This is a genomic window from Campylobacter concisus (assembly GCF_003048375.1).
Taxonomy (GTDB): domain Bacteria; phylum Campylobacterota; class Campylobacteria; order Campylobacterales; family Campylobacteraceae; genus Campylobacter_A; species Campylobacter_A concisus_T.
Genome location: NZ_CP021642.1, coordinates 1,901,017 through 1,958,687, shown reverse-complemented (window position 1 = coordinate 1,958,687; position 57,671 = coordinate 1,901,017). Strand labels below are relative to the sequence as shown.

At 40.9% G+C, this 57,671-nt stretch carries 50 protein-coding genes and 1 pseudogene (2 of these 51 only partly in view); 40 read left to right on the top strand and 11 right to left on the bottom strand.

Translation table 11 applies throughout. The features are described 5' to 3' along the window. The 13 genes in view from CCS77_RS09650 to CCS77_RS09590 are tightly spaced (at most 44 nt apart) and all read left to right on the top strand, a layout consistent with a single transcriptional unit that may run on beyond the window. Positions 1–1,177, top strand: the 3' portion of a protein-coding gene (locus tag CCS77_RS09650; RefSeq protein WP_009295151.1) for a cytochrome c. 890 nt of this gene lie to the left of the window's left edge; the window shows 1,177 of its 2,067 coding nt (coding positions 891–2,067); its start codon lies beyond the left edge, outside the window; the stop codon is at positions 1,175–1,177. 44 nt (positions 1,178–1,221) lie between these two features. Beyond that, positions 1,222–1,980, top strand: a complete 759-nt coding sequence (locus tag CCS77_RS09645) for an FKBP-type peptidyl-prolyl cis-trans isomerase (protein ID WP_103571790.1) — start codon at positions 1,222–1,224, stop codon at positions 1,978–1,980. A gap of 19 nt (positions 1,981–1,999) precedes the next feature. Further along, positions 2,000–2,671: a 4Fe-4S dicluster domain-containing protein gene (locus CCS77_RS09640; RefSeq protein WP_009295155.1), complete on the top strand. Its 672-nt coding sequence runs from the start codon at positions 2,000–2,002 to the stop codon at positions 2,669–2,671. Between the two features lies 1 nt (position 2,672). Then, positions 2,673–3,602, top strand: a complete 930-nt coding sequence (gene nrfD, locus CCS77_RS09635; RefSeq protein WP_107917261.1) for an NrfD/PsrC family molybdoenzyme membrane anchor subunit — start codon at positions 2,673–2,675, stop codon at positions 3,600–3,602. 16 nt (positions 3,603–3,618) lie between these two features. After that, a complete protein-coding gene (gene ccsA, locus CCS77_RS09630; protein ID WP_107917260.1) occupies positions 3,619–6,237 on the top strand; it encodes a cytochrome c biogenesis protein in 2,619 nt (872 codons plus the stop codon). An 8-nt stretch (positions 6,238–6,245) separates the two neighbouring features. After that, entirely contained in the window at positions 6,246–7,067 is an 822-nt protein-coding gene (locus CCS77_RS09625; RefSeq protein WP_107917259.1) for an SEL1-like repeat protein, read from the top strand. Beyond that, positions 7,067–7,621 carry a hypothetical protein gene (locus CCS77_RS09620; protein WP_107917258.1) on the top strand — a complete coding sequence of 185 codons (555 nt, stop codon included), beginning with the start codon at positions 7,067–7,069 and terminating at the stop codon, positions 7,619–7,621. The genes CCS77_RS09625 and CCS77_RS09620 overlap by 1 nt, the downstream gene beginning before the upstream one ends. A gap of 10 nt (positions 7,622–7,631) precedes the next feature. Continuing rightward, complete coding sequence (locus CCS77_RS09615; protein ID WP_107917257.1) at positions 7,632–8,750, top strand: nitrous oxide reductase accessory protein NosL; 1,119 nt, start codon at positions 7,632–7,634, stop codon at positions 8,748–8,750. Position 8,751: 1 nt separating this feature from the next. Next, positions 8,752–8,937, top strand: a complete 186-nt coding sequence (locus tag CCS77_RS09610; protein ID WP_021084005.1) for a hypothetical protein — start codon at positions 8,752–8,754, stop codon at positions 8,935–8,937. After that, positions 8,927–10,036 carry an ABC transporter permease gene (locus tag CCS77_RS09605; protein WP_107917256.1) on the top strand — a complete coding sequence of 370 codons (1,110 nt, stop codon included), beginning with the start codon at positions 8,927–8,929 and terminating at the stop codon, positions 10,034–10,036. The genes CCS77_RS09610 and CCS77_RS09605 overlap by 11 nt, the downstream gene beginning before the upstream one ends. Beyond that, the gene (locus CCS77_RS09600) at positions 10,033–10,701 is read left to right on the top strand and encodes an ABC transporter ATP-binding protein (RefSeq protein WP_107917255.1); all 669 of its coding nucleotides are present in this window, start codon (positions 10,033–10,035) and stop codon (positions 10,699–10,701) included. The genes CCS77_RS09605 and CCS77_RS09600 overlap by 4 nt, the downstream gene beginning before the upstream one ends. Then, positions 10,698–11,651 (top strand): hypothetical protein, encoded by a 954-nt coding sequence (locus tag CCS77_RS09595; protein WP_103568651.1) that lies wholly within the window; start codon positions 10,698–10,700, stop codon positions 11,649–11,651. The genes CCS77_RS09600 and CCS77_RS09595 overlap by 4 nt, the downstream gene beginning before the upstream one ends. Then, on the top strand, positions 11,648–12,157 hold the full coding sequence (locus CCS77_RS09590; protein WP_107917254.1) for a hypothetical protein: 510 nt from the start codon (positions 11,648–11,650) through the stop codon (positions 12,155–12,157). Before CCS77_RS09595 ends, CCS77_RS09590 begins: the two co-directional genes overlap by 4 nt. A gap of 10 nt (positions 12,158–12,167) precedes the next feature. Here the strand turns inward: CCS77_RS09590 and CCS77_RS09585 are convergent, their stop codons facing one another. From CCS77_RS09585 to rsmA, 5 genes are read right to left on the bottom strand one after another with little or no spacing between them, the layout of a single operon-like run. Further along, the gene (locus tag CCS77_RS09585; RefSeq protein WP_103633897.1) at positions 12,168–12,752 is read right to left on the bottom strand and encodes a tetratricopeptide repeat protein; all 585 of its coding nucleotides are present in this window, start codon (positions 12,750–12,752) and stop codon (positions 12,168–12,170) included. A gap of 57 nt (positions 12,753–12,809) precedes the next feature. Further along, complete coding sequence (locus tag CCS77_RS09580; protein WP_009295179.1) at positions 12,810–13,583, bottom strand: pseudouridine synthase; 774 nt, start codon at positions 13,581–13,583, stop codon at positions 12,810–12,812. A 1-nt stretch (position 13,584) separates the two neighbouring features. Further along, positions 13,585–14,538, bottom strand: coding sequence for a KpsF/GutQ family sugar-phosphate isomerase (locus tag CCS77_RS09575; RefSeq protein WP_103575183.1), 954 nt, complete (start codon positions 14,536–14,538; stop codon positions 13,585–13,587). A gap of 9 nt (positions 14,539–14,547) precedes the next feature. Then, positions 14,548–16,701 carry a ribonuclease J gene (locus CCS77_RS09570; RefSeq protein WP_021092458.1) on the bottom strand — a complete coding sequence of 718 codons (2,154 nt, stop codon included), beginning with the start codon at positions 16,699–16,701 and terminating at the stop codon, positions 14,548–14,550. Further along, positions 16,667–17,509, bottom strand: coding sequence for a 16S rRNA (adenine(1518)-N(6)/adenine(1519)-N(6))-dimethyltransferase RsmA (rsmA, locus tag CCS77_RS09565; protein WP_107917324.1), 843 nt, complete (start codon positions 17,507–17,509; stop codon positions 16,667–16,669). The genes CCS77_RS09570 and rsmA overlap by 35 nt, the downstream gene beginning before the upstream one ends. 106 nt (positions 17,510–17,615) lie before the next feature. Here rsmA and CCS77_RS09560 point away from each other — a divergent pair, with 106 nt between their 5' ends. The 4 genes from CCS77_RS09560 to rlmN are packed head-to-tail and all read left to right on the top strand — an operon-like array spanning position 17,616 to position 23,474. Next, the gene (locus CCS77_RS09560) at positions 17,616–20,894 is read left to right on the top strand and encodes a DEAD/DEAH box helicase (protein ID WP_107917253.1); all 3,279 of its coding nucleotides are present in this window, start codon (positions 17,616–17,618) and stop codon (positions 20,892–20,894) included. A gap of 2 nt (positions 20,895–20,896) precedes the next feature. Continuing rightward, on the top strand, positions 20,897–21,652 hold the full coding sequence (gene hisF, locus CCS77_RS09555) for an imidazole glycerol phosphate synthase subunit HisF (protein ID WP_107917252.1): 756 nt from the start codon (positions 20,897–20,899) through the stop codon (positions 21,650–21,652). Continuing rightward, positions 21,652–22,332, top strand: a complete 681-nt coding sequence (locus CCS77_RS09550; RefSeq protein ID WP_107917251.1) for a purine-nucleoside phosphorylase — start codon at positions 21,652–21,654, stop codon at positions 22,330–22,332. The genes hisF and CCS77_RS09550 overlap by 1 nt, the downstream gene beginning before the upstream one ends. Continuing rightward, the gene (gene rlmN / locus CCS77_RS09545; protein ID WP_107917250.1) at positions 22,329–23,474 is read left to right on the top strand and encodes a 23S rRNA (adenine(2503)-C(2))-methyltransferase RlmN; all 1,146 of its coding nucleotides are present in this window, start codon (positions 22,329–22,331) and stop codon (positions 23,472–23,474) included. The genes CCS77_RS09550 and rlmN overlap by 4 nt, the downstream gene beginning before the upstream one ends. A 298-nt stretch (positions 23,475–23,772) precedes the next feature. On the opposite strand, the gene CCS77_RS09540 is transcribed toward rlmN, so the two are convergent. After that, a complete protein-coding gene (locus tag CCS77_RS09540) occupies positions 23,773–24,696 on the bottom strand; it encodes a pseudouridine synthase family protein (RefSeq protein ID WP_107917249.1) in 924 nt (307 codons plus the stop codon). A gap of 186 nt (positions 24,697–24,882) precedes the next feature. Between CCS77_RS09540 and purB the strand changes: the two genes are divergently transcribed. Next, positions 24,883–26,214, top strand: a complete 1,332-nt coding sequence (purB, locus tag CCS77_RS09535) for an adenylosuccinate lyase (protein WP_107917248.1) — start codon at positions 24,883–24,885, stop codon at positions 26,212–26,214. Positions 26,215–26,563: 349 nt separating this feature from the next. Beyond that, positions 26,564–28,939, top strand: a complete 2,376-nt coding sequence (locus CCS77_RS09530; protein WP_009295196.1) for a ribonucleoside-diphosphate reductase subunit alpha — start codon at positions 26,564–26,566, stop codon at positions 28,937–28,939. 61 nt (positions 28,940–29,000) lie between these two features. On the opposite strand, the gene CCS77_RS09525 is transcribed toward CCS77_RS09530, so the two are convergent. Continuing rightward, entirely contained in the window at positions 29,001–29,444 is a 444-nt protein-coding gene (locus tag CCS77_RS09525; RefSeq protein WP_103632757.1) for a hypothetical protein, read from the bottom strand. Between the two features lie 303 nt (positions 29,445–29,747). On the opposite strand from CCS77_RS09525, the pseudogene CCS77_RS09520 reads away from it, so the two are divergent. From CCS77_RS09520 to CCS77_RS09465, 11 genes and pseudogenes are all read left to right on the top strand, one after another. Further along, positions 29,748–32,030 (top strand): annotated as a pseudogene (locus CCS77_RS09520) (ribonucleoside triphosphate reductase). Positions 32,031–32,129: 99 nt separating this feature from the next. After that, the gene (locus CCS77_RS09510; RefSeq protein WP_107917247.1) at positions 32,130–32,804 is read left to right on the top strand and encodes an anaerobic ribonucleoside-triphosphate reductase activating protein; all 675 of its coding nucleotides are present in this window, start codon (positions 32,130–32,132) and stop codon (positions 32,802–32,804) included. Positions 32,805–32,889: 85 nt separating this feature from the next. After that, positions 32,890–34,035: an iron-containing alcohol dehydrogenase gene (locus CCS77_RS09505; protein WP_107917246.1), complete on the top strand. Its 1,146-nt coding sequence runs from the start codon at positions 32,890–32,892 to the stop codon at positions 34,033–34,035. A 29-nt stretch (positions 34,036–34,064) separates the two neighbouring features. Then, positions 34,065–34,706: an NAD(P)H-binding protein gene (locus CCS77_RS09500; RefSeq protein WP_107917245.1), complete on the top strand. Its 642-nt coding sequence runs from the start codon at positions 34,065–34,067 to the stop codon at positions 34,704–34,706. Further along, on the top strand, positions 34,703–35,473 hold the full coding sequence (locus CCS77_RS09495) for an SDR family NAD(P)-dependent oxidoreductase (protein WP_107917244.1): 771 nt from the start codon (positions 34,703–34,705) through the stop codon (positions 35,471–35,473). Before CCS77_RS09500 ends, CCS77_RS09495 begins: the two co-directional genes overlap by 4 nt. Before the next feature lie 70 nt (positions 35,474–35,543). After that, on the top strand, positions 35,544–36,980 hold the full coding sequence (locus CCS77_RS09490) for a subtype B tannase (RefSeq protein WP_107917243.1): 1,437 nt from the start codon (positions 35,544–35,546) through the stop codon (positions 36,978–36,980). A gap of 15 nt (positions 36,981–36,995) precedes the next feature. Continuing rightward, positions 36,996–37,676: a putative quinol monooxygenase gene (locus tag CCS77_RS09485; protein WP_107917242.1), complete on the top strand. Its 681-nt coding sequence runs from the start codon at positions 36,996–36,998 to the stop codon at positions 37,674–37,676. A 118-nt stretch (positions 37,677–37,794) separates the two neighbouring features. Beyond that, a complete protein-coding gene (locus CCS77_RS09480) occupies positions 37,795–39,255 on the top strand; it encodes a tannase/feruloyl esterase family alpha/beta hydrolase (RefSeq protein WP_236635271.1) in 1,461 nt (486 codons plus the stop codon). Between the two features lie 29 nt (positions 39,256–39,284). After that, positions 39,285–39,416 (top strand): hypothetical protein, encoded by a 132-nt coding sequence (locus tag CCS77_RS10750; protein WP_256372118.1) that lies wholly within the window; start codon positions 39,285–39,287, stop codon positions 39,414–39,416. 9 nt (positions 39,417–39,425) lie between these two features. Then, complete coding sequence (locus CCS77_RS09470; RefSeq protein WP_107917241.1) at positions 39,426–39,707, top strand: YciI family protein; 282 nt, start codon at positions 39,426–39,428, stop codon at positions 39,705–39,707. Then, complete coding sequence (locus CCS77_RS09465) at positions 39,704–39,934, top strand: DUF2798 domain-containing protein (protein WP_107917240.1); 231 nt, start codon at positions 39,704–39,706, stop codon at positions 39,932–39,934. The genes CCS77_RS09470 and CCS77_RS09465 overlap by 4 nt, the downstream gene beginning before the upstream one ends. Before the next feature lie 38 nt (positions 39,935–39,972). Here the strand turns inward: CCS77_RS09465 and CCS77_RS09460 are convergent, their stop codons facing one another. After that, complete coding sequence (locus CCS77_RS09460; RefSeq protein ID WP_002940734.1) at positions 39,973–40,263, bottom strand: DUF5339 domain-containing protein; 291 nt, start codon at positions 40,261–40,263, stop codon at positions 39,973–39,975. A gap of 111 nt (positions 40,264–40,374) precedes the next feature. Further along, on the bottom strand, positions 40,375–41,019 hold the full coding sequence (locus CCS77_RS09455; RefSeq protein WP_002940712.1) for a ferritin family protein: 645 nt from the start codon (positions 41,017–41,019) through the stop codon (positions 40,375–40,377). Positions 41,020–41,226: 207 nt separating this feature from the next. Here CCS77_RS09455 and CCS77_RS09450 point away from each other — a divergent pair, with 207 nt between their 5' ends. From CCS77_RS09450 to CCS77_RS09405, 10 genes are all read left to right on the top strand, one after another. Further along, positions 41,227–41,967: a carboxymuconolactone decarboxylase family protein gene (locus CCS77_RS09450; protein WP_107917239.1), complete on the top strand. Its 741-nt coding sequence runs from the start codon at positions 41,227–41,229 to the stop codon at positions 41,965–41,967. 102 nt (positions 41,968–42,069) lie between these two features. Next, positions 42,070–42,726 (top strand): thiol:disulfide interchange protein DsbA/DsbL, encoded by a 657-nt coding sequence (locus CCS77_RS09445; RefSeq protein ID WP_107917238.1) that lies wholly within the window; start codon positions 42,070–42,072, stop codon positions 42,724–42,726. 8 nt (positions 42,727–42,734) lie between these two features. Next, on the top strand, positions 42,735–43,355 hold the full coding sequence (dsbI, locus tag CCS77_RS09440; RefSeq protein WP_107917237.1) for a protein-disulfide oxidoreductase DsbI: 621 nt from the start codon (positions 42,735–42,737) through the stop codon (positions 43,353–43,355). Positions 43,356–43,402: 47 nt separating this feature from the next. Then, on the top strand, positions 43,403–45,052 hold the full coding sequence (locus tag CCS77_RS09435) for a sensor histidine kinase (protein WP_107917236.1): 1,650 nt from the start codon (positions 43,403–43,405) through the stop codon (positions 45,050–45,052). Between the two features lie 3 nt (positions 45,053–45,055). Next, positions 45,056–45,736: a response regulator transcription factor gene (locus tag CCS77_RS09430; RefSeq protein WP_107917235.1), complete on the top strand. Its 681-nt coding sequence runs from the start codon at positions 45,056–45,058 to the stop codon at positions 45,734–45,736. A 69-nt stretch (positions 45,737–45,805) separates the two neighbouring features. Continuing rightward, complete coding sequence (locus tag CCS77_RS09425) at positions 45,806–45,988, top strand: hypothetical protein (RefSeq protein WP_103617462.1); 183 nt, start codon at positions 45,806–45,808, stop codon at positions 45,986–45,988. 270 nt (positions 45,989–46,258) lie between these two features. Beyond that, positions 46,259–49,045 (top strand): retention module-containing protein, encoded by a 2,787-nt coding sequence (locus CCS77_RS09420; protein WP_107917234.1) that lies wholly within the window; start codon positions 46,259–46,261, stop codon positions 49,043–49,045. Between the two features lie 135 nt (positions 49,046–49,180). Further along, positions 49,181–53,347 carry a retention module-containing protein gene (locus tag CCS77_RS09415; protein ID WP_107917233.1) on the top strand — a complete coding sequence of 1,389 codons (4,167 nt, stop codon included), beginning with the start codon at positions 49,181–49,183 and terminating at the stop codon, positions 53,345–53,347. Between the two features lie 149 nt (positions 53,348–53,496). After that, the gene (locus tag CCS77_RS09410) at positions 53,497–54,033 is read left to right on the top strand and encodes a hypothetical protein (protein WP_107917232.1); all 537 of its coding nucleotides are present in this window, start codon (positions 53,497–53,499) and stop codon (positions 54,031–54,033) included. 87 nt (positions 54,034–54,120) lie between these two features. Continuing rightward, a complete protein-coding gene (locus tag CCS77_RS09405; protein ID WP_107917231.1) occupies positions 54,121–54,855 on the top strand; it encodes a hydroxymethylpyrimidine/phosphomethylpyrimidine kinase in 735 nt (244 codons plus the stop codon). A 140-nt stretch (positions 54,856–54,995) separates the two neighbouring features. Here the strand turns inward: CCS77_RS09405 and CCS77_RS09400 are convergent, their stop codons facing one another. Continuing rightward, on the bottom strand, positions 54,996–55,961 hold the full coding sequence (locus CCS77_RS09400) for a UDP-glucuronic acid decarboxylase family protein (protein WP_107917230.1): 966 nt from the start codon (positions 55,959–55,961) through the stop codon (positions 54,996–54,998). Then, positions 55,933–57,671 carry the 3' portion of a radical SAM protein gene (locus CCS77_RS09395; RefSeq protein ID WP_107917229.1) on the bottom strand. 1,468 nt of this gene lie beyond the right edge of the window, so 1,739 of the gene's 3,207 nt are visible here — the last part of the coding sequence; the start codon falls outside the window, past its right edge — the gene reads right to left on this strand; its stop codon occupies positions 55,933–55,935. Before CCS77_RS09395 ends, CCS77_RS09400 begins: the two co-directional genes overlap by 29 nt.

Genomic DNA, 57,671 nt, shown 5'->3' with positions numbered 1-57,671 from the left:
ATCATATTGTGAGGTTTGCCACCCAGTTAAATTCGACTTTAAGTCAAAAGCAGAATTTTACGCAGCACTTGGTAATGCCAAAGAGCTTCAAAAACACACTATCTCAAAAGGCGTAAGCTGTGAGGAGTGCCACGGAGCTGGCGGTCACCTTGATGGAGCTACAAATTTTAGAACATCAAACTGCGAACGCTGTCACCAAAGATTTAACTTTAGCCCAGATCTAATGCGTGCTAACCCACTTAATAACGGCAAGCTTGATCTCTCACTAAGCTCTAAATTTAAATCAATGGGACCAGGATGTGGCTCAGAAGGTTCTCAATCATACTTTACCGCTCACTATGATAAAGGTATGAGATGCGTCACTTGCCACGATCCACACGACAACACAGGTAACGTTGTAGGCGATAAGAGCGTAACTGGCATGAACTACAACCCAGATCAAGGCTATCTAAGTGCGTTCTACACTAAACCAAAGATCAAAAAAGATTGTAAAGATTGTCACGAGACTCAAGCATATATCGCATCAAAAGCAGATACACACAAAAACAACACTTGTGCATCTTGCCACATGCCATTTATGATGAGCTGCGAGAATTTCTACGCTGTTCAGTTCCAAGACAACGCTGGCTTTGATACTCAAAGACGCTCTCACATCTGGAAGATCATGGTCGATCCAAAAGAGAAATCTCTAGTCCCAGGCGACGCAGCTAAAGGTCCAAGAGATGCTAAAGATTGGCACTTTGAGAGAGATAAAAATGGCCACAACTATGTTGATTTGATGTGGGCATGCGCTAGAACATCTTGGGCTGATAAAGATATGAAAGATAATAAAGGCTGCCATAGCCCAGTGCTATCTGAGCTAAAACCAACACTTCACTTCAAAAACCAAAAACAAGTTTATGATGAGGTTATGGGATGGCAAACTCCAGTTAAAAATGAATTCTCAGAGGTCAAAATAGGCATCGAGGGAATTTACTCACTACTAGAGACTAAAAAGCTAGATCCAAGTGATAAAGCAAGAGTTTATGAGCTTGTCCAAAACGCTCAAGAGATCATCGATATGGTCGAAAAAGATGGTTCGTGGGGTATGCACGGATTTAAATTTACTAAACAAAGACTAGATGCATCTAAAGAGTATATAAAAGAAGCTCAGAGAATTCTAAACAAAAATTTATAGCATTTAGGGGCTAGTTTTAGCCCCTTTAATCTTAAGGGTTTGAAATGAAAAATGGGTTTTTAAAATGTTCGCTACTTCTTAGCCTAAGTGTGGCTAGCCTCTTAGCAAATGTCGATACAAACGACTCTTACGCCATAGGCGCAACAAGCGGTGGATATGTTTTAAAAGGACTGCTAGATCAAAAGCAACTAGGTGTTGGCTATGACGCTGATGCAGTGATAAAAGGCTTTAGCGATGCGCTAAAGAGCGAGCTAAAACTAAGTGATGATGAGATAGCAAAGCTACTAAACAAAAGAGCTGAAAGCTTAGATAAGATAGTAAAAGAAAAAGAGGCTGCCAAGCTAAAAGAGAATTTAGCCCAAGGCAAAGCCTATATGGAAAAAAATGCAAAAAACAAAAATGTAAAAACAACAAAATCAAATTTACAATATGAGATCATAAAAGGTGGCTCAAAAGGGGCTACTCCAAAGCCTGAGAGCATCATCATAGTAAATTATAAAGCAAGCTTTGTCGATGGCAAGGTCTTTGACGAGACAAAAGAGGCTCCAGCTCATCTTTCGATGCTAAATTTGATCCCTGGGCTTGAAGAGGGACTTATGCTTATGAAAGAGGGCGAGAAGTTTAAATTTGTAATCCCGCCTGAGCTTGCATACGGCGATAGCGGCATGGAGGGGATACCTGGTGGCGAGACTATCGTTTTTGAGATAGAGCTTATTAAGGTCTTAAAGCCTGGCGAACTAGCTGAGGCGGCAAGAAAAATTCATGAAAAAGAGCAAAATGAGGGCATTAAAAAGCCTCATTAAGGCATAAATGGAGTTAAAAATGCAAAATCAAAATAGCAGAAGAGCCTTTTTTAAACGCATGGCAGTTGTGGCTGCTGGTGCTAGCGTGGCAAGTAGTGGTTTTGCTTTTAAGAGTGAAGAGAGTGCGAAAAAACCACATTTTGGCATGATATTTGACCAAAACAAATGCGTCGGCTGCACGGACTGCGAAGTGGCATGTAGAAAGGTAAATTTAGTCCCAAAAGGGCAGATGAGACTTTTTGTAGAGGATAAGACTGATCCAAAGAATTTGCTCGATAAAAGATATGTAAGAGTATCTTGTCAGCAGTGCGAGGACGCGCCTTGCGTGGCTGTTTGCCCAACAAAAGCCTGTCACAAGGACATAAAAACTGGCATCCAAACTACAAACATAGATGACTGCATCGCCTGTAAATACTGCATCGTAGCCTGTCCTTACGACGTGAGATATATCGACAAGGTCAATCACTCAGCCCAAAGCTGTAACTTCTGCATAGATACAAATTTAAAGGATAAAAAAGATCCAGCCTGCGTTGAGGCGTGCAGATATGAGGCTTTGGTCTTTGGCGATTTAAACGATGAGAGCTCGCACATTAGCCAGCTTTTAGCTGTCAAAGATAGCATAAGGCTAAGAGCAGAACTTGGCACAAAACCAAGCCTTAGATATATTCCTAAAGTAAAAGCGGGGGTGTAAGATGGATGGTGCATTAAATTTCACTGCGACATTTTCGCACGCAGTTGAGTGGGGCTGGCCGATCGCTGTTTATCTTTTGCTAGCTGGTATGAGTGGCGGAGCGCTAATAGCTGCCATAGTTCTAAAGCGCTACAAAAGGCAAGATGGCTTTAGTCCATTTTTCAAGGCTGCTTCGCTTTTAGCCTTTGTTAGCATCATGCTTGGTATGGTTTGCTTGATAGCTGACCTTGAAAAGCCACTTTTGTTTTGGAAAATTTTAATTAATTACAACTTCACGTCAGTTATGTCTATCGGTGTAGCCGCACTTTGCGTATTTATACCGCTTAGCTTTTTGATGTGTCTATACGCCTTTAATGCGGAGCTAAAGTCATTTTGTGGCTTTTTTAATGGCGTGATGAAAATTTTATCGCCACTTTATCCGCTTTTAAGCGCGCTTTGCCTGCTTTTTGCGGTTATCATTTGCGCATATACAGGCTTTTTGATCTCGGTGCTCATTAGATTTCCACTTTTAAATACCGCCGTTTTACCAGCGCTTTTCATAGCTTCAGGGCTTAGTGCTGGCATAAGTGGTAGCAGCTTAATAGCGGCACTATTTTTTAAAGAAGATCCACACTCAAGCGACCTTAGCTCGCTTCACGGCGTGGAGTTTTACGTCTTATGCGCTGAAATTTTACTCATTTTAATGCTTTTTGTATCGCTTTTGCTTGGTTCAAGCTATCAGCAAGAGGCAGCAGTTGCATTTTATAGTGGCGTTTGGGCTAAATTCTTTTGGCTTGGGGTTGTTTTAGTTGGCTTTGTCTTGCCTCTTGTTTTAAATTTCGCACTTGGCAAGATGAAATTTAGCTTCTACCTTGGCTCATTTGCAGCAGTCGTTGGCGTTTTATTGCTTAGGGTTTTTATACTTTATGCAGGACAGACTTATAGCATTTAAGGCTTAAGGGCAGGTGATGAAAATTTTAAACATTTATCGCTTGTCTTTAATATTATTATTTATCCTTGCTTTTGGTGCAGGAGTGGCGACCTTTTTGGAAAATTTTTATGACACACAGACGGCTAGAGTGCTTGTTTATGAAGCGCTCTGGTACGAGTGCGTCATGGCAGCTTGTGCTATTTGTTTAGCCATTAGCATCGTAAAAACCAAGATGTATAAGAAATTTGGCGCATTTTTGATACATCTTGCTTTTATCGTTATATTTATCGGTGCTGCGCTTACAAGATACTTTGGCGAAGAGGGCGTTATGCATCTTAGAGTAGGCGAGAGTGGCAACTATATGCAAAGCACAAAGCCCTATTTAAGAGTGCAAATTTCAAATGAAAGCTTTGAATATCCACTAAAACTTAGCCTACTTGGCAAAAACGACTTTGGCTTTAAAAAAGATATAAACGGCAAAGAATTTGAGATAAAGATAGTTGGCTACAAAAAGGATGAGAAAAACGCTCCAGCTACGCTTAGCATAGAGGCTGGCTTTGCTAATGAAAAGAGCAAAAGCGCCAAGCTAAAAGGTGGCGCTGGATATAATCTTGAGCCTAGCATTTTAAGCTTTGACGGGCAAGAGGCGAAATTTTACTTTAGCTCAAGGGCTATAAATTTACCATTTTCACTAAGGCTTGATAAATTTATCCTAGAGCGCTACGCAGGGCTAAATAGCCCATCATCTTACACGAGCAAAGTAAGCATAGCAGGCAGCGAGCATGAAATTTCGCTAAATCACCCACTAAGCATCATGGGCTATAAAATTTTTCAGTCATCATACGACGCTGACGAGCTTGGAAGCGCCTTTGAGATCAGCTTTGATCCTGGCAAAGTGCCAACTTACATCGGATATTTTCTGCTTTGCCTTGGCTTTGTGGGAAATTTATTTAGCAAAAAGAGCCGATTTTTTAGACTTTGTAACTTCATAAAAGGCACGCAGTTTGCACTTTTGGCCCTACTTTTGCTAAACGCTACGCCAAATTTTGCAAGCGATGAGGCTACAAATTTTAAAGCCCACGCAGATAAATTTGCCAAAATTTTAGTTCAAACTGATAGCAGGATCGCACCAGCTAGCTCTTATACAAGGGCGGTAATAAGCAAAATTTCAACCAAAACGACGCTCTTTGGGCTTAGTAGCGATGAGCTGATGCTCTCTTTTGCCATCTCGCCACAAGAGTGGATGGATAAAAGGATAGTAAAGATCACAAGCAAGCGTGTGGGCGAGCTTCTTGGCGTTAGCGAGAAATTTGCTAGCTTTAATGACGTTTTTAACGAAAATGGCGAGTATAAGCTGGCTAAATTTGTAGAGGCTGCCAATGAAAAATCCGCCTCAAAAAGAGATAAATTTGATAGCGATGTCATTAAATTTGATGAGAGGCTAAATGTCTTATACCTTGCGCTAAAGGGCGAAATTTTAAAATTTATCCCTGCTAAAAATGGCAAAGCGATCACGTGGCTAGGCGTAAATGAAGCCTTTAGTAAAGATGAAATTTCAAACGAGTTTAAAAGCGTTTTAGGAGCTTACATAGAAAATTTAAGTCTTTGCGTAAAAAGTGGCGAGTGCGCGGGCGCCAATAAATGCTTGGAGCAAATTTCAAGCTATCAAAGAAGCACTCTAGGCTCTCTTGCGCCAAGCGAGGCGAAAATTAGCCTTGAAGTGCTTTATAACCAAATGGAGATATTTAAATTTCTTATCTATTTTTACATGATCCTAGCTCTTGCTTCGCTCGCCCTTGGCTTTTATAGGATATTTTTTGGGAGGAAATTTAGATTTGAAAGAGCGCTTAGTCTTGCGTTTTTTACTGCATTTATAGTGCATGCTCTAAATTTAGCCCTACGCGCTTACATCTCAGGTCACGCACCTTGGAGCGATGCTTATGAGAGTTTAGTCTATATCTCGCTTATAAGCGTGCTAGCTGGGGTGCTATTTTTCAAGCATCAAAGCTTCGCACTAGGCGCTGCTTCGCTCTTTGCAAGTGTTAGCTTGCTCGTTGCTCATCTAAATTTTATAAACCCACAGATAACAAATTTAGTCCCAGTTTTAAAGTCATTTTGGCTTAGCGTGCATGTAAGCGTCATCACCGCAAGCTACGGCTTTTTGGGCTTTGGCTTTGTGCTGGGGCTTGTGGGACTTATCTTGATGGCTCTAAAAAATGACAAAAACGAGCAAAAACTTAGCGAGCAGATAAGATACCTAGCCGCCACCGACGAGCTAAGCCTTATTATTGGACTTAGCTTGCTAACTATAGGGAATTTCTTAGGTGGCGTCTGGGCGAATGAGAGCTGGGGTAGATACTGGGGCTGGGACAGCAAAGAGAGCTGGTCATACATCACGATCATCGTCTATGCCATAGTGCTTCATTTAAGGTTTATACCAAAACTAAGGGGCGTTTTTGTCTTTTTAACAGCTAGCGTGCTATCATTTGCTTCGGTGCTTTTTACATATTTTGGAGTAAATTTCTACCTTAGCGGACTTCACTCATACGCAAATGGCGAAAGTTTTGGCGTTTCTGGGCTAATATACTTGATCTTAGCGGCTCTTGCCTTGCTGATCGCCCTAGCCTACCGCGGCAGAGATATAAAAGTAGTTTAGGAGATATGATGAAGAGTTTGATTTTATTGGCTGCTAGTTTATGCGTTTTAAATGCTGGCTACATCAAAGAGGCTTTAAACGCAAAAGATGATCACAACAAGCTAGCGCAAATTTATGAAGATGCTTGCGACAAAGAGAAAAAGGCATCAGGCTGCTACAACCTAGCTGTGCTTTACAGCAGGGGCGACGGCAACGTCAAAAAAGATGAGACAAAGGCGGCAATGCTCTATGAAAAGGCTTGCGATCAAAATTTCTCTATGGCTTGCAGCAACCTTGGCTACGTCTATGAAAAGGGCAAAGGCGTAGAAAAAGACCTAGCAAAAGCAGTTAAATTTTATGAAAAAGCATGTAACGACAACGAGGGCTGCACCGAGCTTGGCTTGCTCTATGCAAATGGCACTGGTGTGGCAAAAGACCTAAAAAAAGCAAAAGAGCTTTATGAAAAGGCTTGCAAAGCAGGGGACGGCATGGGATGTAGCAACCTTGGCTACCTATACGCTCAAGGCGAGGGCGCCGAGAAGGACTACGCAAAAGCCAAAACATACTACGAAATGGCCTGCGCAAACGAAGCTGGCATAGGATGTGATAATCTTGGATTTTTATATGTTTATGGGCAAGGGGTTGATCAAAACCTTACAAAAGCGACAAAGCTTTACGAGCAAGCATGCATATACGCCTATGAGAAAGGCTGTAACAACTACGCTATCATGCTAGCTGAGGGCAAAGGCGTGAAAGAGGACGTAGAAAAAGCACGTGAAATTTTCACTAAAAGCTGCAAAAATGGACTAAAAGAGGCGTGTGAGAATTTAGAAATTTTAGGAAAGAATTGATGAGTTTTAAAAACTGGGGCAATAAAGAGGCAAGCCTAGAGGCGCTTTATCTACTAGACAGCGCCTTTTTAGAGCCAGATGAAGAGTATCTAAGGCTCATTTCTAAAAGAGAGGATGAAAATAGCCTAAGATACGTGGTAGATAACGGGCAGGGCGATCTACTCGATGTGATATTTGCGCGTGAGGCGGTGCTGGTTAGAGGGTTTGATCACGAAAATGAGCTAAATTCGCTTAACACAGCAGACAAAAGCGTGATAGAGCAAATTTATAGTGGCGAGGCTGCTAAATTTCGCTCTTACTTCTTGCCAGATGAGATAGAGCAGACGACCTTTTTTATCTGGTATGACGGAGCGGAGCATCAAAATTTAGTCAGTGGCAATAACGGCGGACGCTGGCTGCTTGGCTATGCATTTGATGAGTTTGATAAATTTAGTGAGTTTGTAAAGGGCTACTACGAGATAGAATTTGACGATGAGATGTTAAAAAAGCTCTATGAAAAGGGTGAGTTATCGCAAGAAAATATAAAAATGCTAAAAAAAGAGTTAATACACTAAAGGAGATGATATGATTTTACGTTCTGTTTTGGCTTCCGCACTACTTGCTAGCCTACTTTTTGCTACTTGTACGCATGATCACGGCGCAGCCACTAATAAAATGCAGCCTATGTTTCAAAGCGTCGAGCCTAGTAAAGCTACTTTGGTAGGAAGTGGCGAAGGCAAAGAGTACTGCGCAGTTTGCGGTATGAATTTGGTTAAATTTTATAAAACAAACCACGTTTATAACGGCAAACAAGTAGCGTCACTCCACTGCTTATATGAGCTCACAGAAGGCAAGATCCCAAGCGACGCGCAAGTCGTTGATACTAAAAATTTAAATTTGATCGACGTAAATAAGGCATTTTACGTAGTTGGCAGTAGCGTCAAAGGGACGATGACTAGAAATAGCAAATACGCCTTCTCAACCGAGGCCGACGCGAAAGAATTTCAAGCAGCAAATGGCGGCGAGATAATGAACTTTGCCAAAGCTTACGAGGTCGCTGGACAAGACTTTGCAGGCGATAATAAGATGATCAAAGCTAAGCGCGAGGACGGCGTTTACGCACATGGTAAGGAATTTTACGAGGCAAACTGCGACAAAACTGATCCAAAAAACTTTAAGGCTATCTCTGAGCTAAAAGCTCACCTTAAAAAAGTGTGCGACGCAAAAGAGGCTAACAAAGCTCCAGAGTATGACAAGCACTTGCAAGCCGCAGCTCTTTATCTATGGGACGCTCCAGCAAATTTAGGCAAAGAGGGCAAAGAGGCTAAGGCTAAAAAACCTGAGAGGATAGTCGTGCCAGAGGGTACGAGATGTGCAGTGTGCGGTATGATCGTGAAAAACTCTCCATGGGCGACACTTATCAAGGCTGATGGCAAGGACTATTACTTTGACGGCGTAAAAGATATGGCGCAGTTTTACTATGCAAACGATAAGATGAAAGAGGCTTATGTGAGTGATTATTACACGCTTGAAAAGCTTGATGCAAAAGATGCGTTTTACGTTCATGGCTCAAATGTTTTTGGACCGATGGGCGAGGAGTTTATCCCATTTAAAGACGAAGCAAAGGCTCAGAGCTTTATGAAAGATCACGCCGGCAAAGGTGTCATAAAATTTGACGAGATAAAGACATTTATCGGTAAGTAAAGTGAAATTTCTAGCATTTTTGGCATTATTTTTTGGACTCTCTTACACGCTTTTAGCGGCGCACTACCTTAGCTTTGACCACAAAGCAAAGCAAGATGAGCTAAGAGAAATTTCAAAGATAACAAGGGCAAATTTAGCTTCTAGCTTTAGTCTAAAAGAGCAAAAGGGCTTTGTATATGATAAGTAGAAATTTCATAAATTACTCTGTGATCCTGCTCTTTAAAGACAAAAAAGATCATCTCTTTAGCTTTTGTCTATTTGCGCTCATTATCTTCGTGCTAAGCTCGGTGCTTTTCATCTCTGGCTCGATCCAGCACGATCTTATAAATTTAGTAAAAGATCGCTCAAGTATCGTTGTTAGCGCGTTTCGTGCTGGCAAAAGAGACCTCATGCACCCTGGCTATATCTACGATATCTCAAAGATCGATGGCGTGGCTGACGTTAGGGGTGTGGTTGATGGGGAGTACTACTTCGTGCAAAAGCGCGTTTGGTTTCATCTATATGAGGATGATAGCCTAAAAGAAGACGAGATGATCGTTGGCGAGGGCGTAAAGGCGGCTATGAATGAGCTTTACTACGACGAGAGCTTTAACTTCTTAACAGAACAGCGCATGATACCAGTAAAAATTCTAAAAACCATGCCAAAACAAAGCGGCCTAGTCTCAAATAACGCGATATTTTTACACCCAAATACCTTGAGGGCTATCTTAAATTTAAAAGACGAAGAATATACAAAGCTCTATGTAGACGTGCCAAACAGCGACGAGATCAGCCAAGTGGCTTTAAAGATAGAGAATTTATATCCAAATTCATTTGCTCTTAGCATAGAAGACGAGGTGGCAAAAGTCAGGCACCTTTACTACTATAAGGGCGGAATTTTTATGAGCATTTATGTTAGCGTTATGCTCATATTTTTCGTGCTACTTAAAAATCAAATTTCACTTGCCTATGGTAGTAAAAAGCGCGAGATAGCCATTTTGCGAAGCATCGGCTTTAGTATAAAAGAGATCATTTTTTTAAAATTTATACAAAATTTCATCGTTAGCGTTAGCGCATTTTTGCTTGGCGTTATGTTAGCTTATATCTTTGTGTTTGTTTTTAATGCTCCATTTTTAAAGGGGATATTTTTAGGCGATGAGCTTTTAAATTTTACAAATTTCACGCCTATTTTGGAGTTTGATAAGCTCTTTTTGATCTTTGTCTTTGGCGTCATACCATTTTTGGCATTTGTGCTTATCCCATCGTGGCGTGTGGCGTGTGGCGACATAAACGAGGGGCTAAAATGATAAATATTAGAGGCGTTAGCCTAGTCTATAACCAAGGCAAACAAAACGAGTTTTGCGCTCTAAAAAATATAAATTTAGACGTTAATAACGGCGAGTTAGTGATACTAAAAGGCGTTAGCGGAAGTGGCAAAAGCACCCTACTCTCGCTCATCGCCCTACTTCAAAAGCCAACTAGCGGAGAAATTTTGATAGACGGCACTAACATAGCAAAGCTGCCTGACTCATTTTGCTCCGAGCTTAGACATAAAAGGCTTGGGCTTGTCTTTCAAAATTTTAACCTCATAGAGGGCTTAAGCGTCTATGAAAATTTGTTAGCTCCGTTTGCTCTAACAAATTTTAAGGCAAACGTGCGTGAAGAGATGATAAAAAAGGCTCTTGAGCTTGCAAATATCTCACACAAAAGAGATGAAAATGTATCAAATTTAAGCGGTGGCGAGCGCCAAAGATGTGCGGTGGCTAGGGCTTTATCAATGGATGCGGATATCATTTTGGCTGATGAGCCAACGGCAAATTTAGATAGGCAAAATTCGCGTGCATTTTTAGGCCTACTTGAGTCATTTAAAGCGCTTAAAAAAAGCGTCATAGTCGCCACTCACGATAGCATTTTTGACGAGCTAAGCGCCACAGATAGAGTTGTTAGCTTGCAAAACGGAGAGATAGTATGAGCGTATTTTTATCAAACGCCGTTATCGCCTTTTTGTTAGCGGAGTTTGTGCTGTTAGTTTTGATGGGCATTTCACTATTTTATGTCGTTAGGATAGTAAGATCGTGGGACTATAACGCGCTAACATCGCTTCAATACTCACTTGAAAAGCAAAACTACCTTGTAAATACGATCTTGCTCTTTAGCGTCTGCACAAAGATCGTTTTGTTTATATTTTTCGCACTTTGTCTAAATGAGCTCTCTGACATCGTGCCAGGGGCTATGTGCTCGGCTGGCGTGATCGGCTCAAATAAATTTGGTGGCATCTTGATGCTCACTAAAATTTTGCTGATCTTTGGGCTTGGTATCTGGCTGGTCATAAACAAACTCGACTTGCAGGCTCTAAATTTCCCATATCTAAAGAAAAAATATGCCATTTTCATCTGCCTTTTTGTGATGATACTAATAGAGCTCGGCATAGAAATTTCGTTTTTTTATAACATCCCGCTAAAGGTGCCAGTCTTTTGCTGCTCGGTCACTTTTCAAGCTCCAAAGCTGCCATTTGGCTATACAAATTTTGGCTTAGTAAGCGCCTTTTTCGTGCTATTTTTTGTCATTTTGGCGCTAAATTTCTTAAAGCAAAGCATGGCAAGCTTTGTGGCAAATTTGCTATTTTTAGTGCTTAGCTACTATGCTATCACCTACTTTTTTGGTCTTTACGTTTATGAGCAGCCAAATCACAAGTGCCCATACTGCATGCTAAGAAGCGACTATTTTTACGTTGGCTACCTCATCTGGGGCAGTTTGTTTTTGGGCATTTTTTACGGCCTTATGCCATATCTTGTGGAGATCATCACAAAGACAAACTACTCGCACAAGCTTAAATTTTCATCGATCTGGCTAAGTGTTTGCGTGCTGATCTGCTCGCTTTACGTGCTCAAATACTATTTGTTAAGAGGATTTTTATTTTGATAAAGCAAATTTTTTCTCTTTGTTTGTTGGCTCTAGTCTTAGCCGTGCTCGCCTATAATGCTGACATAAGCGACGATAAAATTTTAGTCCTAAATAACGGCAAGTCTGAGCCCATAGAGCAGCTTACGCCAAATAAATTTATATGTTATGAGAGCAGGACGCTCATCGCTGATAACAACGACACAGCTCAGGCGATCATGCCAAATGGCGACATCTACTTTTTTAACGACGTCACAAATTCTTTCATCTGGTATATGGCGCAAAAGAGCAAAGATAAGATCAAGTTATATGTCTATTCAAGAGATACAAACCGCTACATCCTAGCGCAAGATGCCTGGTACTCGAGGGTCGATATCACGCCGATGGGATACGGCATAGGGGCGTATGAGTTTCACACTTACGGCATAAACGACAACTACTTTAAAGAGGTCTTGCTCTACGCAGCACGTGGCGAAACACTTCTAAATCCATATATAAACATCCTACTTTCAGAAAATAAGATATAAATTTACGAAGTTAGTCGATTTGTTTTAGATGATTGATAGTTTTACTCATAGTTTTAAATATGATCTCAATCTTTTCATCATTCTCGTCTGCGGCAATCATTTTATTAAGATAGTCGCACCCATCTTGGAAACCTAGAGCGCAAGCTTTAAAAACGTATCTTTTTGCCAAGCGATAGTCCTGATTTATGTATTTGCCTAGCGCATATAAAACACCTAAGTTATGGCAAGCTTGGGCGATATCGCCGTCGCAAGCCTTTTTGTATAGATTGATAGCCTTGATATAGTCTTGTCCTATGCCTTGATCTTTTATATATAAAGCCCCTAAATTTAGGCAGCTACCAGCAAATCCGCCATCGCATGACCTTTTATATAGCTTGGCTGCTTTGTGATAGTCTTGTTTTACGCCTTTAGCGTCCTCGTATAAAACTCCTAAGTTATGACAAGCACGGGCGACATTATCGTCACAAGCTTTTTGCCATTGCTTGGCAGCTTTATCAAACTCGCCTTTATTATAAGCTTCAAGCCCAAGTTTGAAAAGATCCTCGCAAAAGCTGGTAGTTAGTAAGATCATGGATAAAAGAACAATCTTTTTCATCTCTTCTTCATTTTTGTAAATTTAGCTTGCCTTTTTGCTAGAGAAACAAGCCTGATGTTAGTATCTAACGTTATTAACTTTTAAAAAGTCTCTTAGGTCTTCGTATTCGCTATTTTCAAAGTAGCGCCATTTGCCAGGCTTTAGCATATCAAGGCTAACGCGTCCAAAACTAACACGTTTTAGGTCCATCACTTCAAGGTCGAAGTAGCCAAAGAAGCGGCGTAGCTCTCTGTTTTGACCCTCATTTATGATGACCTTTAGTTTTGTGTAGCCACCGCTTGAGCCAAAGACTTTATAGGCTAGAAATGGCTTAAATTCCATTGATTTTATAGTAGTTTTTGCGTGAGCGCCTTTGGTGGCATCCTTGGCGAAAAAGCCATTTGTCATCGCTTCTATCACCTCTTTTGTCACCTCACCTTTTACCTTTAGGTAGTATTCGCGCTCTAAGTCGCTATTCATGAGCGCTGTGGCGATCGCTGGAGCGTCAGTTAGTAAAAGTAGTCCCTCACTTGCGTAGTCTAGGCGCCCTACGCTAACAAATTTGGCAAATTTCTTATCTAACGTGTCGTAGATCGTCTTTCGTCCGCGGTCATCTTTTTTGCTAACTAGCTCGCCCTTTTGTTTGTGATAAACGATAACGGTAAATTCTTTTTTTAGCTTTATCAAACGGCCATTTATGCGCACTTTGTCATCTTCATCCACGCTTGTGGCAAGGTCGCTAACCACACGCCCTGCTATGCTAACCTTGCCAGCTTTTATCAGCTCATCTGCCTCACGGCGTGAGTAGTTTGTGTTGTGTGAGATAAATTTATTTAGTCTTGTTTTTTCCATTTTATAGTCCTAAATTTGCAAGGTCATGGATGTGTAAAACGCCCACAGGCACACCATTTTCTACGACAGCTAGAAGCTGAATTTTATACTTTTCTATTAAAGCTAACGCATCTACGGCTAACATCTCTTTGTCATTTATCTCTTTTGGATGCATGGTTGCAAATTTCATCGCTGGTTCTTCTAGGTCAAAGTCCTCTCTCATAAGCGCGCGCCTAAGATCGCCGTCACTTAAAAGAGCGTCTAGCACACCATCTTTATCGACGATGAGAACCGTGCCAAGCTTGCCATGTGTCATAGTATCGATCGCGCTTTTTAGGCTTGCATTCCAGCGGACTATCGGTAAATTTTCGCTTCTCATCACGTCTTTGACCTTCAAAAATAGCCTCTTGCCAAGGCTGCCACCTGGATGAAAATTTGCAAAGTCCTCTTTTTTAAAGCCGCGCTTTTGCATCAAACAAACAGCTAACGCATCGCCAAGAGCTAACGTTAGCGTGGTTGATGCCGTTGGGGCGGCATTTAGTGGGCACGCCTCTTTCTCTACATTTATATCTATAAAAGCATCGCTAAATTTACCAAGTGAGCTTGTCTTGCTTCTTGCCATGGCGACGATTTTCACGCCAAAGCGCTTTACGTGAGGCAAAATTTTGATAAGCTCATCGCTCTCGCCACTAAAACTAATGGCTAACAAGATGTCGTCTTTTTCTATCATGCCAAGATCGCCATGCATGGCCTCTGTCGGATGTAAGAAAAAGCTTGGCGTACCAGTGCTTGCAAGCGTGGCAGCGATTTTTGCGCCCACGTGACCGCTCTTGCCCACGCCTGTTACTATGACTTTGCCCTTTGCGTTAAATATCAAATTTACAGCATCTTCTATCTCCACGCTTTTAGCGTGTCTTAAAAGCTCGTTTGCTTCTATCTCTAAGACTTCAGCGGCGATTTGGTTGGCTTTTTGCATAAATTTTCCTTACATTAGATAGATGATCGGCACGATAGTTGGGTACTTTTTGACCTTTCTAAATATGTGCTTTCTGATCACTTGGCGCACCTGTGACTCGAGTAGTCTGCTATCTTTCAAAAGCTCCTCTTTGACGTTGCTTAAATACTGCTCTAGCACGCCCTCCATCTCTTTTCTAAACTCGGCGTCTTGCTTGTCGCCCACAAGGCCGTAGCTGATGACGCGAGGTTTGTTGATGAGTTTTGCGCCGTGACGTGAAATTTGAGCGATTATCATGACGACCCCTGCTTCAGCTAGGTTTTGTCTGTCGATGACGACGTCGTCTGCGATTTGTTTATTTATTTGATTATCTATGAAGACTTTGCCAGTTTTTACCGTTTTTACACGTTTTAGGTACTTTTGGCAAACCTCCATCTGATCGCCGTCGCTCATTAGATAGATATTTCGCTCATCCACACCACAGCTAATGGCCGTCTCTTTATGCTTTGCGATGTGGTTGTACTCGCCATGCACCGGCAAGAAAAATTTTGGTTTTATGAGGCGAAGCATCAGCTTTTGCTCTTCTTGCGCTGCGTGACCGCTGACGTGGATCTCGCTAAAGTCTTGATAAGCGACGCTCGCGCCTGATTTTAGTAAGAAATTTAGCACCGTTGAGACGCTGTTTTCGTTGCCTGGGATCGCTTTTGAGCTGATGATTATCTGATCAGTCGGCTTTATCTTTATATATTTGTGCTCATCTGTCGCCATGCGGTAAAGCGCGCTCATAGTCTCGCCCTGAGAGCCAGTAGTGACGATAAGCACCTCGTCATCTTTAAATTTACCAACCTCGTTTGCATCGATAAAAATTTTCTTATCAAGCTTGATGTAGCCAAGCTCCATAGCAGTGTATAAATTTCTCTCCATTGATCTACCGATGACACAGACTTTGCGGTTGTATTTTAAGCCCCACTCGATCGCTTGATAGACTCGGTGGATATTTGAGCTAAATGTGCTCATTATGACGCGGCCTTTTGCCTTTGAAAATATCGCGTCAAAGGTCTTACCAACGCTGCTTTCGCTCTTTGTAAAGCCCTCTTTGTAGCTGTTTGTGCTATCGCTTAATAGACAAAGCACGCCACGCTCGCCGTAATACGCTAGTCTGCCAAGGTCTGTTGGGTAGCCATCTATCGGCGTGTGGTCGATCTTAAAGTCGCCTGTGTGGATGATCGTGCCAGCCTTTGTCGTGATCGCAAGTGCTGAGGCGTCGATGATAGAGTGCGTGATATGTATCCACTCGACCTCAAAGTCACCTATGAGATATGGCTTTCTTTTTTCGACTGATCTAAAGAGTGAGCGCTCTTGTTTTAGTCCGTGCTCTTCAAATTTATTATTTATCATGCCAAGTGGTAACGGTGTGGCGTAGATAGGAAATTTAAACTCTTTGTAAAAATAAGGCACTGCGCCGATGTGATCCTCATGTGCGTGAGTGATGATGACGCCTTTTATCTTATCTTTTATCTTGCGAACGTAGTCAAAGTCTGGGATGAGGATATCCACGCCGTGCATGCTCTCGCTTGGAAAGCTCATGCCGATATCAACGATTATAGCGCTAGTTTCTGTCTCAAAGACCGTCATATTGCCGCCGATCTCGCCAAGACCGCCAAGTGGAGTTATGCGAATTTTATGCTCGCTTGAGTTTAGATATTTTAGTGGCTCAAGTCTTAGCTCGTGAGTGGCTTTGTTTGCCTCCATCGCGCTTGCGATATCTTGTTGCCACTGCTCGTTGCCATTTAGTTTTGCAGGTAAATTTTTCTTTGGTTTTTTAGCCTTTTTTGGCTTTTCTTTTTGCTCTTTTGTCTCGTTTTTAGCTTCAGCTTTTGGCTCTTGTTTTGGCTTTTCTTTTTGCTGTTTTTGCTCTTTTGGCTTATTGTTTTCGCCAGTTTTGTTTTGATTTTTATTATTTCTTTGCTTTTTTGGGCGAGGATTTTGACTTTTTGGCTCGGCATGCGTTTTGGCTTCAGCCTGCTCTGCTGCAAAGAAGTTATCTATCACGCTTTTGCTTGCTAGTGATGTTTGCTCGGTAGTTTCGCCCTCTTGTTTTGGCTTGTTTTTTGGTCTAAATCTTCGTCTTTTGTTGTTTTTACTTTGGTTAGTTACAACTTTCTCTTCGTTTTTGTCGTTCATTATCTTCCTTTAATCTTTCAAATACTTTTAGATAAGAATCGACATCTAGTTCGTGTGGACGTAAATTTTGAGCTAAGCCTAGGTCTTCAAAAATTTCTTCTAACGCCTTTTTGTCAAAATTTGTGGATAAATTTTTCAAAAGCGTCTTTCTTGGCGAAGCAAATGCAGCTCTTAAAAATGCTTTAAAAGCCTCGTATTGTTTTGCATCTTTGAAAATCCCGTCTTTGCCAAAAATCTTTTTTGTTTTTTGTAGTTTGATGACTGAGGATGTGACCTTTGGAGGTGGATTAAAAAGCTTTGAATCCACGTCAAACAAAAGCTCACACCTGCCTTGAAGTGAAGCGAAGATCGATAAAGCGCTAAATTCTTTATCCTTGCTCTTTGCGCTAAATTTAAGAGCAACCTCTTTTTGTATCATCACGATAAGTCCAAGGCATTTTTCGTCATCTATCGCATTTAGTATCATCTTCGTAGCAACGTAATAGGGTAAATTTGCGACTAAAAAGTAGTTCTGGCTACTTAGTCCGCCCTCTTGCTGCCACTGCTCTAAAGCATCTTTACAAAAAAGTTTTAATTGTCCATTTTGGATCTCATTTGCAAATTTGACCTTTAAAATTTGAAACAGCTCACAATCTATCTCAAAAGAGGTCGTCTTATAAATTTGCAAAAGTCTAAATGTCAAATCACCTAAGCCAGGCCCAATCTCAACGACGTTTTCTACGTCCTTGGGTATCGCTTGGATGATCTTATCTAGTGTCGCTTTGTCTTGTAAAAAATTCTGTCCAAAGTGCTTTTTTGCCTTTATCATAGCCGCGATATTAGCCAAAAATTACTTATACAATGATTACAAGTTTAGTTTAATCATATATAAAATGGACTATAATCACTAAATAAAAACAAAATAAGGCGCAAATTTGAGTAGGGCAAACACCTTAAAATACTTTTTATTATCACAATATTTAGAGCCAAAAACCTTAGACGAGCCAAAAAAGACAAATAGCAAATTTAAAAAATCAATGGACCTTGAGATCGCAAATTTTGATGAGAAATTTATGCAAATTTTAAGGGCATTTGATAGGTCACTTTTAAAAAATGGTGTAGAAATTTCGATTTATGGCGGTATTTTTGAGACGGACTTGCTCGCCCTTGCGATATCAAAGCTAGCAAAGGTGAAATTTGAAAAAGAGCAAATTTTAGATGAGCTACGCTCTGAGCAAACGAGCTTTGAAAAGGCATTTTGTTATAAGCTTAAGCTCTCTGGCGATCTGCTCTTTTACAAAAATGAGCAAAGTTTTGCCTTAAAAGATGCAAATTTAGATGATGAGCTAAGTCCATTTTTTACGCCAAACTCATCAAATGAGCTTTTTATCCCAACGGCTCCATGGGCGATGGTGCGCCTAAACCACCTAAAAGAGATCAGTCAAAACGACTTTAACAAAGAGTGCGAGCACATCAAGGATAAAATTTCTATCCACAAAGAGAAAATGAAGCTTAGCAACTATGTAAAAGCAGTGCACGAGGAGCTAAAAAGCTCGCTAAAGACGCCATTTTGCAAAGATGTGATCAGACTTGAAGTAAGGATCGTTGATCCAAATTTTAAAGAGAACGACGCCCTTTTAAATAGCTTTTTTATAGATGATATAAATTTACTTATCAAATTTTATGAATCAGGCAGGACGCACGCGCTGACGGATCAGTTTTTGGACGAGGGCGGTGAGAATAAATTTGAGAGGCTTGATGTTAGAGATGAGCTAAATCAAAGGGCTGTTAGGGACTTTTTTGGGGCTGAGCGCTACCCAAGATCGGCTTTTGCGAGTGATTTTGCTCTAAATTTCTCGCAGCAAATGGCGCAAAATAATATCATAGAGAAATTTAAAGAAGGCAACGGCGGGATTTATAGCGTAAATGGCGCTCCAGGTACTGGGAAAACGACACTTTTAAAGGACGTGATGGCTGAAGTGGTGACGCTTAGGGCGATGAAGCTCGCGCAAATGAGCAGGCACGATATCTTTGAGCCAGTTTATGATAGCGACGAAAAGGCGCTTTATTTTAGGCTAAATGACGAGCTGCAGGGCTTCGAGATGGTCGTTAGCTCTTGCAATAACGGCGCGGTTGAGATTTTGAGCAAGGAGCTAAGTCAGCTAAAGAGTATAGGGGATTATGCGGGCGAGATTGATTATTTTAAATTTATAGCCACAAGGCTGCTCTCGGCTGATGAAAAGAGTGAATTTGGCGAGAAGTCCTTTATCTCAAAGCTAGCTTGGGGGCTATTTTGCGTGGCGCTTGGCTCAAAACAAAACAAGTCAAATTTTGTTTTTAATGCAATTAATGGCGTAAAGATCGAGGCTACTCACAGCCAGCATGATGAGATATCAAAAGAGTATGGCGAGTTTTTGGAGCAAGATGGCTTTTTGATGGGGCTTGGCAAATATCTGGCAGTTGGCGAAGGGGTTGATGACTTTGACGTGGCAAAGGAGAAATTTAATCTCGCACTTCACGAGGCAAATTTACTTTTTAGCGAGATCAGGATCAAAGAAGAGGAGCTAAAGAGCCTTAAAACAGAGCTAGCTGACGTTGATAGAAGGCTAGAGAGTTATAACTCAGCCAAGCAGATAGAGGAGCTTTTATCTCCGCTTGAGAGCGAATTTACTAGCATTAGTGGCAAGCTTGAAGACAAAAAGGCTGAATTTAGCGAGCTAACAAGAGTTGTTAGTCAAAATGAAGCGTTGCAGGAGTATCTAAGCACGCCAGAAAAGCCGCCATTTTTTCTCTTTCAGCAGATTTTTAAGACAGAGGCCTTTGAAAAGTATAATAACGAGGCGCTAAAAGTTGGTGAGATAAACCGCCAGATAGCTGAGCAAAATTTAAAAGCTAGTAAGCAAAATGGCGAGAGCAAAGAAAAAAATGAAGCAAGGCTAAATGAGCTAAAAAGCGAGATAGCAGAGCTTGAGAACAGGGCTGCAGAGCTAAATACTAAGATAAATCTTTACAAAAGGTTGCAAAGCGACTTTGCTAGACGTCAAAAGATACTTGGCAGGAGCGAGGAGCTAGATATCTTTCTAAACGGCAGCTTTAGCGAGAGCAACGAAGAGATGCAAAAGAGTATGCCATTTATGATGGAGCGTGGCATAGACCAGGAATTTCACAAGACAAAGCTTTTTAGGGCTAGGATAGAGCTTTTTAAAGAGGCGCTAAATTTGCACAAAGCTGCCATTTTTGCCTGCAAAGAGGCTGTCAGGACAAATTTACGTGCCCTTAGCGTTATCTTTAACGATGAAAAGATGGCTGAGAAAAACGGCTTAGAGGCAAAGCATAGACGCGAGGTTATCAAGGGGCTCTTCTTGCTAACGCCTGTTGTTAACTCGACTTTTGCCTCGTTTAATAACACCTTTAAAGACCTTTTAAATGGCGATATAGGCATGCTTTTGATAGACGAAGCAGGGCAGGCAAATTTAACTAACGCGTTAGGCGCCTTGCTTCGCTCAAAGATGGCCGTGGTGGTTGGCGACCCACTTCAACTTGAACCTGTCGTAACGCTGCCAGTTAGTTTAAATAACGCGATACTTAGCTACTGCGAAGCAAAGGAGGAGTTTAACTTGCTTAAATCCTCTGTGCAACTAAGGGCAGACAAGGTGCAGAATATCGGCACATATATAAAAGGTAGCGGTGAGAGTATCTGGGTCGGCTCACCACTGATCGTGCATAGAAGATGCGCTAACCCTATGTTTGAGACCTCAAACGAGACTATCTACGATGATATGATGATACTTGGCAGAAACGCGGCTAGTAAATTTGCAAACACTAACGTGCAAACAAAGTGGATAGACGTTAGAAGCGAAGAGTGGATAGGTAACTACAATAAAGCCGAGGGTGAGGTGGTTAAAGAGCTCTTAGCAGGCGAGCTAGCTAGCCAAAATTATAACATCAGGATAATAACGCCATTTAAAGATGTTTGTAGAAATTTAAAAGGTGCTGGCACTATCCACACTATGCAGGGCAAAGAGGCTGACATTATCGTATTTGTGTTAGGTGGGGCGACAAAGGGTGCTAGAGCGTGGGCTGCTAGCAAGCCAAACTTGCTAAACGTGGCGCTAACAAGAGCAAAAGAGGTTATTTATATAGTTGGAAACCGAGAAAATTGGGCTAGTTTGCCATATTTTGAGGTGGCAGCTAGAAAGATAGACAAAGGATAAATTTGAATCATTTTGCAAAACGCATAATCCCATGCCTCGACGTAAAAGATGGCAGGGTCGTAAAAGGTGTAAATTTTGTTGGACTTGTTGATGCTGGAGACCCAGTCGAGATAGCTAAAAGATACAACGACGAGGGCGCTGACGAGCTGTGCTTTTTGGATATCACAGCCTCTCACCTTGGCCGTGATACGATAGTTGATGTGGTAAAAAAGGTCGCAAGTAAGCTTTTTATACCCCTAACCGTTGGCGGTGGCATACGCACGATCGATGATATATCGCGCCTTTTAAATGCGGGCTGCGACAAGGTGAGCCTAAACTCATCAGCGATAAAAGATCCAAATTTGATCGACGAAGCTGCTAAGAAATTTGGCTCGCAGTGTGTCGTCGTAGCGATCGATGCTAAAAAGATCGAAAATGGTTATAGCGTTTTTATAAATGGCGGCAGGATCGATACCAAAAAAGATGCCTTTGCTTGGGCAAAAGAGGTTGAGTCGCGTGGAGCAGGGGAGATATTGCTAACGTCTATGGACAATGATGGCGTCAAACAGGGCTTTAGTCTAGAGCTGACAAAGATCTTTAGTGCGCTTTCTATACCTACTATCGCAAGCGGTGGCGCTGGCAAGATGGAGCATTTTAAAGATGCTTTTGAAGCTGGGGCCGATGCGTGTTTGGCTGCTTCGATATTTCACTTTGGCGAGATAGAGATAAAAAAGCTAAAAGAGTATCTCAAGGCAAATGACGTTGAGGTTAGGCTTTGATGTTAGTTATCTCAGCTGGAAAAAATGAAATTTTTGACTTTGCCTTGCCAATGGGGGTGGGGCTAGTCGATATGGCGATAAATTTGACAAAGTTTTTGCAAAAAAGATCGTGTGTTGGGGTGGATGAAAAGAGTATAAATTTAAAAAATATTGATCCACACTACCTTGCAAAGATCGAGGCCAAATTTGCAAACTCATCAAACCTAGAGCTGCAAAATATAAGTCAAAATTTGACAAAAAATCCCGAGCGAAATTTATACCAGATGCCAGAAAAGATAGTTTTTGTTGGCTCGGCAGGTCTATATAAAGATGGCGAAATTTTGCAAATTTATGAAAGCTCGGTTGGGGCGAATGTTGAAATTTCTAGCATAGAAAATAGATCTTACTCGCCCATCGAGTGTGAAATTTCTTCTATCGTTTCACGTGGAACTATTAAAACAAATTCGTCAAATTTCATAACGATAGACAAAAATTTGGCTCATAAGATGTTTGAAAATGGATATTTTTTAGAAAATATGGAGTTTTTTTCTGTTCTAAAAGTGGCTCAAATTTTTAAAATTCCAGCTTATGGAATTTTCATAGCGACAAATTTTTGTGATGAAAATGCGCATGCTGATTTTATAAAAAATCACTCTGCAGCCAAAGAGCTACTAACAAAATATGTAAAGGAAAATATGTGAAAAATTTGCTTGATCTTAGCATCGAAGAGTTAAAAGAGCTAGTCTCTCCCTCGTTCAGAGCGACGCAAATTTATGAGTGGGTGTACAAAAAAAATGCGACAGAATTTAGTCAAATGCTAAATTTACCAAAGGATATGCGTCAGGACTTGGCTGAGAAATTTTATCTCGATCCTCTAAAATGTGTGAAATTTGAGCAAAGTAGCGACGGCTCGATCAAATATCTTTTTGAGCTAAAAGATGGGTTAAAGATAGAGAGTGTTTTGTTACCGATGAAAGAGGAGATTAGCGACGAAGATGGCAAGATCAGTCGCCATGCTCGTTACACTGTTTGTGTTAGTTCGCAGGTTGGCTGCAAAATGGGCTGTGCTTTTTGCCTAACAGCAAAGGGCGGACTTGTTAGAAATTTGACTGCTGGCGAGATCGTAGGGCAAATTTTGTGGATAAAAAGAGAGAATAACATACCATATGAAAGGCGCATAAATGTCGTTTATATGGGTATGGGCGAACCGCTTGATAACCTTGCTAACGTTAGTAAAGCGATCAAAATTTTAGCTCTAAATGAGGGTCTAGCCATATCGCCACGCCGTCAAACCGTTTCAACTAGCGGCCTTGGCAGTCAGATAAAAAAGCTTGGCGAGATGGATCTTGGTGTCTTGCTGGCCATATCACTACACGCTGTTACTAACGAGCTTAGAAGCCGCCTGATGCCGATAAATAAGGCGTATAATATCGAGGCCGTTATGGACGCTGTTAGGGGATTTCCTATCGATATGCGAAAGCGTGTGATGTTTGAATATCTTGTTATCAAAGACCTAAACGATAGTGTTAGCGATGCGAAAAAGCTGGTTAAACTGCTGCATGGTATCAAGGCAAAGGTAAATTTGATCTATTTTAACCCGCATGAAGGTAGTGAATTTGGACGGCCTGAGCTTGCTAGTATGCTAAAATTTCAAGAATATCTAAGGGATCATGGCGTCACTTGCACGATCAGACAGAGCAAAGGCCTTGATATAAGTGCAGCTTGCGGACAGCTAAAACAGCGAAATGAAAACCCAAAATTCAGAGCTAACGTTAGCGATAAGAGTGCAGCTAAAACAGAAGAAAAACCAACTAACGATAAAACTAACGTGAGTAAAAAATGACAGCTCTTGATATCGCTGAGATAATTTTTATAGTGTTGGTTGCTGGCGCTGGGCTTGGCTTGATTATAAAAGTTTTAAAAGAGGAAAATAAAACTTTAAAATAAATTCTAAAAATTTGGCATGAAATTTTGTGGATGAAAAATAAAAATACAAAGTTGATTGCCAAAATTTTTAAATAAGAACGTCGCCGATACTAAAAAATCTAATTCTACTTTTCAATAAAAATTCTGGTTCAAATTTAAAAGCAAAATTACGAAAAATTTTATAGATTATTTTTACTAGAAAGACTTTTTAAAATTTAAATATTTTGATTGTTTGCTTCTTTTGCAAATTTATAAAACTCACTTTCGGCGTCAAATTTGCTTTTTATGGTGTAAAAAATTTCATCAAATTTAAATGAAATTTCATCCGAGTGAAGCAAAAGCCTCTTTGCTCCAGTTAAATTTATCCGTTCACGCTCGCTCATCTCTTTGTCTAAAATTTTCTCGATCTGCAGACGTGACAAACCATAAAGTGGTTCGCCAAGGATCTTGTGTTTCACATGAAACAAATGCAAACGAATTTGATGTTGCCTACCAGTGAGTGGGATAGCTTGAACCAAAGTCGTATCGATATCGTCAAAATACTTTATAGGCAAAATTTTAGTCACCGCACTTTTTCCATTTTCACAAATTTGCATTCGCATTTTTACATCGTCGTAGTTTTTTGCCAGATCCATCTTAGCATCGATCGTAAATTCTCGCTCGACCCTGCCCTGCACCATCGCGACGTAGCTTTTAAAAACCTCTCTGTTTTCAAAAATTTTCTTTAGTTTTATCGTAGAATTTCTATCTTTTCCCACGACTATCACACCACTTGTTTCAAAGTCTAGCCTATGTGCCACGCTCGCATCTCGCCCAAAAAGTGTGTAAATTTCATCATTTAGAGAGTAGTCGCAGTGCCTGCCATTTGGGTGGCTCAGCACACCGCTTGGCTTGTCAAATACCGCAAAGCTCTCGCACTCAAAGATCGGCTTTAGTCCCTTTGGTTTGGCCTCATAGTCGATCAAAAAGACATCGCCACACAAAATGGCATTTTTCTCGCTCACGACACTGCCTTCGCATATCAGCCTGCCTTTATCGATGAGGCGTTGAGTTTGGCTCATGTTAAAGCCATTTTTCAGTAAAATTTCGTAAGCTTTTTGATGATCTGCAGTGGCGATAAATTTATTTACATAGGGCAAAAATGATCCTTTGAAAAACGAGCGAGCTATCTTAAGCCCAAATTTATAAGCGTATAACCGACATTTCAGCCCGGATTTTATATAATCAAAACTTAAATTTAGAGAAATTGCACGACGTGATTTCTGGCTTAGAAAGCCAAATTTATACTTTCAGGACAAAAGCAAACTAACACAAAAGGTTCAACAATGGTCGAAAGATACTCACGCAAAGAGATGGCTGAAAAGTGGAGCATACAAGCAAAATACGACGCTTGGCTCAAGGTAGAAAAAGCTGCCGTTAAAGCTTGGAATAAGCTTGGCTTCATAAGTGATAGCGACTGCGATAAAATTTGCAAAAATGCTAAATTTGAAGTAGCTCGCATCGACGAGATAGAAAAGACGACAAAGCACGACGTCATCGCATTTTTAACAAGCGTCAGCGAGAGCCTTGGCGAGGAGAGCAGGTTCGTACACTACGGCATGACCTCAAGCGACTGCATCGACACAGCCGTTGCACTTCAGATGAAAGAGAGCCTAGAGCTCATCATCAGCGACGTAGAGGAGTTTATGCGGGCAGTCAAAAACAGAGCAAACGAGCACAAGCACACGCTCATGGTCGGCAGAAGCCACGGCATCCACGGCGAACCGATAACTTTTGGCCTTGTACTTGCCATCTGGTACGACGAGATCGCAAGGGCGCTTAAGCTCATCAAAGACGCAAAAGATACGATCAGCTATGGCAAACTCTCAGGCGCCATGGGAAATTTAGCCCACGCTCCGATGGAATTTGAAGAGCTAACTTGCGAGGAGCTAGGTCTGAAAGCTGCTCCAGCCTCTAACCAAGTGATCCAGCGCGACCGCTACGCTCACGTGGTGAGCGCCATCGCTATCTTGGCTTCTACTTGCGAAAAGATCGCAGTTGCCATTAGACACTACCAAAGGACCGAAGTTTATGAGGCAGAGGAGTACTTTAGTCCAGGACAAAAGGGCTCAAGCGCGATGCCACACAAGCGCAATCCAGTCCTTAGCGAAAACATCACTGGTCTTTGCAGGGTGCTACGCTCATACGTCACGCCTTCGCTTGAAAACGTCGCCCTTTGGCACGAGCGCGACATCAGCCACAGCTCGGTTGAGAGATTTATCCTGCCAGATATGTTTATCACGGCTGATTTTATGCTAGTTCGTATCAAAAATTTGGTAGCAAATTTAGTCGTCTATCCAGAAAATATGATGAAAAATTTAAATTTAACAGGCGGCCTAGTCTTTTCTCAGCGCGTGCTTTTGCAGCTGCCACAGCGTGGGATTTCTAGAGAGGACGCCTACAAGATCGTTCAGCGCAACGCCATGAAGGTCTGGGCGGACTTGCAAGAGGGCAAAAAAGCGATAGACGAGCAAGGTCACAGCCTATTTTTACAAAATTTACTAAACGACGAGGACCTAACTAAGAGCCTTAGCAAAGATGAGATCAAAGAGTGCTTTGACTACAACTACTACACCAAAAATGTAGATAAAATTTTCGCCAGAGTTTTTGGCAAATAAATTTAAACGCAAGGGGTAAATTTAGCCCCTTGCAAATACCCTAACACAAAATCCACCTTAAATTTAGCTCGCAAAGTTTATCAGCCAAGGGCGGCACTTTTCAAGTAGCTTTTACAAGCGCCAGTAAAATTTATCGGCAATTTAAATTTTGATCTCCAAAACTAATCCAAAAGTTCATCACGTTTAACATTTTTATCGCCCTCGCACTAGAAAAATAAGAGTTTTTACAAGCCTTTATCCTTCTCATTTTGGTTGTAAATTTATATTTATTGAGTAGTTTTTGGCAAAGAGAGTTTTTATATCTTTTTGGATAAAATCTCAAATTAAAATTTAACACGGAGAGACATTTTTGAAAGTTATAAAACGTAATGGCAGAACAGAAGAGCTTGATATCAGCAAGATCAAAAAATACACAAACGAAGCGGTCCTAGGCCTTAGCAACGTAAGTCTTAGCGAGCTTGAGGTAGATGCAAAAATTCAGTTTAGAGATATGATAACGACTGAGGAAATTCAGCAAACTCTTATAAAAACAGCAGTTGATAAGATCGACATCGACCGCCCAAACTGGACATTTGTCGCTGCGAGGCTATTTTTGTTCGACCTTTATCACAAAGTGACTGGCTTTAACGGCTACAACCACCTAAAAGACTACCTCGCAAAGGGCGAAAAGGTAGGCCGCATCATCCCTGGGCTAAAAGAGAAGTACGACTTAGAGGATCTAAACGCCTACATCAAGCCTGAGCGCGACCTTCAGTTTGCATACCTTGGTATCAAGACGCTTTATGATCGCTACCTCATCAAAGACAAGAGCGGTATGCCTATCGAGCTGCCACAGCACATGTTTATGGCGATCGCGATGTTTCTTGCGCAAAACGAGCTAGATAGTCAAGGCTGGGCAAAGAAATTTTACGACCTTATCTCTAAATTTGAAGTGATGCTAGCCACCCCAACGCTCTCAAACGCAAGGACTACACGCCACCAGTTAAGCAGCTGTTACGTAGGCAGTACGCCTGATAATATTGAGGGCATTTTTGATAGCTACAAAGAGATGGCGCTACTTTCAAAATTTGGCGGCGGTATCGGCTGGGACTGGAGCAAGGTGCGTGCGATGGGTGGCAGTATCGACGGACACAAAAACGCAGCTGGCGGTATCATCCCATTTTTAAAAGTGACAAACGACATCGCAGTAGCGGTCGATCAGCTAGGCACTAGAAAGGGCGCGATCGCTGTTTATATCGAGCCTTGGCACATGGACGTGAGCGATTTTCTCGATCTTCGTAAAAACTCAGGCGAAGAGAGACGCCGCGCGCATGAGCTTTTCCCTGCACTTTGGATAAACGACCTATTTATGAAGCGTGTCAAAGAAAATGGCCGCTGGAGCCTCTTTGACCCAGCTCAAGTAAGCGACCTTTGCGACCTTTATGGCGAGGAGTTTGAGAAGAGATATTTAGAGTATGAAAACGACGAAAATATCCAGAAAAACACCATCCTTGCAAAAGAGCTTTGGAAGAAAATTTTAACTAGCTATTTTGAAACGGGCATGCCATTTTTATGCTTCAAAGACAATGCCAACAAAGCAAATCCAAACGACCACGAGGGCATCATCAGAAGCTCAAATTTATGTACCGAAATTTTCCAAAACACAGCGCCAAACTACTATAAGATCAAGATTACTTATGAAGACGGCGGCGAGGAGCTATTTGACGAAGAAGAAGACGTCACGGTCGATAGTGGCATAACTAAAAAAGCCAAAAAGCTTAGCGCGCTTGATAGCCTAAAAGGCAAGCAAATTTTCATCGTAGAAAAAGAGAGTATCGAGGGTAAAACGGCAGTTTGCAACCTTGCAAGTATAAATTTAAGCAAGATAAACAGCAAAGAGGACATCGAGCGTGTCGTGCCGATAGCTATTAGGATGCTTGATAACGTTATAGATCTAAATTTCTACCCACACAAAAAGGTAAAACACACAAACCTTGCTTCTCGCTCGATCGGCCTTGGCGTCATGGGCGAGGCGCAAATGCTAGCTGAGAAAAACGTAAAATGGGGCAGCTATGAGCACTTGGCGCTCATTGATAGCATAATGGAAAACATAAGCTACAACGCCATCTACGCTAGCTCAAATTTAGCCGTAGAAAAGGGCATCTATCCAAAATTTGAAGGCTCAAAATGGAGCAAAGGCATCATGCCGATAGACACTGCAAACGAGAACGCAAAGGCGCTTTTAAACGACAAAGGCGGGCTATTTGACGAAAATGTCTGCGACTGGGACAAGCTAAGAGAAAAAGTCAAGCGTGATGGCATGAGAAATGGCTACCTAATGGCGATCGCTCCAACTAGCTCGATCTCGATCCTTGTTGGCACCACTCAGACCATCGAGCCAGTCTATAAGCGCAAGTGGTTTGAGCACAATCTAAGCGGTATGATCCCAAATGTCGTGCCAAATTTAAGCCCTGATACTTGGCAGTTTTACACGCCAGCTTACGAGCTTGATCAAAGAATTCTTATAAAAGCAGGCGCTATCCGCCAAAAATGGATCGATCAAGGTCAAAGTCTAAATATCTTCATGAGCTTAGACAAAGCAAGTGGCGGATATCTAAGTGAAATTTACACGCTTGCATGGGAGCTTGGACTAAAATCAACTTATTATCTACGCTCTGAGTCACCAGATAGCGAAAAACTAAACGACGTAGCTGACCGTTCGATCGAGTGTGAGGGATGTCAGTAGTTAAATTTAAGAGAGAAATTTCTCTCTTAAATTTTTTAAATTGTCTATTAAATTTATAAATTTACGGAAGTGTCACAAAACTTAATTTTATACCAAGCTCATCTGCTAGCTTGCTTAGCTTCTCGCTCTTTTCTATTCCTGCTGATATACAAAACTGCATACCATTTACGTTACGCTCTTTTAGTCTCGTAAAGACATTTGACATGAGTGACTCCGTTTTCATCCCACTTTCGCCGTAGATGACAAAGGCATCCACACCTTCTTGTATTTTATCCGTTAGATTGTTGTAAAAACCTCCGTCGTTGTTTGAAACACTAGTTGTTGCGCTAGCTATTGCGTCAGCAAGAAAGCCACGACTTGGTACTAGCATAATGACTGTACTATCTGATTTTAGGGCGCATTTTGCAAAGCTTTTCATCATGCCATCTTCGGGTGATTTTACGCCGTTGGATGATGCACAGCCAGCCAAAAGTAGACCTATGGCGAGCGTTGTGATTTTTTTCATTGAAACTCCTTTTTTTTGAAAATCGACTAATATTAACATAAATTAAATAAAGATCTATATGGAAGAAAAATTTAAATCTACTATTTTAAAAACTAAAATTAAAATAATTATTTAAGTAAAAATAATCAAATTTTAGTTTAAAATGCCTAAAAAGCGTAAAAATATACTTAATAAAACCCTCTAAAATTTTATATTTTTTGATAAATATTATTAAACAAAATAAAATAGTTATCTATCTTTTAAGCTTTCTTGTCCTATACTTTTAAACTCCATATCAAAAAAACAATCAGAAAAGAGCAAGTGATGCGTGAAATTTTAAAACGAGATGGCACAAGGCAAGAATTTGTAGCATATAAGATAGTAGATGCGATAAAAAAGGCATTTGCAAGCGAAAATAAAGCTTATGACGAGCAAGTTTTTACAAATGTAGTCCAAGACATCTTTCAAAAATCAAGTGCGATAACGGTCGAAGACATCCAAGATGCGATAGAGAAAGAGCTATTTGACGGCGGACATTTTGAAGTTCTAAAGAGCTTCATGCTCTACCGCCATACGCATAAGCTCCAACGCGAGCAAATTTTAGGGCTAAACGAAGATACTACCTATATAAACTCAACCCAAACGATAAATGAGTACATAAACGGCACCGACTGGAGAATTTCTGCAAACTCAAACACAAGCTACTCAAACGCAGGCCTTATCAACAACACCGCCGGCAAAGTCATAGCAAACTACTGGCTAGACGCTGTTTATAGCAAAGAAGAAGGTTTAGCTCACAGAAATGGCGACTACCATATCCACGACCTTGACTGCCTCACAGGATACTGCGCTGGCTGGAGTTTGCGAGCTTTGCTAAACGAGGGCTTTAACGGCGTTCGTGGCAGGGTCGAGAGCAAGGCGCCAAAGCACTTTAGAGAGGCGCTTTATCAGATGGCAAATTTCTTAGGGATTTTGCAAAGCGAGTGGGCTGGCGCTCAGGCGTTTTCTAGCTTTGACACCTACCTTGCGCCTTACGTTTTCAAAGACGATCTAAGCGACGCCGAGATCAAAAAGGCGATAACTAGCTTTATTTTCAACCTAAACGTCCCTGCGCGCTGGGGACAAAGCCCATTTACAAACGTAACCATAGACATCACATGCCCAAGCGACCTAAGAGATCAGATACCAACGAGCGATGACATACACCTTTTTACGAACGTAAAAGATGAGAAAATTTTGAAAAAAGCAAATGAGCGTGGCAGGAAAAATTTGATCGATATGACCTACAAGGACTTCGAGCCTGAGATGGCACGCATAGACAAGGCATTTTACGAGGTTTTGACAGCTGGCGACAAGTGCTCGCAGCCTTTTACATTTCCGATACCAACGGTAAATATCACAGAGGACTTTAACTGGGATAGCGAAGTAGCAGACGTGCTATTTGAAAATACCGCAAAAATGGGCTCAAGCTACTTTCAAAACTTCATCGGCTCGCAATACACTTATGACGAAAATGGCAACAAGATAGAAAACGAAAACGCCTACAAGCCAGGCCACGTGCGCTCTATGTGCTGCCGCTTGCAGCTTGATCTAAGAGAGCTTTTGAAGCGTGGTGGTGGTCTTTTTGGAAGTGCTGAGATGACTGGCTCGATAGGAGTTGTGACTATAAATTTAGCCCGCCTTGGCTATAACTTCAAAGGCGATAAGGTCGCACTTTATAATAGACTAAGCTATCTTTTAGACCTAGCTAAATCAACCCTAGAGAAGAAGCGTAAATTTATACAAGAGATGTATGACAGAGGGCTTTATCCTTACACGGCGAGATATCTAAAGCACTTTAACAACCACTTTAGCACGATCGGCATAAATGGCATGAACGAGCTACTTAGAAATTTCACTGGCGATAAAGAGAACATCTCAACTAAATTTGGACGAGAATTTGCCCTTGAGATGGTTGGCTTTTTACGTGATAAGATAAGGACATTTCAAGAAGAGAGCGGAAATTTATATAACCTCGAAGCAACTCCAGCTGAGGGCACGACCTACCGCTTTGCCAAAGAGGATAAGAAGCGCTATCCAGATATCATCCAAGCAGGCGAGGGGGACAATATCTACTACACAAACTCAACCCAGCTGCCTGCAAATTTCACAGACGACGCTTACGAAGCGCTTGATCTACAAGATGAGCTACAAAGCGCCTACACTGGTGGCACCGTCTTTCACCTATATATGAAAGAGCGCATCAGCTCGGCTAAAGCTTGCAAAGAGCTTGTAAAGAGTATAATCTCAAACTACAAACTCCCATACATCACGATAACGCCGGTCTTTAGCGTCTGCGCAAAGCATGGCTACATAGCTGGCGAGCATGAGTTTTGCCCACTTTGTGATGCAGAGCTTATAGAAAATGAAAAGAAAAAATCCAAATAAGGAGAGGAAATGACAGAAAAAGAAATTTTAGAAAAAGTGCAAGATAAACGCACAAGATGCGTGGTCTATACTCGTGTTATGGGCTATCACAGACCAGTTGAGAGCTTTAACCTCGGCAAAAAAGGCGAGCACAAAGAGCGAATAAAATTTGACGAATACGCAAGTTGCTGCAAGAGATAAATTTCTTGCCTAAAAGCAAGAATAAATTTAAAAAAATCAACTAAAATGCAAACCAAAGGCACGCCCCTGTGCCTTTTAGTTTAAAAAAGGGTCAAAAACTTGCAAAAAGTCTTTAGTATAACGCCATTTACGACGCTTGACTACCCAGACAAAGTGGCAGCTGTCATTTGGTTTGCAGGGTGTAATATGCGCTGTGGATACTGCTACAACATCGAGGTTGTAAAGTCAAATGGCACTATAAGCTTTAGCGAAGTTTGCGACTTTTTAGACCGCAGGGTCGGCAAGCTAAATGGCATCGTCTTTAGCGGTGGCGAATGCACAGCACACCCTCTTTTTTTAAGGCTAGCACGCGAGGTCAAGGCGCGCGGCTTTAGTTTAAAGGTCGATACTAACGGCTCACATCCTAGTGTTATAAAAGAGGCGATAGATGAGGGGCTGATCGACTACATCGCGCTTGATTTTAAAGCTCCAAAAGAGAAATTTATAGGCATCACTGGCTCAAATTTATATGAGAAATTTGCCGCCACGCTTAGATACCTGCTTGAGATAAATTTTAAATTTGAAGTTAGAACGACCGTGCATGCGGACTTGCTAAGCGAAAAGGATATCTCTGAGATGTCTGAGCTACTTTTCGAGCTTGGGTATAGAGGGGATTATTTCTTACAAAAATTCTTTAACACTGGCGAAAATTTTGGAGGCTTAGGCGATCCAAAAAATAGCTTCGATCCAGACAAAATCACATCAAAACTACCTATCAGACTAAGAAATTTCTAAATTTAGCAAAGACTAAAAATAGCTAAAAATAAGAAAATTTAACTAAAATTTACCCCAAATCACAAAAGCAAACAAGGAGAAAACTATGCAAAATTTCAGCTTTTTAAACCCTACTAAAATAGAATTTGGCAAAGACAAAGAGCAAAACATCGGCAAATATATGAAAGAATTTGGCGCAAAAAAGACGCTCATCATCTATGGCAGCGACAGGATCATGCAAAACGGACTTTTTGACGTTGCCACAAAGAGCCTAAGCGCAAATGGCATCGAGTTTTGCAAGATAGGTGGCGTGAAGTCAAACCCAGTGCTAAGCAAGGTAAATGAGGCTATAAATTTAGCTAAAAAGCAAGGCGTCGATAGCGTGCTAGCCATAGGCGGCGGCTCGGTGCTTGACACGGCCAAGGCAGTGGCTGCAGGAGTTAAATATAACGGCGATGTTTGGGACTTTTTTACTGGCAAATGCCCAAAAGAGGCGCTTATGATCTTTGACATCATAACGCTTGCTGCAACTGGCTCAGAGATGAACGGTGGCGCAGTCGTCACAAACGAAGCCACAAAAGAGAAATTTGCCATGCACGGCGCTTGTCTTTACCCAAAAGTATCGGTGGTAAATCCGCTTCTTCAAGCAAGCGTTAGCAAGGAGTACTTGGTCTATTCAGCTTCTGACATCATCGCTCACAGCATCGAGGGCTACTTTACGGCGAGCGTTCAGCCTGAGATCATAAATTTATACATCGAAGCAAACATCAAAACCGTCATGAAAACGACTGAAATTTTACTAAAAGAGCCAGAAAACTATGGCGCTAGAAGCGAGTTTGCCTGGGCTGCTACGATGGCGCTAAATGGCTTAACTTACGTTGGCACGGCTGGCTACTCATATCCAAACCACATGATCGAGCACGCCATAGGTGCGGTGGTTGATTGCGCGCACGGAGCTGGGCTAAGTGTGGTGATGCCAGCTTGGATGAAGTGGTATAAAAATAAAAACTTAAAGGCATTTAAGCGCTTTGGCAAAGAAATTTTTGGCGTGGATGACGCAGACGAGGCTATTAAAAAGCTAAAAGAGTGGTTTAGCAAGATCGGCACACCAACAAGCCTCATAGAAATCGGCGTTGATGAGTCAAATTTAGACGAGATCATGGCGCTAGTTTATGACTACGCCAAGGGCAGGGGCTTGGAACAAATTTATACAAAAGAGGCCATAAGCGAAATTTTTGCCTTAGCGAGATAGAATTTATCCAAAATTTACAAAGGATAAACATGAAAAAAGTCGCCCTTATAGCAGGAGCCAGCGGCGCTGTAGGAAGTGAAATTTTAAAAGATTTATGCGAGAGTGAGCACTATAGCAAGGTGGTCGCTCTCGTTAGGCATGAGCTAGAATTTACCCATGAAAAGCTTGAAGTAAAGATAGTAAATTTTGATGATTTTAAAGATGAGGTGCCATTTATCGCTGATGAGCTATTTTGCGCGCTTGGCACGACGATGAAGGCGGCAAAGCACAAAGAGCAGTTTTACAAAGTCGATGTGACCTATCCGATAAATTTCGCCAAATTTGGCTTGGAGTGCGGTGCAAAACGCTTTGTCTTGCTCTCGGCTGCAGGGGCAAACAGAAAGTCAGGCTCGTTTTACCTAAAGGCAAAAGGTCAAGCAGAAGCAAAGATAAAAGAGCTTGGATATAGCTCATTTCATATCGCTAGGCTGCCACTTATCGAAGCTGAGAGAAAGGAATTTAGACTTGGCGAGTATTTGGCGGCAAAAGCATTTAAATTTATCCCAAAAGGCTTTTTTGACGAGTATCGTCCGATGAAGGCAGCTGATATCGCTAAAGTGATCGTGGAAGTAGCGCAAGATGACCACAGCGAAGGTGTCAAAATTTATAGCCCGGTGGAGTTTACAAAATGAAAAAATATATAGTGATCACTGGAGCAAGCTCAGGCATAGGAGCTGCCGTGGCAAAGGCATTTGCAAGGCGTGGGGAGAATTTGATCCTTATCGCAAGACGTGGCGAGCTTTTAGAGGAGCTAAAAAGCGAGATAGCTAAATTTGCAAATGTCGATGTGGTTATAGAGCTTTGCGACCTTTCAAAGCAAGAAAATGCCCTCTTGCTTTGGCAAAAATTAGAAAAATTTGAGCTAAAAGCGCTTATAAACAACGCTGGCTTTGGCGACTATAACAAGGTCGGCGAGCAAAATTTAGACAAGATCACGCAGATGATAAATTTAAACATCATCTCACTTGTCACGCTCTCAACGCTCTTTACTAAAAAATATAAAGACAAAGATACGCAGCTTATAAACATCTCTTCGATAGGCGGCTACAAAATCGTGCCAAATGCCGTCACATACTGCGCTAGTAAATTTTTCGTAAGTGCCTTTAGTGAGGGACTTTACCACGAGCTAGCACAGGACAAGCAGGCAAAGATGCAGGCAAAAGTGCTGGCCCCAGCTGCCACAAAGACAGAATTTGGCATGGTGGCAACTAGCAAAGAGAGCTACGACTACGACAAGGCGTTTAAAAAGTATCACACGAGCGAGCAGATGGCGGAGTTTTTGCTACGCCTTTATGATAGTGAGTATTGCGTTGGTTCGGTGGATAGAGATAGCTTTGAGTTTTCACTGCACCAGCCTAAATTTGACTATGCGATCAAGTATAAGCCAAAAGATAACTAGGTACTAAAGCCGTGGTAGCCTACGCCAAGGCTAGTAAAGTAAAAAGTAGAACAAAATAAAAAGGTAGATCATGAAATGCGTTAGAGTTGCTATTTTAGGGGTTTGTTTGGTAGGCGCTTGCTTTGGCGGCGAGCTTAAATTTGATGAAAAGAAATTTGAGCTAAAAAGCGTGCAAGTTGGCGAGAGGACGCTTAAATTTAGAGCTTATGAGGGCATAGTCTATGTGGCAAAGCCAGCTAGCGACTATGAGGTGCTAAATTTTTATGTGCCAGAGGGGAAATTTAGCGACCAAAAAGGGGCTATCTTTATGTCAAACGCGATCGGTGGCTACATGAGCGCAAAGCCTCAAAAGCCAGAAGTCCAAAACGAAAAACCAAATGTCACCCTCGAAGCGCTTCTTAGAGGATACGTCGTGGCAAGCGTTGGCGCTAGGGGCAGGACGCTAAAGGATGGCGAGAAATTTATCGGCAAAGCGCCAGCTGTGATAGTCGATCTAAAAGCGGCCGTTAGATATCTTAAATTTAACGACAAATTTATGTCAGGAGACGCAAATAAGATCATCTCAAACGGCACGAGTGCAGGCGGCGCGATGTCAGCACTTCTTGGCACTAGCGCAAATGCAAAAGAGTATGAGCCATATCTTAAAGAGCTAGGCGCTGCAAAGGCGGATGATCAAATTTATGCCGTCTCAGCCTACTGCCCTGTTACAAATTTAGAGCATGAGGACGAGGCGTATGAGTGGATGTTTGGGGATTTGGACAAATTTGAAAGGATTGATTTTACAAGTCTTGATGCGAGCACTTTTAACGATAGAAGCAAAAAGCCAAAGACTATCACAGGCGAGCTAAACTCCACGCAAAAAGAGCTCTCACGCGAGCTAAAGAGTAAATTCCCAGCCTATCTAAACTCGCTAAATTTAAAAGACGCCAAAGGCCACGCACTAAGCCTTGATGAAAATGGCGAGGGCAGCTTTAAAGAGTATATAAACGCCCTCATCTCAAAGGCATTTACCGCTACAAAAAGTAGCGACAAAAGCACGCTCACGCCTAAATTTATAACTCTTGACACGCAGGGCTGCTCGCTTGGATATACATTTAAGCTTGAAGACTTTATCGCCTCGCTAAAACGTGCTAAAGCGGTGGTTGCCTTTGACGGACTTGCGCTAGAAAATCCTGAAAACGACCTCTTTGGCGATAGTAAAACGTCTGCAAAGCACTTTACTAAATTTGCAAAAGAGCGAAGCGGCGGCGAGATGGCGGATGCTAGCGTCATAAAGATGATGAATGCGATGAACTACACTAAAAGCAAAGAGGCGGCGAAATTTTACCGCATAAGGCAGGGCACAAATGATACCGATCTAGCCCTTGCCGTGCCTGCTATGCTAGCACTCTCGCTTAAAAATGCTGGCAAAGAGGTTGATTTTGAAGCGGTCTGGGGGCAAGGACACGGCGGCGACTACGAGTTAGACGAGCTTTTTGCTTGGATAAAAAGAGTTGAGCAGAGATAAATTTAAGGAGATTTGATGTTTAAAAAGCTATTTTTACTAGCGGTTTTGGCGGCGTTTGCCTTTGGAGCGGAGGCGAAAGTGAGCTTACAGGAGCTACTTTCAACGCCAAATAACAAGAGCTTGCTAAAGCGTCTTGGCAGGGAAAATATATTAAGCTCGAAGAGCGAGCTAGGCACGCAGGCGATCTTTTTTGCGAGCGCAAAGAGCAAGCCAGAGCTGTTTTACGTGCTTGAGTTTTACAAGGACGAGGCGGCTTATAAAAAGCATATAAGCTCGGCGCATTTTAAGAAATTTGCAAGCGCAAGCGCTGAAATTTTAGCTAGTAAAAAGGCTATCAGCGTGAAAAAAAGGGCTGCGTTTTCTAAAAATTTAACGCCAGAGCGCCTAAAAGATGCCTACTTTCACATCACAAATTTAAGCCTTAAGGCAAAGAACGATGCGAAATTTGAAAAGATCATCAAAAAATATATGCAAAAAAGCGTAGATGAGGGTGCTTACGCGCAGTTTGCCTTCAGTCAAAAAGAGGCACCTAACAAATGGGTGCTGGTTGAAATTTACAAAGACGAAGCTAGCTTTGAGAGCTACCGCCACAGCGAAAACTACAAAGCCTACGCCAAAGAGCGAGCAGGGCTAATAGACGAATTTGACGGCTTTGGTCTTAATAATGAGACCTCATTTAGCAAGGTAAAATTTTAGGAGATGTTATGAAGAAAATTTCACTTTTTTGCGCACTGGCACTCATTGGCAGCACGGCTTTTGCCCTTGATAAGGCAGGATGTGAGAGTTTAAAAGACGCGAAATTTTAAACAACGAGATGATAGATGCGGTGTGGAATGAGAGTGGCGAAGTATCAGCCGATAAGATGTCTGCGCTAACTGGCGGCAGCAAAAATAATATCAAAGCAAAGCCTCACTGCGTGGTGCATGGCAAACTCTATAAACGCACTGGAAGTGACGGCAAAGAGTATGCGATTGATTACGAGATAAGGCTGCCAGAGCAGTGGAATGAGAAGTTTTTATTGCAAGGCGGGGGCGGTATGGACGGCTTTGTAGCGCCTGCTCTTGGCGCAGTGCCGATACGCACAAGCACAGCCACGCCAGCATTTCTTAGAGGCTACGCGGTAGTTACTACAAACTCAGGACACCCAGAGCCAACGGCTGAGTTTGGGCTAGATCAACAAGCAAGGCTAGACTATGCCTATCAGGCGATCGGCAAGGTCACGGACGCAGCTAAGCAAATTTTAGCCGCCGCATACGCCAAAAAGCCAAAACATAGCTACTTTATGGGCTGTTCAAATGGCGGCAGGGCAGCACTAATCGCAGCCCAGCGCTATCCGCTAGAATTTGACGGCGTCATCGCTGCAAACCCTGGCTTTAGGCTATCTCGCGCGGCGATCGCTCAGCAGTGGGACAACCAAGCTCTTATGAAGATAGCTCCGAAAAATGAAAAAGGCGAGAAAATTTTTGCAAATGCCCTAACGCAGGACGACCTTGACAAGCTAAGCCACGCTGTACTAGAAAAATGTGACGCCTTAGACGGACTAAAAGATGGGATCATCAATGCGTGGGAAGCGTGCAAATTTGATCCAAAAAGTCTAAATTTAGATAAGCAAAAGATAGAGGCGATAGAGAAAATCTTTAACGGAGCCAAAAACAGCAAGGGCGAGCAAATTTATAGTGGCTGGTTTTATGACTCAGGAGTGAGCGCTGAGGGCTGGAGGCAGTGGAAGCTGGGCGACTCACAAAGTGCTAAGCCAAACGCTAGAAATATCACGCTTTCAAGCGGCTCGGTGAATTACTACTTTTTAACGCCAGCGCAGCCAAATTTTGACACGATAAATTTTGACTTTGACAAAGACACGCCAAAGACTTTCGAAACCGCAGCGATAAATGACGCTATCTCAACAAGCCTTAGCACATTTAGCGCAAATGGCGGTAAGCTCATCATAGTAACTGGCGTCTCAGACCCAGTTTTCTCGGCAAAAGATCAAAGGGATTGGTTTAAAAAGCTAGAGGCTGATAATGAAAATAGCCAAAATTTCGCGGCATTTTTTGCGCTACCTGGGATGAACCACTGCGGTGGCGGCAACGGCATAGATGACGTGGATCCTTTAGGCGCGCTTGAAGCGTGGCACGAAAAGGGCGAAGCGCCAAAGAGCATGCTAGCAAAAAGTAGGACCTACGCTGGCAAGGAATTTTTAGTGTGTGCGTATCCAAAGGTGGCTACTTACGTGGGTGGTGATACTAGCAAGGCAAGTAGCTTTGTTTGCAAGTAAATTTAAGAAAGTAAATTTAAGGGGCAAAAATGAGTGAAATTTTAGTCGTATCAGGTCATACAGACCTTGAAAATTCCTTTGCGAATAAGATCATTTTAGTCGAGCTAAAAAAGGTGCTTGATCATGCAGATAGGCTAGCTAGGCTTATTAGTCAAATTTAAAGGAAAAAGATGTTTATCGTTACTATTAGTTTAAAAACAGATCTCATACCAAAGGAGAGGGCTGAGGAGCTTTTTGCCGAGCATAGAGGGTGGTTTATAAAGTATGTTGATAGAGGAAATTTCTTGCTTCTTGGGCCATTTGTGGATGATGAACACGCAGGTGTCGTGGTCGTAGATGCTAAGGACCGCAAAGAGCTTGATGAAATTTTATCTCAAGATGTCTATCATGCGCCTGGGTATGCTGAGTATGTGGTTAGAGAATTTAAGGCTGTTATGGGCAAGATTTCATGATACCGGCGAAATTTTATAGATATGTTTTTACTTTTATAATGTCAGCATTTATGGCGTTTATCATCTCTTTTGCGATGACGTATTTTCACTTTGGCTTTGTGGGTAGCTTTGTGCAAATTTGGATAGTAGAATACTTAAAAGCCTTTATGATCGCCTATCCTGCGATATTTGTCGTAGCGCCACTGGCTGCAAAGCTAGCAAATTTGATATGTAAAGGCGAGAAGTAAATTTAAAGAGTGGCTAGAGAGTCTAGCCACGTGAAGGTTTATTTTAAAAGACCTTGTTTTTTCATTTGATCCATTACTTGAGCAAACATCTCTTTAGCTTGTTTGCAAGTAGCGTCTTGTTGCTCTTTTGGTAAAGAAGCTAGTTGATCCATTGATTGTTTCTTTTGATCTTCATACATTTTTACTTGTTGCTCTTGACCAGCTTGTTTGTAAGCCTCGACCATCTTATCGATGTCTGAGAAGTAAGACTTGCAAGTATCTGTAAGATCTGCAGCGTTTAGGCTTAGTGCAAAGCCAAGAGTAGCTAAAACTAGAAGTGATTTTTTCATATTTTCTCCTTGTGAAAATTTTGAAGAAGTATAACATTTAAAATGGTGATTTTGTGCTTAAAAAATTATAAATTTAGCCAAGGCGCTTGTCTTGGCTAAATTTTGGCTTTTTTAGCCTAAGAATTCGCGTTTAAAATACTCTTTTGGAGCTTTGCAAAGTGGGCAAGCGCCTGGAGCTTTTTTGCCTCTGTGAACGTGTCCGCACACCTCGCAAACCCAGATATCTTCTTCGTCGCTCTCAAAAAAGCCCTCTTCATCAAGCATCTTTTTAAGCTCTAGATACTCCCTCTCATGCTCAACTTCAACCTTGCCGATCGCGTTAAATAGCCTTTCAACATCTCTTAGCTCTTCTTCTTTTGCGATCTTTGCAAAGTCTGGATACATCGTCGTATGCTCGTAGTTTTCGCCAGCTGCAGCGTCAAGTAAATTTTTATCCATCTTATCGATCGGATCATTCATCATCTCGTGATATTTCTTAAATTCAGCCCTTGCGTGCCATTTCTCGTTTTCAGCTGCCTCGTAAAAGTGTCTAGCTATAGCGTGATAGCCTGCTTCTTTAGCTAGGTCGCCGTAAAGCTCATACTTATTTCTAGCTTGTGACTCGCCAGCAAATGCCTTCATCAAATTTACCGCTGTTAAATTTTCAGTCACACATTTCATCTCTTCGCCGCAACAGGTTAATGTGCCGCCGCCAACTTTTTGAACCTCGATCTCGTTGCCGCATTTCTCGCATTTGTATGTTTCGTACTGTCTCATTTTGACTCCTATTTTGATAAAATTTGAGGCGATTATAACTCAATAAATAAAATATGTAAATAATAATTTTTATTGATAACGTATATTATTTTTATAAATTTAATGGTTAAATTTAAAGCAAAAATGCCAAAAATTTCTTATGCTAAATCTTAAGCTAGCATTTACGCTTTAGCATTTATAATCAGCTCCATCAAAAGGAGCAAGCCCATGAAACTAACTGAAAATGCAAAGAAAATTTATGAAATTTGGTTTAAATCTAGCTGCGAACTCGAGGCAAATAACGCCAGCTTTTTAGAAGACTATCTAAATTTCCTAGGTGACATAAGCGAGAAGATAAATATCGATGAGCAGACAAGACTATCTGTTATCATCGCGTCTTTGGTGGTTAGCGGTGGCGCGCAAAGCTCTTTTAAAGCTTTTGTAAAAGCCGCGCTAAATGTCGGCATGAGCGCAAAGGCTGTAAAAGAAATTTTATATCAAGCAGTCCCATACGCAGGGCTTGGCAGGGTTGAGAACTATATATTTTTAGCGGACGAAATTTTTAACAAAGCTGGCATAAGTATCGAGGAGACGCCTAAAAAGGCAAGAGAGGGCAGGGGCGAGCGAGGCCTTGAGATACAAAGAAAGCTCTTCCCAGCAGTTGATAAATTTATCGCTTCAACGCCTAGTGATCAAAGGCACATAATGGAGTTTTTGTCACAAAACTGCTTTGGCGACTTTTACGCAAGAGATGGGCTAAATTTAGAGCTTAGAGAGCTTCTAACCTTTGTTTTCATCTCCACACTCGGCTTTGCAAAGCCGCAACTCTTAGGCCATATCGCTGCAAATTTTGGCATCGGCAACGACAGAGCTAAACTTATCAGCGTAGTGACAACTCTTATACCATTTATCGGCTATCCAAGCGCGCTAAACGTCCTTGCTGCCATAAACGAGATAAGCGTAAAATAGTAGAAATTTCATAAATTTCAGCCAAAATTTATTCTAGCGTTAAAAGTGCGGTTGAGCTTGGTTGTAGAATAACTCAAAATAAATCATCCAAAGGAGATCATCATGAGTTTTCTATCTAAATTTAGTAAGGCTATCTTTGCCGTTGCGGTAGCTGGAGCGATAAGTGCAAGTGCATTTAGTGAGGGCGAGGACTATGTCAAGCTTGAAAAGCCACTAAGTGTTGGACAAAATACGCTAGTTAAGGTTTTTAGCTACGCTTGCCCATTTTGCTACAAATACGACAAGAGCGTCACTCCAAAGGTAGTTGAGAAAATTCCTGGCCTAAAATACGAGCCATTTCACCTAAAGACAAAGGGCGATTATGGCGAGATTGCGAGCAAGGTTTTTGCCGTGCTTATCACTATGGACGAGGCAAAGGGTGTTAGCTTGTTTGATGAAAATTCGCTATTTAAAAAGGCTAAATTTGCCTACTACAAAGCTTATCATGACAAAAAAGAGCGCTGGAGCGATGGCAAAGACGCTGAAGGCTTTTTAAAGACTGGGCTTGATGCAGCTGGCGTTAGCAAAGCAGACTACGAAAAAGAGCTAGCTAATCCAAAAGTGACTGAGCTACTTAAAAAGTGGGATGAGAGCTATGATGTGGCTAAAATTCAAGGCGTGCCAGCATTTGTCGTAAATGGCAAATACCTCATCATGACAAAATCAATCAGCTCACTTGACGGCATGGCAGCACTCATCGAAGAGCTTCTTAAAAAATAAGGTGCCACATGAGCTTTTTTAAAAAAATGGCTAAATTTCAAGACTCACGCATCTCTTGGGCGATCTTAGTCTTTGTGAGCGTCGCGCTTGTTATCATTGCGCACTCGCTCTTTCAAAATTACGCCTATATGCCACCTTGCGAGCAGTGCGTCTATATACGTTTTGCCTTTTTATGCATGGCGCTTGGCGGCGTGATAGCTATCATAAACCCTAAAAATTTGCTCTTTGCTCTAGTTGGCTACGTCTTTGCATTTTGGGGAGCGGTGCAGGGCATAATGTATAGCGTAAAGCTAGCCAAAATCCACGACGCAGTGCATGGAGATGATCCTTTTGGTGTGCAGGGCTGCTCGACTGAGCCACACTATCCATTTGGTTTGCCACTTGAGAAGTGGGCGCCTGAGTGGTTTATGCCTACAGGCGACTGCGGCTACGACAGCCCTATGGTGCCTGATGGCGCGGTGCTAAGCGATCTTCAAAAGAGCATAGTTGATCTTTATGCAGATGGCTGGTATCTTGTGCCGTCGTCTAAATTTATGTCGATGGCTGATTGCACGCTGCTTGGTTTTGGCGTTTGTTTTGTTGTGCTTGTACTTATGCTTGTTTCAAAGCTTTTATCTTTTAAGAAATAAATTTTAGTTAGCCCTATTTTTGGGCTAACTTAGGATATACTGCGCGCATGGGTATTAATTTAAAATCACAAAATATTAAAATTTATGCGATCATCTTGTTAGCAAGCCTCTTTGTCATGCTCCTTGGGCTAAACAGCTACAACAATGCAAAAGAAAAGATCATCGAACTATCTGATAAAAACAACATCGCAGTTAGTAAAAACATCGTTAGCAACTTTCAAATTTGGCTTGATGAGCGCTTAAATTCGCTCGTCCGTGCGTCAAAATTTATCCAAAACTCTGGCATCATAGATGACGATGCTAAGGTGGCAAATTTCATAAAGCTCTTTAAAGAAAATGCAAAAGAATTTGATCTCATGCAGCTTCTAAGAGAGGATGGCGAGATCTTTGTAGATGGGCAAAAGATCTCAGAAGAGGTGATGTCAAAGCGTGAGCGAGCGGGGCTTATCTGGTATGTCGAGACAAAAAATACAAATGCCCCAAGCGTAAATTTCATGCAAAATCACAAAATTTTAAAGGACTCTACTTTAAATTTATGCGTGCCAGTTGAAAAGGATGATAAATTTGAGGCGGCACTTTGTGGCGTCGTGCGAATAGGCACTATCTTTGATAGCATCAAAAACTTTAGTCTTGCGCCAAATTCTTACTCATTTTTAGTAACTCACAGCGGTGAGATCCTCACATCGATGGCTGATGCGACGCTTAAAAGAGAGATCGAGGAGAAATTTAAAGAGATATTTTTAAAAGATGAGGACATCACCAGCCTAAAGATAGGGCAAAATTTGATCCAAGTAGCCGAGATACCGACGATGAACTGGTTTATCGGAGCTGGCACAAACAACGAAGAAGAAATTTTAGCCATGACAAGAGAGGCGCTAAAAAACGCCCTAAATTTACTCTTTGCCTTCGTCGCACTTGCATTTTTGGCAAACAGCCTGCATAACTTTATGTATAACAAGATAAAAAAGGTGCAAGATGAGTATGAGACCTTGCTAGCGCACAGAGCCAAGATGAGCGAGGCTGGAGAGCTGATAAGCGGCATAAGCCATCAGTTTATCCAGCCAGTAAATTCGCTAAAACTTATGCTAAGCTCGGCGATAATGCTAAAAAAAGAGGGCAAGCTAAGTGATGAGGAGCTTTTAAATTTATTAAAAAAAGGGCAAAGCTCGATCGAACTTCTTTCAAAAACAATCGAAATTTTTAGAAATTTTTACAAAAGCGCTGAAAATGTGAGCGAATTTGACATACAAACAAGCGTTAGAAATTTAATAACACTTATGCACACAGAGCTTAGTCGCGCAAATGTGAGCGTGAAATTTAGCGGATTTGAAGAGATGAAGGTTTGCCAGATAGAAAACATCATCCAGCAAATTTTACTAATCCTAATCCACAACGCAAAGGACTCATTAGTTGAGAGCTACAAAGATGAGCCGCTAAAGCGCGTGATAGAGCTAAAATTTAGAAGCTTTGAAGATAAGTGCTACATCGGCGTTTACGATAATGGCGGCGGCGTAAGCTACGAGATGAGTAAGAAAATTTTTACCTGGCTAAACACGACTAAAAAGCAAGGAAATGGCATAGGACTTTACTTCGCTAAAAAGCTCGCACGTGAGAAGCTAAATGGCGATATCACGCTTGCGCATAACATAAAGCCAACGATTTTTGAGCTAAGCTTTGAGAAGAATTTAAAGGGTTAAAAGATGCAAGAGGCACTAGAAATTTTAAAGAAAGTATCTATCTTAGTAGCCGAGGACGACGAGATGGCAAGGGAGCTAATCATCACAGGGCTTAAGCCATACTGCGGTCAGGTCGTAGGCGCAAAAGATGGGCAAGATGGGCTGGAGAAATTTAAAAAACAGGGCTTTGACATCGTGATGAGCGACATCCACATGCCAGTACTTAATGGCTTTGAGATGATGAATGAGATAAAAAAGCTAAAACCTCATCAGAAATTTATCGTCTTTACCTCGTATGACAGCGATGAAAATTTGATCAAAAGCTATGAGCAGGGCGCGACCTTGTTTTTGAAAAAACCTATCGATATAAAGGATCTTAGATCGATGCTAATAAGCCTAAGCTTCGAGCGAGATGAGAAGCTAGTGCGGCTAAGTGATGAGGTGAGTATAAATTTAAAAAGAGAGAAAATTTATAAAAATGGCAATGAGCTATACCTTAGCTTTTTGCAAAATAAGATATTTTGGCTATTTGCTTACAACCTAAATAAACTCGTGACTTACGAGATGATAGAGGAGTTTGTCTATGAGAGCACTGAAGTAAGCAAGGCTGCGATACAAAATGTCGTACTTCGCCTAAAACGCGAGCTTGGCGTGAAATTTAAAAATATAAGCGAGAGCGGGTATATCTTAGTCGCCAAGAGCTAAAAAGCATAAATTCAAAATAGTAAAACTAATATATTTATCTAAGAATATCTTAAAAGTAGTGATAAATTTATGTCACTACTAGCTAAAATTTATAGAAAAAGAGATAAAAATTTGCAAAATTTGATAGATAAACTTAAGAAAATTTATGTCACAAGTGGGTATAAATTTATGATAGTTATAAATAAAAAACATTTTGATATAAAAAGGCTAAATTTAGTGGCAATAAGGCTAGATAAAGGCTTTTTTGGTTAAGAATTTATACGCTTAAAATGAAAATTGTTATGTGACATTTTTGGGTTATTTTATCAACTACTATGCTATTTTGATGAACAAAAGCTTAAAAATTTAAAATTTATAATAGATAAACATAAAAAATTTCACATATTTATAAAAAATTACACATTATTAACCCCTAAACTTAGGCTTTTCTTAAGGGTATTGTACCAAAGTACAATATAACTAAATTTTTTTCTTAGCTAAAATCTTGATATAGATCAATAAAATCCAAAGGGAGGCACTAAGATGCAAAAGTTAGGCGTTATCAAAAATATCCTAGGCGGTGAAATCGTAGCTGTTGATAAAAGCGGCAACGAAAGAGTCTTGAAGGTGGGCGATAGCATTTTTGAAGGCGAAACTATAAAGGCTAATGTCTCTGCAAAAGCAGTGATCGCAGCAAATGACGGTAAAGAAGTCAGCTTACAAAACGGCGAAAGTCTTAGCCTAGATAAAGAGGCAAATGCACTTAGTGATAACCCAGAGATAGCCTCTATCCAAAAAGCCCTATTAAACGGCGCAAACATCGCAGATCTTGAAGAGACCGCAGCAGGTGGTAACCAAGGCGGTGGTAACGCTACTGGAGATGGCGTGAGTTTAGGTGCTGCAAGCTTTGCCGAGGGCGGCCACTACTCAAATATCAATGAAAACTATAGAAATTTAACCGACGCAAACAGAGCTTTTCAAACCCCAGAAAACTCAATCGGTGGATATAACGATGCAGATGCAGATACGACAACTCCTATCTCACCAGCTACGCCTGTCACACCAAGTACTCCAAGCACACCACCAACGCCAAGTACTCCTGGTGTCACCGTAACCCCAGGTACTCCTTCACCTGCTAATCCTCCAGTCATCACGCCTCGTCCTGGTGCAGTAGAGATCACTACTAGCATCGATCCTGCTGCTAGCGAGGCAAGGGAGAGTGGCGCTGGAGCAAACGGCGAGGGCGGACACTATCTTGTTTATAAACTAGGTCTATCAGGCACTCCAGTAAGTCCAAGTGGCGAGACAACAGACCTTGCTCTAAATTTCATGGGTGGCACTAGAGGCGAGGACTATGCAAATTTGATCGAGTACTCGCTAAATAATGGCGCTGCTGGCAGCTGGGTAACTCTAAATGCTAACAACACAATACCGGGCGTAAACGTAGAAGATATCTCAAAAGTGCAGGTAAGGATAAAGGTGCTTGATGACTATGGACAAGCAAATTTAGACCGTCACAACCAAAATGAAGGTAGCAGGGCAGAAATTTATGGTGTAGATGATAACAATAGCCCAGTAAAAAACGGTCTTACTCAAGGTGTTGAGAATTTTGGCGTTTATAAAGAAGGTGTAAGTCTAAGCATCACTCCAACTAGCAGCTACCTACTACCAACAACAGCTGCAAATAGAGCCGAAGGCTACATCATCGACAATGATGATAATCTAGAGATAACAAGCGATCTTAGCTATGCAGATGGCAACAACTACCGCATAAAAACCTTAGATGGAGATGATACGGTAAGCATAAAAGCAAATGTTAAAGGCACTCAGATCAATACCGATGATGGAGATGATATTGTAAATTTTGATAAGGCTGGCATTGCATTTGGCAGTGATAATATTGATGAGCATGCAAGTATCAATATGTATGATGGTAATGACACTGTAAATATAAATGAGGCTATGAAATTAGGCAAAGCTCATATAAGCCTTGATTTTTATGAAAATAGCACAGGCAAAGATACTCTAAATATAAATGCAGATGTCACTGGTTTAGGTACTACAAATAATAGCTCTTTTTATCTTGGCGGTGGTGATGACGCGATAAATATCAAAAACGCAACTGTAAGTGGGGTAAATATAGATGCTAGCAAAGGCGCAGATACCATAAGTATAGATAATGCCACTATAGAAAAGACAAACATTTTCTTGACACATCGCGATAAGTTAAACGAAGCTGATAAGGTTGATATAAACGACGCTACCTTTATAGGTTCATCGATAGGCGTTTATAACTCTTCTTATAATGGCGAAATGGCTGATTTAAATAATGATCAAGTGATAAATGTGCGTGGTAAGACAAGCTTTATAAACACAGGCACTAACGATAGCGGTGGGCTTAGTGCAACTCATGTAAATATAAATGGCACTGATAGTGATAAGATACTTTTTACAGGTGCTTCAAGCATTTATGGCAAAGAGATCAATATAGATCATGCACTATTTAGTCATGGTGGCGAGATAGGAAATTACGTTGGCGATCAAGGTAGAAACTACTTTTCAGATGCTACTGTAACACTTGCAAATACCCAAACGGATGATAAAGTTGGTTTTAGGTTTGACGCTGGAAATGATACTTTAACATTTAATGGCAACAACACTATAAATTTCGTGGGTAAAAACAGTGTTGCTAGTTTAAAATTAGAAACTGGAGACGGAGCTGATACTATAAATATAGGCGGAGAAACTAGCTTTGGAGGAATATTTAGAGGAAGTACTGATGGCTATACCTTTAAACAAAGTGTTAGTATATCAACAGGCTCAGGCGATGATGCTATAAATATCGACAAGGGTGCTGTTTTAAAAGCTGCGACAATAAATACTGGCGATGGCAACGATAATGTAAAGTTAAATGGAGAACTACAAGACACACCTGATCATTGGCATTCTACTAGCAGCATAGATCTAGGTAGTGGCAATGATACGCTTCATATCGGAAAAGATGCAATAATTGGAAGTGGTACAACTATCAAGGGTGGAGCAGGTACTGATACGCTAGATCTTGCTGGAAATATCGACTTTAGCAAGGTAGCTGGCTTTGAAAAAGTTAGCCTTGGTGGCAGTGAAAACAATGTAGCACTAAATTTAACTATAAATGACGTACTAAATATCACTCGTGGAAACCTTAATAACACCCTTAGGATAGATGGTGAAGATGGCGATCATGTACATATGAGTGGTGATTTTACACCAGGTGTGTCAAGCGGTGGATATACAACATTTACGGCCAATACATTTACTATCGAAGTAAAAGACGAAATAGTTTCCTAATCAAATTTCATGCCCTAGTTTCCCAAAACTAGGGCAAATTCTTACAAAATTTCAAATTTTAGTACCATAGTACAATTTACAAAGCTTTTTTAAGATATTAAAATACGTTCAAAATTTTTTAGATAAGGAAGTAAAATGGCAACAAGGATAGGCGTAATCAAAAGCATCTCACAAGGAGCAAATGTAATCGCAACTGCAAAGGATGGCACACAAAGAGTGTTAAAAGTAGGCGATGAAATTTTTCTTGGTGAGACTATACAGACAACTGATTTTGACTCAAAAGTAGTCATAACTGCAAACGATGGCAAAGACATTGCGATCATCGGAAAAGATACCCTAAATTTAGACAAGAGCGTAGCTCACAACGAGAGCTTTGGCGACGATAGCGTAGCTGATGTAAGTGCTATACAAAAAGCACTTCTTGATGGTGCAAACATCACTGATCTTGAAGAGACTGCAGCTGGTGGTAACCAAGGTGGTAATGCTGGCGGAGACGGTGTAAGCTTAGGTGCTGCAAGCTTTGAAGAGGGCGGTCACTACTCAAACATCAACGAAAACTACAGAAATTTAACTGATGCAAACAAAGCTTTTCAAACTCCAGAAAACTCAATCGGCGGTTATAATGATGGCAATGACGCAGGCAACGCAACTCCTGTTGCACCAGTCATACCTCCAATCAGCGTTGATATCAAAACTTTAACTGATGATTTTGGCACTATAACTGGGGATTATAGCTTAGATGCGCCAAGCGTACCTCGCACAAATGACGCTACTCCAACTATAAGCGGCACAGTTGAGCCTACTGCTGTAAGAGCGGTTGTTAGCGTGCTTGACAAGGACGGACACGAAGTCTTTACAAAAACTCTAAATCCAAGCGACTATGCTGATGGTAAATTTAAATTTACAACTGATGAGTTAAGCGTAGATGGCAAACATGATGGCGATTATAAAGTAAAAGTAGTAGCTACAGGGATAGACGGACAAACAGCAACCGATACTGGTAGTTTCGTGCTTGACACAGTTGCAAAAATAACTATAAACGTTGAAACAGAGATGAGCCTTGTTAAAGAGTCTGAGATGAGTAGCGGACTAAAAGGAAATTTCTGGTTTAACCACATCTATGAAAAAGATGGCGTAAAGGGTATTGAGCTAAGAGACTTTAAAAATAAAATACCTGGTGGTTTCGAAAATACAGAATATGCTCATAGAGGTATGAAGCAAAATGACTTTGTCGAATACTATATGAATAACACCAAACCTTGGGCAAGCTTTAAAGCAAAAGAGCTAAATTTCCAACAAGGTAAAGGTGGCGATAGAGATAATGTTGATAGTGATGCTGGAACAGTCTCAGGACTAGATGGCGCTCATAATATGATAGGCAAGGTTGATCTTGATGGTAATGTAGTAACCCCAAATAATGAGTGGGTAGCTCCAAATTTCAAAGCACTTGAGTATTTCATCGACAACGCAAAAGGAAAAGGTAGTGATATTCATATCGTAAGAGATGCTCCTAATGGCAAAAATACAACAGCTGGTGCGATGATAAATTTAAAAGGCACTATGTATCTTGAGCCAGGGGATTATAAATTTGACGCAAAAGGCACTGATGATAGCGTAAGATTTAAGGTTGATGGCGTTACTATGGTTGATTATGACACTATTCACTCAGAAAATAGAGCCACAGTTACAACTTTACACGTTGATAAAGCAGGTTACTATGACTTTGATATGAGCTATGCAAACTACATCTACTGGGGCAAGCTAAAACTAACAGTTTCAAAAGATGGCGGACCTGAGAGCATACTTGGCTCAGAGGCAAGTGGTATAAAACTAAATTCAACCGACTTTGACAGCTACGTAGATACAGTAACAAGAAATGTCTATAAAGTAACTCAAAAGATCACAGGAACTGTTGATAATGTAGAAGACGGACAGATCGTAACTGTCACATCAAGCACAGGCGAGAGCCATACAGCTAAAGTGGTAGATGGCAAATATGAAGTTGAGTTTAAAACAAGCGATCCAAAAGCGACATACACTGCAAAAGTTAGCGACCTTGTAGGCAACGAGGCACAGGCATCATCAACTAAGCTAAATGTCGCTAATACAGACCTAATAGACGCTATAGATAATGACGCAAGCAATGTAAGTGCGAATACAAATACAGGTATAAATGACGCAACTAAATATTATAAATTTACAACTGACGACATCGCTCAAACTGATAAATTTTCAACCAACGCGCCATTACCAGTGCTAAGCGACAAAACTCCGACATTTACAGGTAGCATAGATAGTAGCGCAACTAAAGCGATCATCACTGTGTTTGATAAAAATGGACACGAAGTCTTTACAAAAGAGCTTAGCCAAAGTGAATTTGCAAATGGTAAATTTGAAGTCACATCTGATAGCTTAGAGGATGGCAACTACAAGATCAAAGCAACTGCTATCTTTGAAAATGGCGAGAACAAGACAAGTAGTACGGTAGTGAGTGATTTTGTGGTTGATAAGACACCAGTTACTATAGAAAACATCAAGATCATCGAAAATGACAATGAGGGGCAACACCATACGATCAATTTTAACCTCAAAAACTATGAGGATGGCGATAAGATCGAGAGTATAAAAATCGTAACAGCTGATGGAAATACTAACGTAATCTCTGTTGGCACAACTAAACCAACCAATGGTGTGCTAAGCTTTGAGTACGATCACAAGATAAAACTAGGCGATAAGATCGAAGTTGAGATGACTGATAAAGCTGGCACAAAATATACTCATGTAAATGAAATTTTAGTTCCAACTATGACGCAGTTTGAAAACGGCAACGATACAACTACAAATGCAAATAACCGCTCAGCTGAGAAGTTGTGGGGCACTATGGATATGAGTGAGAGTGGCTTTAGAGCTGATGGCTCAAGGATCGTTTCAAACGACGCTATACCATACCTAAGAGCTGTGATCCCAGAAGATGCAACAGCTGGCAATGCTAGCAATAATCAAACTGTAAGTGAGTTTTTAAATAGTGGTAGAGGCATATCATGGGGCACTGGCGATGTTAGATTTGTAGCAACTAACGTTGATAAAGGTGTTTCAAAAGATCTATTATCTCAAGCGATAGAAAAACCAATAGGCAATGTAACGCCTGATCACTACAACAGACTTACAGGCTATAACAACAGACTTGATGCCGCTGGCAAAATGGCTGATGGCGTTTATAAAATTTCTATCGATGGTAAATATCAAGGAGGAGACGAGCTACTTTACAACTCTATTAAATTTACGATCGACGCAACAGCTGCAACGATAAAAGACTCAAATTTAAGCTACGATGCAGCTGCAAATAAAACCACATGGAGTGGAAATTTAAGTGAAAATGGAGTTGGTGCAAGCTATACACTAAAACAACACTTTGAAGAGGCGGTAAAAGGCATAGCTCTAAAAGATAGCATCACGCTAAGAGGTGCTGATGGACACATCATAACTGCAAATTCTGTAACGCTTGATGATAATGGAAATTTCGAAGCGGTATTTAACGGCGATGTAAAATCAAGCGATGTCTATCTACAAATTTCTGATATCGCTAAAAATACAACAGTAGTTGCAAATAATGACAACAATAATGTCATCACAACAAGCGAAGGCAACGACATCATCAATGTTGGAAACGGCGATAACGTCATACACGCAGGACGCGGTGAAAATGAAATTCGCACAGGCAATGGCGACAACGTAATCATCACTGGCGATAACAACGACGTCATAACCACAGGAAGTGGCAACGACTACATCGACGCTGGCAGAAGTGGCTATACTGGCATGAACAAAGGCGATCTAGTAAATGCTGGAGCTGGCAATGATAAGGTTGTATTTACCTTTGATAATCCAAGAGCAGCTACATCTCAAAGTCTTGATGGCGGAGAAGGTACAGATACGCTTATCATGCGTCCAGTGGCAAAGGATGGCACTATCGACTTTGATAAGATAGACAACAAAGGCTTGAATAACGCGATCAAGAATTTTGAAGAGATCCAACTTGGCATGGATGAGCATGGCAATGACAATCAAGCTGTTAAGCTACTAAATTTAAAAGCGGATAATGTATTTAGCATCACTGATGATGTAAATACTATCTTAAAAATAAGTGGCGATAACAAAGATAGCGTTTCATTAAAAGGATTTACTGAGGCTACAAATCAAAGTGGTGTCGAATCTGGATATACAAGATACGAGGGTGAAACAAGCACAGCAAAAACTATCTATATAGACATCGATAACGACATAAACAAACAACTTGTATAAAATTTGGGCTTTTTAGCCCAAATTTCTTTTTTTTAAATTTCTATTTTACTCCCAAAAAACGCCTCTAAAACCATCTTTGTACCAAAGTACAATATACAAATTTAATAAAAAACACTAGAATAAATCAAAAATAAAAGTAAGGAATAAAGATGGCAGCTGTAGCCGGCAAGGTAAAAAGCGTCACATCTGATGTTATAGCGATAGATAAAAACGACCGTGTAAGAGTTCTAAACGTAGATGATGAGGTTTATATAGGTGAGAGCATAAAAGGCGAGAGCCAAAGTGCGAGCGTGACTATCACTGCAGTGGATGGTAGCGATATATCACTAAATGGATATGACACGATATGGCTTGATAGTAGCGTGGTAAGTGCTGATACAAGCGCCGAAAATAGCATCGATACTGATGCACTTTTTAGAGCGCTTCTTGGAGAAAACTACGCTGAGATACTTGATCAGATGAATGAAAAAGTAGAAGATATGTTTGCAAAAGCGCAGCCAAATGAGGCTGAAAATAGCTCAAATAGCCTTGAGAGCAGTGAAAATTTAGCGCACAAACATAGCACCAATGATGAGATTTTATCTGACTCAAACGAGCTAAAAGTAGATAACTCTTACGAGCATGCAAATTTTGACGCAACTACGATATATATCGAGATCGATAACGATCTAAACAAACTTTCATAAATTTGAGCCGCTTGGCTCAAATCCTTTTAAAAACTCAAATTTAACTAACATCTCTTATAATAAGCCAAAATTTACAAAAGGAAAACGATGAAAAAAATTCTAATCATCGCAGGCTCTTGCAATAGCGGCACAGCAGGGCTTCAGGCTGATATAAAGACATGCGCTAGGCTAAACTGCTATAGCGCAACGGCGGTCACTTCGCTAGTTGCTGAGACCACAGACGCGATAAAAAGCGTAGTTTGCCTAGAGCCTGGCTTTGTTAAAGACCAGCTTAGCACGCTTGCGGAGGAATTTAGCTTTGATGCCATAAAGATCGGTATGCTCTTTAGCGAGGAGATAATGGACGTGGTGCATGAGTTTTTACTCACTCAAAAGGCAAAAGTCGTGCTTGATCCAGTCTGCGTCTCAAAGAGCGGCCACAAGCTCATAAAAGATAGCGCGGTAGAGAAGCTAAAAGAGCTAATGAAGCTAGCCACCGTCGCCACGCCAAATTTAGATGAGGCAAACGTCCTTTTTGGAGGGAATTTTAAAGATCTACCTTGCGATATCATTGTGAAAAAACATGTAAGCGAGGATAGCAGCATAGATACGCTTTATAGAAAAGATGGCTCACTGCAAAATTTCAAAACCCCGCTTGCTAGCCCGCTTGTGATGAGCGGCACTGGTTGTACTTTCTCAACGGCGCTTGCTTGCTACCTTGCAAAGGGCAAGAGCTTGGAGGAGGCCATAGGGCTTTCAAAAGAGTATATTTGTGAGATTATAAAAGAGAGTATCGACACAAAACTAGGCAAAAACCGCCTTCTTTGGCACGGAGCAAGGTAAATTTTATCTAAAGATCGATATGTGTATTTTGCTAACAAAAGGGATTACTGCTGGGCTAGTTAATGTATATAGAAAAAATTTTAAGAAGATTTTTGTGAAAAAGATAGGTTGAAAAAATAATCATATTTATGCAGATATATTTAGTTAGCTTGGCTTAAATTTAATTGTTTAAAATATGCTATTGTGCGCTCTAGCCCTTCAATAATGCCTATTTTTGGACTCCATCTGAGTAACTCTTTTGCGAGAGTAATATCTGGTTTTCGTCTCTTTGGATCATCAGATGGGAGTTTTTTATATACGATAGATGATTTTGAATTTACTAAAGAGATGATTTTATATGCAATATCTTTTATGCTGTATTCCTCTGGATTGCCGATATTAATGGGACCCATTATATCTGTATCCATAAATTTTAAAAGTGCGTCTATTGTATCATCAACATAGCAAAAGCTTCTTGTTTGTGCTCCGTTACCAAAGATAGTTATATCGCTGTTTTTAAGAGCCTGCACTATGAAGTTACTGATTACTCGTCCGTCATTTTCGGTCATATTTGGACCATAGCAGTTAAAAAGACGTGTGATTTTTACATCTATTTCGTATTGCCTCTTATAACTACTACACAATGCTTCGGCGGCTCTTTTACCTTCGTCGTAGCAAGCTCTAACACCTATAGGATTTACATTACCCCAGTAGTTCTCTTTTTGTGGATGTTGCTGTGGATCGCCATAAATTTCGCTGGTTGAGGCTTGAAGCATTTTTGCTCCATATCTTTTTGCAAGACGCAAACAATTTATTGTGCCAATTAGACAAGTCTCGATGGTTTTTACGGGATCTTCTTGATATTTTATAGGCGAAGCAGGGCATGCTAGGTTATAAATTTCATCGACAAAATAGTCAATAGGCTTAGTAATGTCGTGCTCCATAAGAGTAAAATTTGGATGGTTTTTTAGATGAGCTATATTGGCTCTCTCTCCAGTGCTGAAATCATCAAGACATAAGACCTTGTGGTGATCTTTAATGAGCCTTGTACACAAATGCGACCCGATAAAACCAGCCCCACCAGTAACTAAAATCGTTTTACTCATGATCTCTCTTGTATCTATCATATATTTGTTTCCACGAAGGAGAAATTTTCTCTTTAAATGGTGCTTTTTCACATCTAGGGATAAAATCGCCATAGTTTGGTGCATAATCTTTAAAATTTCCGCAAAATTTGCAAAATTCCTTAAAGTGATCTTGTAAATTTTGTGTTGTTATCCCTTTTAGTGTTTTTATCCCTTTGTTACCACCTAAAACCCTATCTATGCCACCGCAAACTGAACAGGCGTAGTAGCCATTTTTATTTAAACCTAGACCACAATACGAGGCAACCCAGCACGCTGTAGAATAATCAGCATCTTTGAAATTTATATCATCGATCGGAGCATTGTTAAATGGAGTAAAATAATCAACTAAATTTTTAGTTTTAAACGAACCATAATCTATCCTAACATTTTTAAATAGCTCAGCTTGCCTGCAAAGCTCTTTTGTTTGTTTTGTAAAGCCGTTTGAAACAACTTGGATAATAGTATCTTGACAAAAGCTATCCACATACTCTCTTTGTAAAATTTCAATAATTCGTAAAAAATCTTTATGTAAGGTAGGTTCACCGCCCAAAATATTAATAAGTTTCCACTTTTTACTCAAAAATTTACTTTCATTAATAAAATGTTCTATATCGCTAATCGTCATACTCTCAGATGAAGGGGCATATCCGCAGGATCTATTGCACCCTTTGCATTTTAGATTGCACTCAAATGTTATGTCGATTTCGATCATATCTAAATTTGAAAGAAATTTTTTTCGTCCTTTGACTACATCTTTTGGCGATAGTGGCGGTTTTTCAAGTATCTCTTTTATAGCCTGTTCTTTTAGTTCTCTGTTTGCGTCTTTTTTGTCATAATCACGCTCGTAGTAGTAGTTGATAAAATCCATCTGTAGTGGCGATGAACTCATTTGAGCAATAGGAACCATCATAGCGTAGTCATCGCATTTTTCTATCCATTTTCGTTTACTTAGCCTTGCTTCTTTATCATCGTACATAAAATACGAAAGCGGAATTGAATCAAAAAGATATTTTTTAAATGTTTTTAGATGCTGCCATACATTGCCACCAGTTTTACGTGGCTCCATAAAATTTACTGGATAGCGATAGTGTGGCTCAAGTCTATACGTCTGATGAACTCTCCCGCAAGTCATATCTACGCCCCACATATCATACTTTTTATAAATATCAAAAAGAGTTTCTTTGCCTATTAGCGCATCATCGGTGTCGACGCATACGATGATCGACTCTGGGTTGTCGCAATAATAATGAATCGCTAGATACTCGCACTGCATTTTTGTTTGCAAAGTACGACCTTTGATAAAAGTCACTTTATCTTTATATGGCTTAATGATTTGCTCGATAAATATCGAAATACTAGAATTTGAGCAATCATCATAAAAAATAACTCCAAAATCTTGAAATGTTTGGCTAATCAAAGAAAACCACATACGTAAAAATTTATGAATAGTCAAATTTCTAAAACAAGAAAGCACTATCATCTTTTCACTGCGCTTTGGTGTGCACCACTCATAAAACGAGCCGTTGCAGTCAAACTCACCAAACTGCAAATTTGGGATATAACCCTGCTCAACTCTATCTAAGATATTCATCCAACTATAAGAGTTTGTTTTTCGGTAGTTTTGTGGATGGATATAAAAGCTTCGTTTATCTCCGCCTCTTATAGAGCAAAACCCGTTATCTTTTTGTAGTCTTTCTAGTGAGCGATACC

Bases quoted from the DNA above. Each gene is read 5' to 3' on its own strand.
- CCS77_RS09435 (WP_107917236.1), top strand. From the start codon at position 43,403: ATGGGTATTAATTTAAAATCACAAAATATTAAAATTTATGCGATCATC.
- CCS77_RS09500 (WP_107917245.1), top strand. From the start codon at position 34,065: ATGAAAAAAGTCGCCCTTATAGCAGGAGCCAGCGGCGCTGTAGGAAGT.
- CCS77_RS09405 (WP_107917231.1), top strand. From the start codon at position 54,121: ATGAAAAAAATTCTAATCATCGCAGGCTCTTGCAATAGCGGCACAGCA.
- CCS77_RS09615 (WP_107917257.1), top strand. From the start codon at position 7,632: ATGATTTTACGTTCTGTTTTGGCTTCCGCACTACTTGCTAGCCTACTT.
- CCS77_RS09525 (WP_103632757.1), bottom strand. From the start codon at position 29,444: ATGAAAAAAATCACAACGCTCGCCATAGGTCTACTTTTGGCTGGCTGT.
- rsmA (WP_107917324.1), bottom strand. From the start codon at position 17,509: ATGATAAAGGCAAAAAAGCACTTTGGACAGAATTTTTTACAAGACAAA.
- CCS77_RS09505 (WP_107917246.1), top strand. From the start codon at position 32,890: ATGCAAAATTTCAGCTTTTTAAACCCTACTAAAATAGAATTTGGCAAA.
- CCS77_RS09490 (WP_107917243.1), top strand. From the start codon at position 35,544: ATGAAATGCGTTAGAGTTGCTATTTTAGGGGTTTGTTTGGTAGGCGCT.
- CCS77_RS09570 (WP_021092458.1), bottom strand. From the start codon at position 16,701: ATGAACGACAAAAACGAAGAGAAAGTTGTAACTAACCAAAGTAAAAAC.
- CCS77_RS09400 (WP_107917230.1), bottom strand. From the start codon at position 55,961: ATGATAGATACAAGAGAGATCATGAGTAAAACGATTTTAGTTACTGGT.
- CCS77_RS09550 (WP_107917251.1), top strand. From the start codon at position 21,652: ATGTTAGTTATCTCAGCTGGAAAAAATGAAATTTTTGACTTTGCCTTG.
- CCS77_RS09575 (WP_103575183.1), bottom strand. From the start codon at position 14,538: ATGCAAAAAGCCAACCAAATCGCCGCTGAAGTCTTAGAGATAGAAGCA.
- CCS77_RS09445 (WP_107917238.1), top strand. From the start codon at position 42,070: ATGAGTTTTCTATCTAAATTTAGTAAGGCTATCTTTGCCGTTGCGGTA.
- ccsA (WP_107917260.1), top strand. From the start codon at position 3,619: ATGAAAATTTTAAACATTTATCGCTTGTCTTTAATATTATTATTTATC.
- CCS77_RS09485 (WP_107917242.1), top strand. From the start codon at position 36,996: ATGTTTAAAAAGCTATTTTTACTAGCGGTTTTGGCGGCGTTTGCCTTT.
- CCS77_RS09465 (WP_107917240.1), top strand. From the start codon at position 39,704: ATGATACCGGCGAAATTTTATAGATATGTTTTTACTTTTATAATGTCA.
- nrfD (WP_107917261.1), top strand. From the start codon at position 2,673: ATGGATGGTGCATTAAATTTCACTGCGACATTTTCGCACGCAGTTGAG.
- CCS77_RS09455 (WP_002940712.1), bottom strand. From the start codon at position 41,019: ATGAGACAGTACGAAACATACAAATGCGAGAAATGCGGCAACGAGATC.
- CCS77_RS09420 (WP_107917234.1), top strand. From the start codon at position 46,259: ATGCAAAAGTTAGGCGTTATCAAAAATATCCTAGGCGGTGAAATCGTA.
- CCS77_RS09625 (WP_107917259.1), top strand. From the start codon at position 6,246: ATGAAGAGTTTGATTTTATTGGCTGCTAGTTTATGCGTTTTAAATGCT.
- CCS77_RS09460 (WP_002940734.1), bottom strand. From the start codon at position 40,263: ATGAAAAAATCACTTCTAGTTTTAGCTACTCTTGGCTTTGCACTAAGC.
- CCS77_RS09410 (WP_107917232.1), top strand. From the start codon at position 53,497: ATGGCAGCTGTAGCCGGCAAGGTAAAAAGCGTCACATCTGATGTTATA.
- CCS77_RS09425 (WP_103617462.1), top strand. From the start codon at position 45,806: ATGTCACTACTAGCTAAAATTTATAGAAAAAGAGATAAAAATTTGCAA.
- CCS77_RS09620 (WP_107917258.1), top strand. From the start codon at position 7,067: ATGAGTTTTAAAAACTGGGGCAATAAAGAGGCAAGCCTAGAGGCGCTT.
- CCS77_RS09430 (WP_107917235.1), top strand. From the start codon at position 45,056: ATGCAAGAGGCACTAGAAATTTTAAAGAAAGTATCTATCTTAGTAGCC.
- CCS77_RS09600 (WP_107917255.1), top strand. From the start codon at position 10,033: ATGATAAATATTAGAGGCGTTAGCCTAGTCTATAACCAAGGCAAACAA.
- CCS77_RS09595 (WP_103568651.1), top strand. From the start codon at position 10,698: ATGAGCGTATTTTTATCAAACGCCGTTATCGCCTTTTTGTTAGCGGAG.
- CCS77_RS09480 (WP_236635271.1), top strand. From the start codon at position 37,795: ATGATAGATGCGGTGTGGAATGAGAGTGGCGAAGTATCAGCCGATAAG.
- CCS77_RS09470 (WP_107917241.1), top strand. From the start codon at position 39,426: ATGTTTATCGTTACTATTAGTTTAAAAACAGATCTCATACCAAAGGAG.
- CCS77_RS09495 (WP_107917244.1), top strand. From the start codon at position 34,703: ATGAAAAAATATATAGTGATCACTGGAGCAAGCTCAGGCATAGGAGCT.
- CCS77_RS09640 (WP_009295155.1), top strand. From the start codon at position 2,000: ATGCAAAATCAAAATAGCAGAAGAGCCTTTTTTAAACGCATGGCAGTT.
- CCS77_RS09415 (WP_107917233.1), top strand. From the start codon at position 49,181: ATGGCAACAAGGATAGGCGTAATCAAAAGCATCTCACAAGGAGCAAAT.
- CCS77_RS09645 (WP_103571790.1), top strand. From the start codon at position 1,222: ATGAAAAATGGGTTTTTAAAATGTTCGCTACTTCTTAGCCTAAGTGTG.
- dsbI (WP_107917237.1), top strand. From the start codon at position 42,735: ATGAGCTTTTTTAAAAAAATGGCTAAATTTCAAGACTCACGCATCTCT.
- CCS77_RS09585 (WP_103633897.1), bottom strand. From the start codon at position 12,752: ATGAAAAAGATTGTTCTTTTATCCATGATCTTACTAACTACCAGCTTT.
- CCS77_RS09450 (WP_107917239.1), top strand. From the start codon at position 41,227: ATGAAACTAACTGAAAATGCAAAGAAAATTTATGAAATTTGGTTTAAA.
- CCS77_RS09605 (WP_107917256.1), top strand. From the start codon at position 8,927: ATGATAAGTAGAAATTTCATAAATTACTCTGTGATCCTGCTCTTTAAA.
- CCS77_RS09580 (WP_009295179.1), bottom strand. From the start codon at position 13,583: ATGGAAAAAACAAGACTAAATAAATTTATCTCACACAACACAAACTAC.
- purB (WP_107917248.1), top strand. From the start codon at position 24,883: ATGGTCGAAAGATACTCACGCAAAGAGATGGCTGAAAAGTGGAGCATA.
- CCS77_RS10750 (WP_256372118.1), top strand. From the start codon at position 39,285: ATGAGTGAAATTTTAGTCGTATCAGGTCATACAGACCTTGAAAATTCC.